General features: G+C 61.0%; 28 protein-coding genes. 12 read left to right on the top strand and 16 right to left on the bottom strand.

Annotation, left to right across the window (positions count from 1 at the left end; all coding sequences use genetic code 11):
- Nucleotides 1-219 precede the first annotated feature (219 nt).
- Nucleotides 220-1,563 (top strand): cyclopropane-fatty-acyl-phospholipid synthase family protein, encoded by a 1,344-nt coding sequence (locus VGY55_21975; protein HEV2972651.1) that lies wholly within the window; start codon nucleotides 220-222, stop codon nucleotides 1,561-1,563.
- Between the two features lie 109 nt (nucleotides 1,564-1,672).
- Here the strand turns inward: VGY55_21975 and VGY55_21970 are convergent, their stop codons facing one another.
- The 3 genes from VGY55_21970 to VGY55_21960 form a co-directional block, all read right to left on the bottom strand.
- Nucleotides 1,673-3,124, bottom strand: a complete 1,452-nt coding sequence (locus tag VGY55_21970; GenBank protein ID HEV2972650.1) for an alkaline phosphatase family protein — start codon at nucleotides 3,122-3,124, stop codon at nucleotides 1,673-1,675.
- 147 nt (nucleotides 3,125-3,271) lie between these two features.
- The gene (locus VGY55_21965) at nucleotides 3,272-3,886 is read right to left on the bottom strand and encodes a superoxide dismutase (protein HEV2972649.1); all 615 of its coding nucleotides are present in this window, start codon (nucleotides 3,884-3,886) and stop codon (nucleotides 3,272-3,274) included.
- Between the two features lie 136 nt (nucleotides 3,887-4,022).
- The gene (locus VGY55_21960) at nucleotides 4,023-6,272 is read right to left on the bottom strand and encodes a diguanylate cyclase (protein ID HEV2972648.1); all 2,250 of its coding nucleotides are present in this window, start codon (nucleotides 6,270-6,272) and stop codon (nucleotides 4,023-4,025) included.
- A gap of 376 nt (nucleotides 6,273-6,648) precedes the next feature.
- Between VGY55_21960 and VGY55_21955 the strand changes: the two genes are divergently transcribed.
- From VGY55_21955 to VGY55_21940, 4 genes are all read left to right on the top strand, one after another.
- Nucleotides 6,649-7,515, top strand: coding sequence for a fumarylacetoacetate hydrolase family protein (locus VGY55_21955; GenBank protein HEV2972647.1), 867 nt, complete (start codon nucleotides 6,649-6,651; stop codon nucleotides 7,513-7,515).
- A gap of 243 nt (nucleotides 7,516-7,758) precedes the next feature.
- A complete protein-coding gene (locus tag VGY55_21950) occupies nucleotides 7,759-8,907 on the top strand; it encodes a hypothetical protein (GenBank protein ID HEV2972646.1) in 1,149 nt (382 codons plus the stop codon).
- A 183-nt stretch (nucleotides 8,908-9,090) separates the two neighbouring features.
- Nucleotides 9,091-10,659, top strand: coding sequence for a glutamate--tRNA ligase (gltX, locus tag VGY55_21945; GenBank protein HEV2972645.1), 1,569 nt, complete (start codon nucleotides 9,091-9,093; stop codon nucleotides 10,657-10,659).
- A gap of 204 nt (nucleotides 10,660-10,863) precedes the next feature.
- Nucleotides 10,864-11,991: a tetratricopeptide repeat protein gene (locus VGY55_21940; protein HEV2972644.1), complete on the top strand. Its 1,128-nt coding sequence runs from the start codon at nucleotides 10,864-10,866 to the stop codon at nucleotides 11,989-11,991.
- A gap of 49 nt (nucleotides 11,992-12,040) precedes the next feature.
- Here the strand turns inward: VGY55_21940 and VGY55_21935 are convergent, their stop codons facing one another.
- The gene (locus VGY55_21935) at nucleotides 12,041-13,036 is read right to left on the bottom strand and encodes a GGDEF domain-containing protein (GenBank protein HEV2972643.1); all 996 of its coding nucleotides are present in this window, start codon (nucleotides 13,034-13,036) and stop codon (nucleotides 12,041-12,043) included.
- Nucleotides 13,037-13,677: 641 nt separating this feature from the next.
- Here VGY55_21935 and VGY55_21930 point away from each other — a divergent pair.
- A complete protein-coding gene (locus VGY55_21930) occupies nucleotides 13,678-14,934 on the top strand; it encodes a hypothetical protein (GenBank protein HEV2972642.1) in 1,257 nt (418 codons plus the stop codon).
- A 13-nt stretch (nucleotides 14,935-14,947) separates the two neighbouring features.
- Nucleotides 14,948-18,625 carry a cytochrome c biogenesis protein CcsA gene (gene ccsA / locus VGY55_21925; GenBank protein ID HEV2972641.1) on the top strand — a complete coding sequence of 1,226 codons (3,678 nt, stop codon included), beginning with the start codon at nucleotides 14,948-14,950 and terminating at the stop codon, nucleotides 18,623-18,625.
- A 42-nt stretch (nucleotides 18,626-18,667) separates the two neighbouring features.
- On the opposite strand, the gene VGY55_21920 is transcribed toward ccsA, so the two are convergent.
- The 6 genes from VGY55_21920 to queA form a co-directional block, all read right to left on the bottom strand.
- Nucleotides 18,668-20,032, bottom strand: a complete 1,365-nt coding sequence (locus VGY55_21920) for a hypothetical protein (GenBank protein HEV2972640.1) — start codon at nucleotides 20,030-20,032, stop codon at nucleotides 18,668-18,670.
- A gap of 139 nt (nucleotides 20,033-20,171) precedes the next feature.
- Nucleotides 20,172-21,311 (bottom strand): chorismate synthase, encoded by a 1,140-nt coding sequence (aroC, locus tag VGY55_21915; protein HEV2972639.1) that lies wholly within the window; start codon nucleotides 21,309-21,311, stop codon nucleotides 20,172-20,174.
- Between the two features lie 264 nt (nucleotides 21,312-21,575).
- Entirely contained in the window at nucleotides 21,576-22,772 is a 1,197-nt protein-coding gene (locus VGY55_21910; GenBank protein HEV2972638.1) for an aminotransferase class V-fold PLP-dependent enzyme, read from the bottom strand.
- 744 nt (nucleotides 22,773-23,516) lie between these two features.
- Complete coding sequence (locus VGY55_21905) at nucleotides 23,517-23,777, bottom strand: hypothetical protein (protein ID HEV2972637.1); 261 nt, start codon at nucleotides 23,775-23,777, stop codon at nucleotides 23,517-23,519.
- A 25-nt stretch (nucleotides 23,778-23,802) separates the two neighbouring features.
- Entirely contained in the window at nucleotides 23,803-24,420 is a 618-nt protein-coding gene (locus VGY55_21900; GenBank protein ID HEV2972636.1) for a phosphoesterase, read from the bottom strand.
- A 160-nt stretch (nucleotides 24,421-24,580) separates the two neighbouring features.
- On the bottom strand, nucleotides 24,581-25,627 hold the full coding sequence (gene queA / locus VGY55_21895; GenBank protein ID HEV2972635.1) for a tRNA preQ1(34) S-adenosylmethionine ribosyltransferase-isomerase QueA: 1,047 nt from the start codon (nucleotides 25,625-25,627) through the stop codon (nucleotides 24,581-24,583).
- Between the two features lie 166 nt (nucleotides 25,628-25,793).
- Here queA and VGY55_21890 point away from each other — a divergent pair, with 166 nt between their 5' ends.
- The 5 genes from VGY55_21890 to VGY55_21870 all read left to right on the top strand — a co-directional run bounded on the left by VGY55_21890 (nucleotide 25,794) and on the right by VGY55_21870 (nucleotide 31,734).
- Entirely contained in the window at nucleotides 25,794-26,906 is a 1,113-nt protein-coding gene (locus VGY55_21890; protein ID HEV2972634.1) for a glycosyltransferase, read from the top strand.
- Nucleotides 26,907-27,045: 139 nt separating this feature from the next.
- On the top strand, nucleotides 27,046-27,513 hold the full coding sequence (locus tag VGY55_21885; protein ID HEV2972633.1) for a division/cell wall cluster transcriptional repressor MraZ: 468 nt from the start codon (nucleotides 27,046-27,048) through the stop codon (nucleotides 27,511-27,513).
- 468 nt (nucleotides 27,514-27,981) lie between these two features.
- Entirely contained in the window at nucleotides 27,982-28,638 is a 657-nt protein-coding gene (locus VGY55_21880; GenBank protein HEV2972632.1) for a hypothetical protein, read from the top strand.
- Nucleotides 28,639-28,703: 65 nt separating this feature from the next.
- Nucleotides 28,704-30,533 carry a chloride channel protein gene (locus tag VGY55_21875; protein ID HEV2972631.1) on the top strand — a complete coding sequence of 610 codons (1,830 nt, stop codon included), beginning with the start codon at nucleotides 28,704-28,706 and terminating at the stop codon, nucleotides 30,531-30,533.
- A gap of 193 nt (nucleotides 30,534-30,726) precedes the next feature.
- Nucleotides 30,727-31,734, top strand: coding sequence for an alpha/beta fold hydrolase (locus VGY55_21870; GenBank protein ID HEV2972630.1), 1,008 nt, complete (start codon nucleotides 30,727-30,729; stop codon nucleotides 31,732-31,734).
- Between the two features lie 21 nt (nucleotides 31,735-31,755).
- Here VGY55_21870 and VGY55_21865 read toward each other — a convergent pair whose 3' ends face one another.
- From VGY55_21865 to VGY55_21840, 6 genes are all read right to left on the bottom strand, one after another.
- Complete coding sequence (locus VGY55_21865) at nucleotides 31,756-32,880, bottom strand: LysM peptidoglycan-binding domain-containing protein (GenBank protein HEV2972629.1); 1,125 nt, start codon at nucleotides 32,878-32,880, stop codon at nucleotides 31,756-31,758.
- A 346-nt stretch (nucleotides 32,881-33,226) separates the two neighbouring features.
- On the bottom strand, nucleotides 33,227-36,886 hold the full coding sequence (gene secD / locus VGY55_21860) for a protein translocase subunit SecD (protein HEV2972628.1): 3,660 nt from the start codon (nucleotides 36,884-36,886) through the stop codon (nucleotides 33,227-33,229).
- Nucleotides 36,887-37,084: 198 nt separating this feature from the next.
- On the bottom strand, nucleotides 37,085-37,495 hold the full coding sequence (yajC, locus tag VGY55_21855) for a preprotein translocase subunit YajC (GenBank protein ID HEV2972627.1): 411 nt from the start codon (nucleotides 37,493-37,495) through the stop codon (nucleotides 37,085-37,087).
- Between the two features lie 228 nt (nucleotides 37,496-37,723).
- Nucleotides 37,724-38,149 (bottom strand): hypothetical protein, encoded by a 426-nt coding sequence (locus VGY55_21850; GenBank protein HEV2972626.1) that lies wholly within the window; start codon nucleotides 38,147-38,149, stop codon nucleotides 37,724-37,726.
- A 237-nt stretch (nucleotides 38,150-38,386) separates the two neighbouring features.
- Nucleotides 38,387-39,427 (bottom strand): DUF1559 domain-containing protein, encoded by a 1,041-nt coding sequence (locus tag VGY55_21845; protein HEV2972625.1) that lies wholly within the window; start codon nucleotides 39,425-39,427, stop codon nucleotides 38,387-38,389.
- Between the two features lie 125 nt (nucleotides 39,428-39,552).
- A complete protein-coding gene (locus VGY55_21840; GenBank protein HEV2972624.1) occupies nucleotides 39,553-45,435 on the bottom strand; it encodes an autotransporter-associated beta strand repeat-containing protein in 5,883 nt (1,960 codons plus the stop codon).
- Nucleotides 45,436-45,469 lie beyond the last annotated feature (34 nt).

Below are 45,469 nucleotides of genomic sequence, written 5' to 3'. Positions count from 1 at the left end.
CAGCCTTAATCCGGTCTTGTAAACGGCATTCCATTGCCTACCTCCCCGTCGATTCCTATGTTTCCATGCACCAACCCCAAAATCCAAACCCGAAGTCATAACCTCAACGTGCCAAACTGCAAAGTGCGGAATGCACCCGTCAATCCGTATCCGCTGCAATTCGCCTTCCCCCATATACCGGCCAGCACTAGAATCTTGCGAATCCCAAGGAGGGGACGCATGTTTCCATTCTTCAATTCTCCGGATCGGCAGTTGGCTGCCGCACGTCGGGTTTGTTCGCACCTGGCGGAAAACTGCGACATCCCGATCGCCGTTCGGCTGTGGGATGGCTCGATCAATCCGCTCAGCGATTCGGATTGCCCGTTGACGATCGCCATTCGCAACCCCGGCGTCATCAGCACGCTGATCCGTTGGCCGACGCTCGACAACTTGCTCAGACAATACGCGACCGGTGGAATCGACTTCGAGGGGGGCGACCTGACCGAGTTCGCGGAGGCGATCAGTGCTCCCGGTCGCAAACCGAAACTGCGCGACCTGAGCAAGAGATTGTTGCTTTCCGCGGCCCTGGCGTTTTTATGCGCACCGGCCGAGAAACAGCAGGTCCAGCACGCCTTTGCTGGTGACTACGACGGCGTCGATCCCAAGCGCCGCGACAACCGCGACTACATCCAGTTTCACTACGATATTGGAAACGATTTCTATCGCCTGTTCCTCGATCCTGAGATGCTGTATTCGTGCGGTTACTTCACCGACCGGAACAACTCGCTCGAACAGGCCCAGCAGGACAAGCTGGAAATGATCTGTCGCAAGCTGCGGCTGCAGCCGGGCGAGCGATTTCTCGATGTTGGCTGCGGCTGGGGTGGTCTGATCTGCTACGCCGCCGAGAATTACGGAGTCGAGGCGCACGGCGTGACACTCGCTCAAACTCAATTCGATTACGTGCGCGAGAAGATCCGACAACGCGGGCTGAATGGCCAAGTGACGGTGGATTTGCGAGACTACCGCGAGGTCGAGGGAACTTTCGACAAGATCGCCAGCGTGGGGATGTTCGAACATGTGGGCATCGCCAACATGGCGGACTATTTCAATAAGATCAACTCACTCTTGCGCGACCGCGGCATCTTTTTGAATCACGGCATCTCGCGACGGGCGAAGGCGGAAGCGAAACGATTTCGCCGGCGCCGGCCCGAGCAGCGATTGATCGCGAAGTACATTTTTCCGGGGGGTGAGCTGGATCACATCGGCCACACGCTGGAATCGCTGGAAGCCAGCCGGTTCGACGTTCACGATGTCGAGGGGTGGCGCGAGCACTACGCTCTCACGACTCGGCACTGGTGCCAGCGACTGTCGGCACGCCGTGACGAGGCGATTCACCTGGTCGGCCCCGAGCGCTATCGGTTGTGGGTGGCCTATCTGGCGTGCGTTTCGGCCGGCTTTCGCGATGGCACGCTCCGGATCTTTCAAGTCGTCGCCAGCAAGCATGCGGCCAGAGGCTTCTCGGAAGTCCCGCTGACGCGAGGCGACCTCTACACGATCGAGCCTCCGCGACGAGTTGCAGCGTAAACTCACCGCTGTTGACCGGTCCGGCGGCTGACGCCAGCCGGCTCGCCGAAGTGCGCGATTTCCTCAATCTGGACGAAAGAGCACGAAAAAGGCAGTTCTCGGGTAGGCTCTACTCGAAATCCAGCGCATTGAGCAAGTCGCCCGCCTTCCGGTCGCGATCGGTGAGGGGAGCGAGATCGAAACGGCGCTCGATCAACTTAAGGATCGAGGTGGTGTCGTATTCGGTGTGATCGACATAACCACGGCGCGCCGATCGCCCGATCACGATCGTCGGGACTCGACTGCCGGGGCCCCAGCGGTCAATTCTCGGCGGCGGCACATGGTCCCAACGGCCGCCGTGCTCGTCGTAGGTGATGACGATCAGCGAATCCTTCCAATACGAGCTGTCGCGGATCGCTTTCACCAAGCGGGCGACGTGCCTCTGTCCGCGAATTAGCTTCGTATAACCGGGATGCTCGTTGTCTTCGCCGAACGGCTTGATGAACGCGACAGCCGGTAACTTGTCGCTCTCGACCAGAGCATCGAAAAAATCGCCCTCATCCTTGAGGTGCAAAGCTTTGGCGGGGGTTCCATCGGCATAGTTCGCGAAGTAAACGAACGGTTGATGGTGGAACTGAAAATACTTGTTGAATTCGGGATCGGTCGCACCCGCCATCGCTCGATCCCACCCGCCCGAATACCAGCTCCACGTGACTCCCTTCGCGTCGAGGCGGTCGCCGATGGTCGGCATCGTAAGACTGGGGAGCAGACGTCGCGGCGTTCTCAGGAACAAGTCATTTCCCTTCGGGTCGCGCTGATGGGGAAGGTTGACGGAGAACACCGTGTTGACCGCATAGCCGTCGGTCGTAACCTGCAACTCGTCGTACTTCTCGCGACGCTCCGGATCGTGGATGATCATGCTTTCGGGAGCGTCCTCAAATCTCGGCGAAGCGGCGGCGACCAGCCAGATGTGGTTTAGGAACGAGCCGCCGAAGGCCGCATGGAAGAAGTTGTCGCACAGGGTATAGCGCTTCGCCAACTTGCCCTCCGGCATATCGCTGGCGTCGTAATAACTCATGACGAGTCCGCTCGCGTCACTCCAGGCGACGAATTTGTCCATCTTCCCGTCGTCGATCTGCAATTGCTCGCGGTAGAATCGGTGCACCAGGTCGCCGGTCTTGTCGTCGGGGCTGACGTACTTTGCCAAGTCGAATGGCGCGACCGGCAGGTCGGCTGGAAATCGTGGATCGGGTTTCGCGGTTTCCGCATTGACTGGCTGGGGTAAGGCTTTGTACGGCTCGCCTTTCAAATTGACCTGCTTGACCGACTCGCCGGCCTGAGCTAGACCGTTTGCGCCGGGGAACTTTCCGTAAAGACCGTCGAAGCTCCAATTCTCCTGATAGATCACGATGATGTGGTTGACGCGGCTGCGAAACGCGGCCAGTTTTTGATCGGCCGATTCGGAGGCGTCCGCAATGGCGCCGCCCGCGAGCGCAACGACCCAGGTCACCAGCGAGATGACCGCGGCAAGCGCCCCGAACATTCGGCAACGGACCGAACGCGGCTGATTCGACGTCGCCATGGCGATGTTCCTCAACAAACGGAGACTTCAGGAGTGGCACGGGAACTCAATCTCCCATCGTAGTTAGCGCGAATCGACAAAAAAAGCCGCGACCATCCCGGTCGCGGCTTGAGTCGATCGCAATCAGCCTAGAATCGGTTCCGCGCGTCACCTCTTGGCAGCGGCAAAACGCTGGCCGACGGCGTCCCAATCGATCACGTTGTAAAACGCGGCGATGTATTCCGGCCGGCGGTTTTGATACTTCAAGTAATAGGCATGCTCCCACACGTCGATTCCCAACAGAGGCGTGTTGCCTTCCATGATCGGGCTGTCTTGGTTGGGGAGGTTACCAACCGCCAGCTTGCCCGTCTTGTGATCGAGATAGAGCCAGGCCCAGCCGCTGCCGAAGCGGGTCGTGGCGGCCTGCGTGAAGGCGTCGGTAAAGCTCTTGAAACCGCCAAGTTCGGCGTTGATCGCGTCGGCGAGCTTACCGCTCGGCTGGCCTCCCTTGCCCTTGCCCATGATGGTCCAAAAGAGCGAATGGTTGGCATGGCCGCCGCCGTTATTCCGCACGGTCATGCGAATCTTCTCGGGCACGGAATCGAGTTTGGCAATCAGCGATTCGACCGGCTGATCGCCCAAATTGGTTCCGTCAAGCGCCTTGTTCAAATTGGTGACGTAAGCCGCATGATGCTTGTCGTGATGGATTTCCATCGTCTTCGCATCGATGTAGGGATCCAATGCGTCGAACGGATAGGGCAGCGGGGGGACAGTGTAGGCCATGGTTCGATTCTCCTATCACCGGGTTCGGGACCAACGCTAAGTCTTCCGCGCAGCATAGCCGATGGGAAGCTGATTGACAATCGTGTGAGAGGAGGGGAAATGACGAATCTCGAACGACGAATGGCGTCGGTCGTGCTTACTCGTCTTTCTTCAGCAGCCAAGGCACGAGCATGTGGGTGGCGCGACGCAAGACGCCTTCATCAGTCTGCGGACAATCGTCGCTCGCCATGAGATACGAGCGAAGGCTCGCCAGCAGTTGACGGGCGCGGCCGATGGCATTCGCGTGGCGGCGGTCCCGATTCCGCTTCGGCCGCATCACGACTTGGATCTTTGTGCGCGTGATCGTTCCGCTTGGCGCATGGGATCCGACGTTGCCACGAACATGCTCCTCGGCGAACGACAATTCGACCACGAGTGGCACCGGCCGATCCGAGCGGCGGCGGAGCGTGAGTGTCCGTTCGCCGTGCACGTGCATCAGAATTCGGCTGTCTTCGATCGATTTTATCTCGGCCGAATGATCGGCGACGAAGCCGCGGAGCTTTTCGATCGCTACCTTGAGCGGCACGGTCGTGATCAGATTCTGTTCGAGGATCGAGCTGGATAGACCCGTCTTCCAGAAACGCCACCAGCGGCGCCTCGATCGCCGCACGTCGCTCGGGCCGGCCCCAAGCTGCACGACCACGTTCCGGCCGGATTGCTTGGCCAATAACAGGGCTCGGTCGGAGCGGCTAAGCATTGTCTCCGCGGTATCTCCGGGCTGCGTTTCGGTGACACCGAAGCTGGCGGTAACCACCTGGCCGCCGAGTGCCGGCTGCGACAGTTCACCGAACGCCCGGCGAACCTTTTCCGCTCGCTCGAACGCCGTGGCTACACCGCAATCGGCGCAGAGCATCACGAATTCCTCGCCGCCATACCGGGCCACCAGATCGCCCGACCGGCAGGAGCCTTTGAGCAACTGGGCGAAGCTCTTGATCACCTCGTCACCGGCGGGATGGCCGTAGTTGTCGTTCACGCTCTTGAAGCGATCGATGTCGCACATGACCAAGCTGCACGGCAACCCGCGCTGCAAGTGCGTCTCGACGAAAATTCCATGCACGCGATCAAACTCGGCCCGATTGGCCACTTGGGTCAGCGGATCGCGAATCGCCTTTTCGTGAAGCCGCTGGCAGCGCTCTTCGAGCGAAGCCTCGGGCGAAACGTCGTGCAACAGCAGCGTCACTCCGTGGATCGTTCCCTCGCTTGGCACGACCGGCATGATATGGACGTCCACGGCCACGTCGCGATCGTTTCGCCCCCGAATCAGAACGCGCCGCATCGATTGGACGCCGCTATGCAAAGCATGGGCGACCGGGCAATCGGCGTCGCTGTAGGCATCTCCCCGTTCATTGCGGAGATGGAACAGGCTGGGGCGGAAAGGCCGCTGGAAGACGGCGGCGCCGTCCAAACCCGTCAGCCGCTCCGCGCCGCGGTTCCAGAGCGTCACCTGCAAGTTATTGTCGAGAAACACGACGGCGTCGTACATGTTGTCGAGCAGCTTTTGTTGGAACAGCGCCTCGGTCACTAGCGGCGTGCGGCCGGCGAAGGAGTTGCTTAGTTGCCAGCAGGACTCGGTCGACGCGGAATCGAGGTCTTGCAACCACTTGGCCGCCATGCGGCGATGGAGCTGCTCCAAGTCGCGTTCGTGCAATTCGCTGAAGCATTGAACCAGCCGCGGATCGAACTGGGTGCCCGCCGACGCGAACAGTTCCTTGACCGAGCGCTCGTGCGAAAAAGCTGGCCGATAAACGTTGCCGGTGGTCATCGCGTCGAAGGCGTCCATGATGGCGATCAGCCGCGACCCGAGCGGAAGGTTTTCGCCGGACAAATTGCCCACCCGCCGGCTGCCGTCATACCAAGCGGCGGCGTTGCCGGCCAAACTTAGCACCAGTGGCGACGCGCAGCAGGCCGTGAGGATTTCGATCGTCATCCGCCGATAGCGATCCATCAACAGCGCTTCCTCGTTCGTGAGCGCGCCGGGCTTCAGGAGCACGCGATCGGGAACGCCGATTTTGCCCACATCGTGCAACAACGCGGCCACCTCGATCGCTTCGCGCTCCTCCTTTGGCAAGTCGAGGGCCGTCGTCCAGGCCGAGCAGCCCAGCGCGACGCGGAGCGAATGACTGGCCGTCGGGGCGTGCTTGCAGCGCAAGGCCATGAACAAGCTGCTCGCCATTCCTAGCCGCACCTGCACCAGGCAGTTTTCAAATGTCTGATCGACGGCCGACAGAGTTGCTTGCTTCCTCGCGCCCACTTGCTGCCAATGTTCCAGCAACGAATTGAGTTCGCTCAGCCGCTCGTCGATCTTGCCGTTGCTGGCGAATCGCTCGTCAGCAGCGGGAGGCGACATGGGTTGCGAATCAATGGCCATCGCACTTTCAGCAGATACGGAGCGAGAGCGGGCACGACGCCGCCGTGGTCCGCTCGACTCGGGGGAAATCGCTAGCGGGAACATGGCAAACGTAGGTTATGGCCCCGGCAAGGGCAAACCGCCCGATTAACCGAGAATTGGCGAATCGATGGCTTGGAGCAGCGGCGCCTGTTACGACGGTCGCGACGCCAAATCCGTTCCGACGCTGCGAGCATCGGCAGGCGATTCCGGCAATGGCCGATTCGTGGGGCCATTTTGGGAAACGCCGTCAATCCGCGGCAACTTGCCGCCAGTTGCGCGGCGCGTTACCGTACAGCACACGTTTGAAATTCGTCCTTCGGCTGGAGGTCGTTGTATGCGATTAGTCAGTTATCAAAGCGCCGCCGGGTCGCGGGTTGCCGTGGCTCGCGACGGGGCGCTCGTCGATCTCAATCGGGCCGATCCGTCGTTGCCCGCCGCGATCGTCGAGTTGCTCGAACTCGGGCCCACGGGAATCGAGCGCGCCGCGGCCGCGGTCGCCGCGGGGAAATCATTTCCGATGGAGAGCGTCAAGCTGCTAGCTCCCGTGCCGCGGCCTGAGAAAGTGATCTGCGTGGGGCTCAACTACGCCGATCATGCCCGCGAGACGGGCAAAGATCCTCCGCCAGAGCCGGTCATCTTTTGCAAGTTTGTGACGTCCGTCGCGGCGCACGGCGATCCGATCGTGCTCCCCAAATCGAGCCGAAAAGTTGACTACGAAGCGGAATTGGTCGTGGTCATCGGGCGAGCAGGCCGGCACATTCCAGTTGAAGAATCGCTCGCGCACGTAGCCGGGTATTGCTGCGGCCACGACGTATCAGCCCGCGACTGGCAGACGGGCAAGCCGGGCGGGCAGTGGCTGCTCGGGAAATCATTCGATGGCTTCGCTCCGTTTGGGCCCGAGTTGGTCACTGCCGATGAACTTGGTGATTCGGGGAATCTACGAGTTCAACTGCGAATTAACGGCCTGACGATGCAGGATTCCTCAACGCGCCAATTCATTTTTTCGGTTGCCGAATTGGTGGCATATATTTCGGGCGTTTGCACACTTCACACAGGCGACGTGATCTTTACCGGCACCCCCCCCGGAGTCGGCTTCGCCCGCAAGCCGCCGGTTTTCTTAAAGCCGGGCGACGTCGTTGAAGTGGAGATCGAGCGAATCGGCGTACTTCGCAATCCGGTCGTTGCGGAACAAGTCGCGTGATTTGCGCGCTCGTCATTATGCAGACGGACAGGTCGAAATGCCGAAGTCGAAGGTAAGGGATAGGCGGACGATAGGTGCTAGCAGTGCGTCCCGGATTGCCGGATTTGCCGCGTCTTGTGCTGGCTTCGCATCTTGAACGCTTCTCCATGCTTTACTCAATCGTCGCGCGCGAGCGCGCGGTTCGATCCAACTTCCGCATGCGCGTTCCCGAGTCCCGAATCACTAGCCCCGAGCCCCTCGAAGATGCAGCTCTTTCAAAGCCATCAACGGGATGAGCGTCGCCGCCGTGTGCTCGCGGAAGACGCCCTCGACGCCGCGGCGATTGCGAAGGTCGCCACGCCGCCGCGCGCCCGAAAGCCGGATGCGTATACGGAGGCGGCACGGATTGCGAACCAACGCCGCATCAGTGATCTTGTCCCCAAAAGCTACTGGACGATTTCGGTGTTGTTCATGGCCGGGCTGACGGCCATCGCGGGGCTGACCGCGGCACACCTTTATTTGCCCGAGTTATCGGCCTGGGGGGCAAAAGACGGAGTCGCGGCGCTCGATTTGGGAGAGCGAGGAAGTTTGGCCTCCTGGCTTTCGTCGTTGTTGCTCGGGCTGGCCGGTTTGGCATCGCTGCTGATCTATTCCGTCCGTCGCCACAAGCTGGACGATTACCGCGGACATTACCGCTGGTGGCTCGTGGCCGCGATGGCGTGGCTCGTGATGAGCGTCGATGCGACCGCGGGCATCCACGATTTGTTCCGTGCCGTGATGACGCGGTTCTCGGGCTACTCGGCGCCGGCCAACGGCCAAATCTGGTGGATCGGCTGTTGGGGGCTGTTGCTGGCCGCGACGGTCGTCCGCTTGCTGCTCGATATGCGGGCCTGCCGGATCGCGCTCTTCATGATCCTGCTTGCGCTGGGCTCATGGAGCACGTCGCTCGCGATCCAATTTGCAGGTGCTCGATTGCCTGGAATTCCGACGGTGCTCGTGGTGGGGACGCTCAAACTATTCGGGCATCTGCTCTTACTCTTGGGCGTGACCCTGTATGCCCGGCATGTGATTTTGCATGCCCAGGGTTTGTTGCCCACGCGCGATCAAAAACCGCGAAAGGAACGAGCTAAGAAGGACGCGAAAACGGCCCCGTCATCCGCGCCGCAAATCGCGAAGATCGACGGTCCCCACAGTTCCGGCCCGTCCGGCGACAAGCGGACCGATCATTCCACCGGTTCCGCGGTGGCCGCGACCCCTCATTCGCATTTAGCCGCCGCCACATTTGTCAACTCCACCAGCGACGACGACGCGTCCGACTTCGAGGAGATGGATTCCGAAGATCGCAATCGCAAGCTGAGTAAAGCCGACCGCAAACGGCTCCGCAAGCAGAAATCGGCAGAACGCGGTTGGTAGCGAGCGGCGGCTTCGTTTGGCGTGGAGCCATCAGAGACGATTCTCTCTTTGCCCGCTGCCGTCGCTGCTGCCTTCGGGTTGAACGAAGAACGTGGCTCAAGGTGTTCCCCTTCCCAATTCGAGTGAAAGCGGGAACAATCCAGCATACTTTGCCCCGATACTTCATCCCGTGGCCGAGCCAAGATGGTCCGCACCCGTTTTGCTCCCAGTCCGACCGGCTATCTGCACATTGGCGGCGTGCGCACGGCCTTGTTCTGCTGGCTCTTCGCTCGACGATATGGCGGACAGTTTCTGCTGCGGATCGACGACACGGATCAGGAGCGGAACGTCGAGGCGGCGCTGGCCCCGATCCTGCACGGCTTTCGTTGGCTGGGGATCGATTGGGACGAGGGACCGGAAGTCGGCGGGCCGCATGCGCCGTACTATCAATCGCAGCGCCTGCCGCTCTATCAAGCGGCAGCCGTAAAGCTGTTGGAGGGCGGTTTCGCTTATCGCGACTACGCGACGACTGACGAGCTACAGGCCGAGCGCGAGCAAGCCCAGAAAGAGAAGCGGCCGTTTCTCTATAGCCGCCGCTGGATGGCCGAGACGGCGGCCGATCGGAAGCGCTTCGAGTCCGAGGGGCGGCAGGGGGTCGTGCGGCTGAAGATGCCGCGTGAGGGGAAGCTCGTGATTCACGACCATATTCGCGGCGACGTCGAGTTCGATTGGGCCCGAGAGCAGGACCACGTCGTCCAGAGGGCGGACGGCACTTGCCTCTATCATCTGGCCAGCGTCGTCGATGATTTCGATTTCGAAATCACGCACGTCATTCGGGCCGAGGAGCATCTCTCGAACACGCCGCGGCAGATTTTCATCGCCCAGGCGCTCGGATATCCGCTTCCCGAATACGCTCACCTGCCGTTTGTCGCGGAGCCGGGGAGCAAGACCAAACTCAGCAAGCGAAAGCTCGACAAGTATCTGAAGAACCGCGATTTTGCCCAACTCATGGAACATGGCCAGCGCATCGCCGCGGCCCTCGGCCTGCAAACGGCCGCGGAATCATTCAACCCCGTGATCGCGGATTTCTACGAGCAAGTCGGTTACTTGCCCGAGGCCATCATCAACTATCTGCTGCTGCTGGGGTGGTCATTCGACGACAAGCGGGAGTTCTTCACGCGCGAGGAGATGGTCGCCAGCTTCTCGCTCGATCGCGTGACGAAGGCCCCGGCCAGCCTCGACGGCAAAAAGCTATGGGCCTTTGAAGATCACTACATGCAGGCACTGCCGCTCAAGCAGAAGGTGGCGATGATGCTGCCCTATCTCCAGCGCGTCGGACTCGTATCGAGCCCGCCTCCCTGCGATGTCGGCCCGAAGCTGACGCGGATCATCGCGGCGGCCGGCGACCGGATCAAAGTGGCCGGCGATATCCTGCTTTACGCCGACTTCTTCTTTGCCGACCATTTCGCTTACGATCCGTCAGCAGTGGAGAAAAACCTCCGCAAGCCGGGGGCGCTCGAGTTGCTGGCGAAGCTCAAGCAGCGGTTGGCGGCGATTGAGCCGTTTGACGTCGAGCCGCTGGAAACGGCGCTGCAACAGTTCATCGCCGACGAGAGGATTAAGATCGGCGACGTGATCCATGCCTTGCGAGTGGCCGTGACCGGCAAAGCGGTCGGGCCGGGGCTCTACGACTGCTTGGCTATCCTTGGCCGGGAAACCAGCCTGGCTCGCATCCAACGGGCACTCGACGAGTTTTCCGGCAGTAGCGGATAGCGATAGTCGCTTGATTCAGACCGTTTGACCTGGAGCCCGAAGGCGACCACGCGGGCGCGTTCCCACGGTCGCCTTCGGCTTCCGGCTAAGCAGCTCGATGGCGGCGAACAAGGATTATCGAGTTGTTTTCCCTCCCGGACTTGGCACGGGCTTAGCCGCTCCTTATGCTTGAATTGGGAAACGAGCCCCAGGACGAATGACCCTATGCCCGCACCGATCCGCCCCGTTGACGAACACGGATTTCCAATCCCTACCAAGTTCGAGGACTGGCCGCGCGGCGGCGAAGACGAACCGCGTCCGCCGCGGCGCTCGATTTCTCAGCGCATGGGGCGGTGGAAGTGGCTGTTCCTGCTATTGGTGCCCGGGCTATTATTCGGCCGGCAGTTGGTCGATTTTGGGCGCGATCTGGTCGCCGGATTTCAAATGCAGCGTGCTTGGCGCGATCTTCAGGTCGGCGAACTGCGAAAGGCCAAGGCCCACATCGATCGGGCGATTGAATGGGAACCCGATGCCGGGGCCCGTGCCGCGGATTTGTCGCTACGGGCCAGGGTCCGTGAGAAGCTCCAAGACCTCGATGGCAGCCTGAGGGATTGCGACCAGGCAATCGCGCTGTGGAATGAAGTCAAGACGCTGCGCAAGGCATCCGACGACTTGCCTGAGACTTATCGGCAGCGCGCCTGGGTGCTGCAACGGCTGGGGCGCCACCGCGAAGCGCTTGCCGACTGCAAGGCGGCCTTGGAATCCTGCCCGCGATGGAGTGTCAATCGGGATCCCACGCTCTACCCGAACTTGCTCAACGAGCGGGCGTACATCTCCGCGCTGTCGGGCCTTGAGGTGGAAGCCGGCTTGCAAGACATCGAACAGGCCATCCGCGAACTCGGCGACGACAAGGCCGAGTTGCTCGACACGCGCGCCTGTCTCCGTTACCGGCTCGGCCAATACGACGCAGCCTTGCGCGACATGCAAGTTGCGATTCGCAGCGTGACAGCGCGTCGAAGTCACTTTCGATTAGGTTGGGACGCGGACCAGGTTCATGCCTTCAGCGACGATCGAGATGATTCACAGATTACCGATCAAGAACTCGCCGTCATGTACCGCCACGAGGGAGAGATCTATCGCAAGCTGAGTGATGATCCAAGAAAGACCGATCGGACGCATCTTAGAAAACTGGCCGACGCCGATCTTGAGAAGGCCGCGTTGCACGGTTTCGATCCAAGCGGCGGCGAATCCCTCGAAGCAAACGAAGCTAAGGGACCAACGGTCGAAGCCGGCAAGCAGTCAGGACAAAGTACGAAAGACGGAACCGAGCCAAAAACGATTGGCGAACTCTGACATCAGAGCGGCGGTCGTTTTCGTGCCGCGACCATCGGTTGTCCGGCTTTCATCGGCTTGCCTGCTCCTGCGGCAGCACCGCTTCGATCTCGGCACGTTCGGTCGCCGCCGGCGATTGCGAATCCGGACTGGTCTCGTTGTCGGAGGCGGAGCGGATTTCCAGGCCGGTGTGGTAGTAGACGCGATTGCGCCCCGCCGCCTTGGCGCTGTAGAGCGCGGCGTCGGCTCGGGCGAGCAAGGTCTGCGGATTGTCGCCATCGACGGCCGCCGAGACTCCGCCACTTACCGTTAGCGGCAGTTTCTGCTCGATACTCTCCCGCAGTCGATCGCTGAAGATGCAAGCTCCCCCCAGCGGCGTCTGTGGCATGACGATCACGAATTCCTCACCGCCGTAGCGCGTTACGACGTCGGTGTCGCGCACGTTGTCGTCCAGCACCTTGGCCACCAATTTGAGGATGCTGTCGCCGTAAAGATGCCCTTGCTCGTCGTTGATCTTCTTGAAGTGGTCGATATCGACGATCACGATCGAAAACGGCAGCTCGTAGCGGTTCATGATTGCGAACATCGAGCCGAGCGTCTCGTCGAGCGCCCGGCGATTGCTCACGCCGGTCAGTGGATCCGTTCGCACTTCGGTGAACGTCATCAGGTGGTTCGACTGCTGGCGGATTTCGTCGTAGGCGTTGGCCAATTGGGCGGCCAATTTGAGAGTCGGCTTGAGCATGCTTTCCGACTCTTGGCAGAGTTCTTGCCAGGCAGATTCGTTCTGGGTGCCTCCGAGCGAGACCATGCGGTTCTTGAACCGCACGACGCTGGCGTGGTGCGTGGCCAAATGCCGCCGCACCAATTCGGCGATCTTTTCCAATTCCTTGGCCACGGCCTGGGCCCGTTTCAATTCGCGGCGCGACTGATTCTCGGTCTCTTCCCGGCCGGATTGCCGGCGCTTGCCGAGGAGGTAACCGATCACCGACACGATCGCCAACGCCAACGGCGTGGGAAGCCCGATTGTCGACAAATCAAACTCGCCAAGCAGCATTTCGAGCGACACGATCGAACCTGTTCTGTTCCGGGAAAAAATCTAAGAGCGCCTAACAGATCCGGCGGGGACTGTTCCCTTCTCCTCGCCGGGTTTGTTAGGCGTTCTAATAATTCGACCTCGATCCGAATCCGCGTAGAAAAAATGCCCCGACCGCCAGCACGCCGCACAGTACGATCAGCCAAGCCTGCCGGTCGAAACGATAAATCCAATTCATAGCCGCCGTCCAGGCCTGCCCGACAAAGTTACTGCCAAAGACTAGATACAACGGCGCGGCCAGCGCGCAACACAGGGTGCCCCTCGGTCGCTGGCTCACGACGTTTGCTTGAGGACGACGAAACTTGCTCAGGAATCGGCGCATAGCTCTACCACTGGGTACACCCGGTTTCCGGGTTCTCCGGTGAAAACCGCTCTTTCAAGTCTAGGTCAAAAAAGCCGGGCAGGCGGCCGGAACATGAGGGGCGGCATCTGGCAAATCTGCAGGCGCTTTTGTGGCTCAGTTCGTAAGCAGCCAACCCCGTTTTCGTCCGCGGGAAATTGGGATTTCCGCGATTTTCGCTACCCTCAACCTTCATGGTCCCCGTTCTTGCCGCCGTTGCTCCGCATCCGGATGCGCCTATACACCCGGACCAACCCGCCCGTATAATCAACCGATGAATCCCGCCCCCGACCCGATCCCGTCGGCCGGCGATCCGCCGGACGTTGCTCTCGGTCGCTGGGTCGTCGCCAAAACCAGACGAAATTCTCCCGTGCCCACCCGTCTCGCGCTGCTTTTCGGTTTCGCCCTATCTGCCGGGGTTTTCGCGGGTTGCGAACGGCCCGAGGAGATAGAGCATTACCGCCAGACGAAGCCGGACATATTGCTGAAGACCTACTTCAACGAGACCGAGCCGCCAGCGGATGAAAGCCCCCCCGAAAAGGATCGGATGTTCGCGGCAATCGTGCCGCACGGGACCCAGTTCTGGTTTTTCAAGCTCGTTGGCCCAGCGGATGCCGTGCGGCGCGAGAGCGACCCGTTCGCGGCGTTGATCGCTTCGGTCCGTTTTGGCGGCGACGACGCGTCGCCCAAATGGACGCTCCCCAAAGATTGGCGCGAGCTGCCGGCTTCCGGCTCCGGCCCGGCCAAACGTTTCGCGACGCTTCAGATCGGCTCGGGCGAAAAGCCTTTAGACGTGACAGTCACGTCGCTTCCGCGTAAGCCAGATGAAGACGACAGTGAAGCGACGCTCAAGAACGTCAACCGCTGGCGTGGCCAAATGAGCTTGCGCCCGATCGAGCAGCTTTCTGGAGCGATCCGTGAGCGTAAGACGGCCGATGGTGGGCCGGCGTATGTTCTGGGGCTGACCGGCAGGCATCAAACTGGCGGCATGAGCCGCCCCGTCGCGGGCGGCGACCAGCCTGAACTTCCCGAGGGTCATCCCGCGATCAGCCAGGGAGCGCGGCCCGCCGAGCCGGCGCCACCACCCGCCGAGACGGAAAACGCGGAATTCAAATACGACATTCCCGCCGGCTGGCAGCATGGCAAACTGAGCGTCATGCGAAAGGCGGCGTTCGTGGTCCAAGAGGGCGACAAGAACGTCGAGATCACGGTGGTCACTTTACCGCCGTCTTCCGCGGACGTCGCGGCGAATGTCAACCGCTGGCGCGGGCTATTAAAGCTCCCGGCGGCCGACGAGAAGGAGATTGCTCAGGCCGTCAAGCCGATCCAAATCGGCGATGCGGCTGGCAGCTACGTAGAAATACTCGGGCCGAAGGATCCGGTTCCGCAAAAAGCGATATTCGGCGCGTTCGCGCCGCGCGGCGATCAAGTCTGGTTCATCACCCTGCGCGGCGACGCTAACCTGGCCGAGCGCGAAAAACCGCGCTTCGAGGCTTTTGTGAAGTCAATCCAATTCGGCTCGCCGAAATGACCTGGAGCGAATGATGGCGACGAACGTATTCCCGGTCGATAAACCGATCAGGCCCGGAGGATTTGTACCGGCGCCCGCGCGCCGGGACACCGCATTGTTCGAGCGGATCTTCCGGCCATTGGCATCGCTAAAGCTGACGGTGGTCCTGTTCGCGATGGCGATCTTCATCATTTGGTCCGGTACGCTGGCACAGAAGGAAAGTGGCATTTGGGTTGCCATCGGACAATACTTTCGCACTTGGTTTGCCTTTGTCGAATTCAAGATATTTTTCTTTTTTCTGGCGCGGCCGCCCAATGGGACGAGCGGCTTCTTCTTTCCGGGCGGGCGATTGATCGGCGTGTTGATGGCGATCAATTTGCTGGCGGCCCATGCGGTGCGTTTCAAGATGCAGGCTCGAGATTGGCGTTTGCCCGCCGGGCTGGCGGTGATCGCGGCGGGGATTGGCTTGCTTGGCCTGGTGGTCGTCGTGGGAAACCACTTGTCGGGGGTGCAAGCCGGGAGTCCAGTTGAATGGTCGACGTTATGGTTCATTTTCAAGCTCGGTCTCGCCGCGGTCGTGGCAGCCGGAATCGCCGGACTATCGCTTCTGAATTGGTCGCGGCGGTTTGAGCGGAACCTGCTGTTGGTGGGAACGTTGATTCTTGCCGCGTCGCTCGCATGGCTTCTCTATCGAAACGACTTCGTGCCAAATCCGTCATCGCTCCGAATCGTTTGGCAATTGATCGAAGGGGAGGCCGTCGGGCTGACCCTCTTGGCAGGCTGCTTGTTGCTATTCAAGAAGCGGGCCGGAATCGTACTGATCCATGCCGGCGTCGGCCTCATGATGTTCAACGAGTTGTTTGTGGACGTCACCGCGAAAGAGCCTCAGCAATTGACGGTGCGCGAAGGCCAGGCTCGGAATTTCGCGGAAGACAGCCGTACCTGCGAATTGGCCGTCGTCGATAAATCCGCTCCTAAGACTGACGATGTGGTCGTGATTCCGCAATCGAGGCTCCGCCCCGGCGACTTGATCCACGACGACAACCTGCCGTTCGACTTAAGAGTGCTCCAATTCATCGAGAATTCCGAGTTGGCCGATCCAGCCCCTGGTGACAAGACGATTGCGACCGCAGGCGCCGGCTTGGACAACATCGCCGTCGCGGTCAGTCCCGGCAAGGGGACCGATACGAGCAGCAAGGTCGACGTTGCCTCGGCGTACGTGGAACTCCTGAAGAAGGGGACTCACGATCCGGTCGAAACGCATCTCGTAAGCGTCAATCTGGAAAAGCCGGACCGGATCGAGTTCGACGGCAAGGAATACGAAATTGCCTTGCGTTTCAAGCGAGTCTACAAGCCGTATGTCGTGCGCTTGGTGAAAACGGAGGAAGTGGATTGGCCGGGCACGACCATGCCGCGCTATTACTCTTCGGATATTCACTTGGTTAGCACGAATTCTCCCGAGGATCGTCACGACCACATTTGGATGAATAATCCGCTGCGCTTTGGCGGCGAAACATTCTATCAGAGCGGCTTCACCCAGATCGGCGACGTGAAGTATTCCACACTGAGCGTAGTCGACAACACGGGTTGGATGATCCCGTACATCGGCTGCATGATCGTCGCCACCGGCCTGTTGGCGCATTTCCTCGGCGTGCTGCTGCGGTTCACGCGGCGATTGTCGCCCGGTCAGCAGAGCGCGTTGCAAGCAAGTGGAGGAATCCCGGCCGACGCGATCTTACTTTCAGAAAAGTCGGACCGCGCCGCGAAGCCTCTCTGGCTGTCCACCGCAGCCGATTTTTTCCCCTGGGTTGTGGTGGCCGTCTTGGCCGGATGGGCCCTCAGCAAAGCGATCGTTCCCGGCGCATCTCCGGACGCCATGCACCTCTTCGAATTCGGCGAGATCCCGGTGATGCACGAGGGGCGAATCAAGCCGATCGACACGCTGGCTCGCACTAGCCTCTGGGCGATCACGGACGCCCAAACGTATGTCGACGATCAGGGGCGCACTCGTCCGGCGATCGAGTGGTTGCTGGACGTGGTTGCCGATCCAGAAAGAGCCAATAAGCAGCAAGTGGTCCACATCGACAATCCCGATGTGCTCAACATGCTCGGCTTGCCGCGTCGGAAGAGTCTTCGCTACTCGATCGACGAATTGAGCGACCACATGCCCGACATGAAGCAGCAGGTGGACAAGGCCGAAGCAACGGACCCCGAGCGACGAAGCGCTTACCAGGAACGGATTCTCGACCTTGCCCGCCGGATCACGGCGTACATCGTGTTGCGCGAAGCATTTGACCCCACGCAGTTCCCGGGGCTGCCCAGCGAGCAAGAAATCAAAGAGAATCCCCGATCGGCATTCGACAGTACCTTGGAAATCAGCCATCAATGGGATAGGCCGGGTAAGAATAGTCAAGAGAAACCGAAGCCGCTGATCGTGCCGATGGACACGCTTGGTGGCGAATGGCACTCGTATGCGTCGGCCGTGGTGCTTGCCTACGTGAATGCGACGGCTCTCCAACAGCCGCCAGACGAAGCCACCCGTTCGCTCGCGTCGATGTTCAAAGCCTATGGAAAGCGCGATGTTGCCGGTTTTAACACCGAATTAGCGAAGTATCGCGCACAACTCGATGCCGCCCCGCCTAAGCCGTTCGAGCCGGCGGCGGTCAATTTCGAGGCGTTCTTCAATCATTTCGCTCCGTTCGAGTGCGCGTTTTGGCTCTATTTGTTCGCGATTGTGTTGGCGTGCCTGGGGCTGTTGGGATGGTTATTGGGGTGGAGCGGCCCGTTTAACAAAGCCGCCTTTGGCGTGATTGTCTTTGCGCTGGCGCTGCACACTTTTGCCGTGATCGCGCGGATTTATATTTCCGGATGGCCGCCGGTCACAACGCTTTACTCTGCTGCCGTGTTCATTGCATGGGCTGCAGTGTTGTTGGGCATCGTGCTGGAACTCGTGTATCGAATTGGCATTGGAAACCTGATTGCCGGAGCGGCAGGCGCCGTGGCCCTCGGCACTGCCCAATTGATCTTCGAGGTTTTGGATACCGGCAAGGATACAATCGTTGTGCCTGAGGCGGTGCTTGCCACGCAGTTTTGGTTGGGTACGCACGTCGTTTGCGTCTCGCTCGGCTACGCCACGACGTTCGTCGCCGCGCTGATCGGGTTTTCATATATCATGTTTGGTCTGTTTACGCCTCTCCTTGGATACCGTTTGGATCTTCGGACCATGAGCGTGGAACCCAGCTTAACGAACGCAAACCTTGGCCGCGGCGCGTCAGTCGGCACCACCACCATTGGCAAAGTGTTTGCCAATATGATTTACGGTTCCGTATGTTGCGCGATCTTTTTCAGCTTCGTCGGCACGGTGCTCGGCGGATTGTGGGCCGATGATTCTTGGGGCCGGTTTTGGGGTTGGGACCCCAAGGAAAACGGCGCCCTGATCATCGTGCTATGGAATGCACTTGTCTTGCACGCTCTCTGGGATGGGATCGTGAAGGATCGTGGCTTGGCCGTCTTAGCGCTTGGCGGAAACATCGCCATGATTTGGTCGTACTTCGGCGTGAATTTCTTGGGGGTCGGCTTGCATTCATACGGCTTCACCGACGCCGGGGTTTGGGTGGTGCCCGGCATCATCGTTGCATGCCATTTGGCGCTGATGGCGCTCGGCTCGATCCCAAGGCGGTTTTGGTGGAGCAATCGCGCGGCGGCCGCATGACCGGCGTGTTTGCGAGCGACGGACCGCACGCGAAAACGTGCCCTACTCTTGTCCCTCGCTTCTTGTCCCTCGCCCCTCGTCCCTCGGTCCCAGCCGCACTCGGCCTTGCGGGGGCTGTGTGGCCGGCGGCATCACCTGCGGCACTGGCAGGCGGCGCATCAGCCAGTCGGTCTCGCGCGTGGCGGGCACTTGCACTTCGCTCTGCGGAACGAGCGTTCGCAGCAGCGCGACGACCGGCCCAGACGATCCGACTGATGACGACAACAGCGCCGTCGCTCCGCCGCGAACGATCACTCCCGGCGAGCCTTCGCATTGGCCGCGGAGCGTCAGCCCGGCGGAATCGATCTCGAACGAGAAAGCGATTTGATCGTAGGGAATTATCGAGGCGCCGGAATCCGTCGCGGCGGCGCCATTCAGATGCAGGTGTTCCGCGGCCGACGTCAACAGCGACTGGCTCACCATGCCGGGCCCAGCCGCTATCGTGCCGTTGGCTTCTACCAAACGGCCGCGACGGAAGCGGGCCTTTTGGATTGTGATTTCGGCTGTTCCCACGAGGTGGTGCGGGAATTGCTCCGTGATGGCCGTCTGAAAATCGACTTCCGTGAACTGTCCGGTCAACTCTCCTTCCCAGCCATCGGCCGTTTCAATCGCCCAAACCGACCCGCGGAACCGGGCTCGCTCGCCAAGTCGATTGGCGATCCCCAGCGGAACCATCAGCAGCGAACAGGGGGCCGCCGTCCCGCCCGTATTCAGTTCGACGTGGCTCACTGCGGGCAGTTCGAGGTGGTTCACCGCCGAGCGTTCGACGTTGCTCGTCGTCCGCGAATCGACGAGCTTCCGCGAGTAGCGCAGCCGGATCGGCTCGGCCGAATCGATGCCAGCCAGGCGGAACTTAAGCGACGCGACGCGCTCCCCGTCACCGCCAGACTTGGCATCCAACTGTCCCAACACTTCGGTGAGCGTTTGCGAGCCACCCGGCCAATGCAACGTCGCTGCGCCGGCGGTCAGGCTAGTCGCGGGCTGGGGATCTGTCGTGCTGCGAATTCGCTGTTCCACGGTTTCCCAAAGCTTCGCCAGTTTTAGAGCGTCCAATTCCGGCTGCGATGCGAACAGAGCCGTCAGATCATTTCCGTGGTCCGTTTCGAGCGACCGCGTCTGGACAAGCGGTGCGCCCGTCTCCGGGTCGGCAACTTCGACACCTTCATAACGCGTGGCTCCTGGTCGCGGATACGATACTCCGGCCAGCGACACGCGCAAACCTAGCTCGTGCGACAATGCCGCAGCGCAGGCCGTGCTGTGTGCCGTGCTAGTGCGCGAGCTAGACCACGCGAAGACTGCCGCCGTCGGCAGCACGCAGAGGGCCAAGAATCCGGCCCGGCAAAGCACCCGTCGCGTTCGATCGTGCATGCGAACCTCCGTGTTCGGAATGACGAATGTCCGAATGCCGAACGACTCGATTTCCGCCTGCGATTCGTCATTCGTGGTTCGTTCATTCGTGCTTCGTCATTCTTTAGACATTCGTCATTTGGCATTCGTCATATCAGCATCATCTCTCTCTCGCCATCTTAAGGAACATGTCATACCGCGCCTGCATTTCCCCGAGGCTGTCGCCGCCGAACTTATCGATAAGCGCCCCGGCAACCTCGAAGGCCACGACGTTTTCAACGATCACACTGGCCGCGGAAACGGCGCACACGTCGCTCCGCTCGTAGGAGGCGGCCTCAGGCTGCTTTGTCTCAAGGTTGATCGATTCGAGCGGTTTGCGGAGCGTGCTGATCGGCTTCTTTGCCGCCCGGACCACGAGGGGCTGGCCGTTGGTCATTCCGGCCTCGAGACCGCCGGCATTGTTCGTCGGGCGGACGAAGCCGAGATTGGGTGAATTCTTTTGGCTCTCGTCGTAATGAATCGGATCGTGCACATGCGAGCCACGCCGCCGGGCGGCCTCGAACCCCAGACCGATCTCGACTCCCTTGATCGCCTGCACCGACATCACGGCCTGGGCCAACCGCCCATCAAGCTTGCGGTCCCATTGGGCATGCGAGCCAAGTCCAAACGGTAGCCCCTCAACGCGCGTTTCCACCACTCCGCCCAGCGTATCTCCTTCCTTGCCGCACTCGTCGATCAGCGCCTTGAGCTGGCCGTCTTGCTCGGGGTTAAGCGAATAGACCTCGCTCGCGTCGCGCAATGCCCGCTGCTCGTCGAGCGTGCCGGGCTTGGGGGGAATCGCCACGCCACCGATCTCGACGACATAGCCAAACGCGCGGATTCCGAACGCTTCCAGCAATTGCTTGGCGAGCGCCCCTGCGGCCACGCGAACCGTTGTTTCGCGGGCGCTGGCTCGTTCCAGCGTCGCGCGGATCGAGCCGAGAAACTTGATCGCCCCAGTGAGGTCGCCGTGGCCGGGGCGCGGCCGGGCCAGATCGCCGAGTCGTTCGAGCTTGGAGTCCTTGTTGACCACTTCGAGCACGATTGGGCTGCCGAGCGTCACGTCGTGCCAAATGCCGCTCTTGATCTCGACCTTATCCGTTTCGATTCGCTGCCGGCCGCCGCGGCCGTAGCCCCCTTGGCGGCGGTGCAGCTCGACATCGATCGGCTGCGTGTCGATTTTCACGCCGGCTGGGAAGCCGTCCACCAGCGCCACAAGCGCCTTGCCGTGCGATTCACCGGCGGTTAAGTAACGCAACATGGGGAGCGATTGAGGTTTGCGGCAACGAAATGAACTGCTAGCAAAGCGGGGCCAATCGCTCAATTTTACTTGGACTGGCCTGATGCCGATAGATCGAGTCCGCGCGGCCCGGTGGAGCAGTGGAGCTTCAAAGTGTTTTGATAGGGTGGGTGCCATGCTCACGACTTTGCGTGGGCATGGGACCGCGCTGTCGCGTGGCCACTCAGGGCAGTGGCCATGGCACCCGGCAAAAAATTTGCGGCTCCGCCAGTTTTTTTGCGCTTGTTAGGCGAGGCTGCTCAATTGCCGCAGACGGCTGACCGTTTCAACCACCTTGAGAATCGCGAAATCGACCTCTTCCTCGGTGTTGAACCGCCCCAAGCCAAATCGCAAGCTGGCGCGGACCAGGTCTTCGTCGATTCCCAATGCCCGCAGCACGTGACTTGGCTCTGGGTTCGCGGAAGTGCAAGCGCTTCCGGAACTGACCGCCAGGTCGCGCATGTTAAGCAGTAATGCCTCGCCATCGACGTAGGCAAACGAGAGGTTGAGATTGCCCGGAAGTCGCGGCCCGGGGATTTCCAGGACCGGCCCGTTGAGCGAAACGCCACTCAATCGTTCTTGCAACCCCGCGTACAGCCGCGACCGCAGCGCCGCCAGCCGATTCATTTCGGCGGGCAACTCGGCCGCGGCAATTTCGAGCGCTTTGCCGAACCCCACGATGCCCGGCACATCGAGCGTTCCGCTGCGCAGCCCGTGTTCTTGCCCGCCGCCGTCGATTTGCGGCTCCAGCTTAACGGCCGGTCGCTGTCGGCGAACAAACAGCGCGCCGACGCCTTTTGGCCCGTAAACTTTGTGGGCCGAAAAACTCATCAAGTCGATCCCGAGCTGCACGACGTCGACCTGTATCTTGCCGACCGCTTGCGTGGCGTCGCAGTGCAGCGGCACGCCGCGCTCGCGGCAGACGGCGGCAATCTCGGCGATCGGCTGGATCGCGCCGATCTCGTTGTTCGCCAACATGACCGAGACGAGCGCCGTCTTGTCGCTGATCGCGTCCGCCACTTGCTCTGGCGAGATGAGGCCGGCCCGCGGGCCGCCGGCCTGCTCGACCGAAAGCAGCGTGATTTCAAAGTCGCGTCGGCCCAGATGCATGAGCGGATCGAGCACGGCCTTGTGCTCCGTCGCGACGCTAACGATTTGATTGCCGCGTGCGCCGACCGACTCCGTCACTCCGCGGATCGCCAGATTGTTGCTCTCAGTCGCTCCGCTCGTGAACACGATCTCGCGCGGCTGCGCGCCGACCGTCGCGGCGATGGTCTCGCGGGCGCGATCGACGGACTCCTTGGCCTCCCAGCCAAATGGATGATTCGTGCTCCCCGCATTGCCATATTTCTCGTCGAAATACGGCAACATCGCCTCCAACACCCGCGGATCAACGCGAGTCGTCGAGTGGTTGTCCATGTAGATCGGCAATTGCAACGGCATATCAGGATTTCGCGTCTATCGACTATTTCGTTTGCGCAAGCATCCGGGTAAAGTCGAATCTGTGCGGCAACCTTCTTTACAACGGTAGGTGACGATGTCTGACCCGAATCCATACACATCGCCAAAGTTGCCGACGACTACCGTCGAAGAAAAGCGGCAATTGGCGGTTCGCCAACGTGCTCGAATAGCCTCATCAATACTCGGAGCCGGAATTGGGCTGTCGGTCGCCGTCATTTGGTCAGTGTCTCTTCGGAATGCCGGGCTTCCCCTTACTATTCAACTCTGGTTTTTCATTAACATGACCGGGTTAACTCTCGCGGGAGCCACGGTCGGAGCAATGCGATCGTCGCCGCGACTGGTTGGGATGGTTGCTGGGCTCGTGTTCTTCGCGCTAATAACCGCAATTGTGGGGCCGAAGGATAGCCGGATCATTCTATGGCTCGTCGTCTTCTCGGTTTCCGGTGGCGGATTGGGGTTTTTGGTCGGATACCTCTTCACGGTGATCCATTTGGTAAAATGGTGGTTAGGATGACGACAAGGTGTCGCCGCGATGCGACTTCGGCTCTGTCGGCAACTTGCGCTCACTCGCTCTTAGGCGGTTTGCCCCGGTTCGCCTCGGCGGCCAATTGGTCGAGCAAAGCTGTCACATCCAATTCTACCGCCCATTTGCGCAAATAGTCCCAATCGAGACGGCCGAATTGCACCAGGGCGACGCCAAGAGCATCTTGAACAGCTCTTCGACCGTCACGGTTTGATCTCGACACCCGGATAGACCTTGCGGAACAGCTTTTCGCCCAATCGAAGGCGGATCACCGCCAGGCGAACCTGATCATCGGTGTAGTCAGGATGACGGAACCGCACGCCGTCAGTCAGCACCTGGCGAAGGTTTTTGCAGAGTTCAAAGGTCAGCTTGGCCCGCCCCTCCACGCCGAGCCGACGCATCACGTCGATCTGCACCCTGAAGGCTTCAAGCGTCGTGTCGCGGGGAATAGCGGTGTATTCCATAGAATTAATTGCTCGGCGACGAACTTCACCCATACAGCGCTCGCAGGCAAATCTGCGACCACGTTTCGAACCGGCTCAGGTCGGCCAAGAGTTGCTCGACCCGGCGGAAGCCGGCTTCGATGATTTCGCTTTCGCGCGGCTGAACGTCCGGCCGCTCGACATCGACCAGGTGGACGACGCCGAGATGGACCTGGCCGACCGGCGTCTCGTCGTCGTTGATCAGGCCGACGCAGCGTTCGACGACCGGGCTATCGATGATCACTTCTTCCTCAAGCTCCCGCCGCATCCCTTCGGCATACGGCACGGCGGCTTCGGAGACTCGGTCATCGATGGAAATATGCCCGCCAACGCCGATGCTTTGCTTGCTGTGCAGCCGGGCCTCGCCCATTCCCTTGCCTCGGGTGTATTGAAAGATGGTCGTTACCCCCGCCGGCTCGCGATGGCGGAAGATCACGTAGGGGATCAACTGCTTGAACGACGGGTCTTGCTCCACTTCGCCGCGCGGCCGATAGCTCGTGTTCCGCGGGCTGAGCAACTCGCCTAGATAGCGGTTCACGTCGGCCGAAAAGCCCTGGAAGTGCCCGAGCCGGTGAAACAATTCCGTCGGCACGACCAGCACAAGTTCCGTTTGCACTTCCAGCATATCTGTGGCACCTCGTACAGCAGCAGTTCAATCCATTGTCGTTGCTCAGTATAGAGGGGCCGGAGGCCAGGGGCCAGAGGCCGGTGGACGCGCAAGCGGAGTCATACGATCGCCCAACGGGCGGTTTCTTCCCTGGCCCCCGGCCTCTGGTCTCTGGCCCCTACTGAATCAGCATCGCATCGCCGTAACTGTAAAACCGATACTCCTGCCGGATTGCTTCTTCGTAGGCGCGGTGGACCAAGTCGTCGCCGCCGAATGTGCGAACGAGCACGAGCAGCGTGGTCCGCGGGAGATGGAAGTTGGTCAACACGGCGTCCACCGCGCGAAACGCGTACGGCGGTCGGATGAATAGATTCGTCCAGCCGCTCCACGGTTTCAACGGACCATCCGCCGCTGCGGATTCCAGCACTCGGACCGAAGTTGTGCCGACGGCCACGATTCGGCCCCCGTGGCCGCGGCACGCGGCGATTCGCTCGACCGCCGCCGCGTCGATCTGGCCCCACTCCCTGTGCATCTTGTGATCGGCGAGCCGGTCAACCGTGACCGGGCGAAACGTGTCGAGGCCCACGTGCAGTGTCACGTAGCAGATTTCGATCCCAGCTTCTTGCAGCCGCCGCAAAAGTTCCGGCGTGAAGTGCAAGCCGGCCGTCGGCGCGGCGACGGCGCCGGGTTGGCGGGCAAAAACGGTTTGATAACGCTCTCGGTCAGCCGGCATCATCTCGCCGTGACGAATATAGGGGGGCAACGGAACTCGCCCGAGCCGATCCAAAATCGCCAGCGCCGGCTCGCCGCTTTCGGCGTTCATGACCCAGATGCCGCCCTCCAGCCGCTCGACGAGTCGCAGCCGAATGTCATCCTTCCATACCGGATCGACCAGCGTGATCGTCTCGCCGCAGGGCATTTTGCCGCGCGATCGGGCCAGCAGCCGCCACAGCCCCTGTTCGTCGACTTGCAGGAAGAGCCCCTCCCAATGCCCGCCCGTCGCCGTGCGTCGGCCGATCAAGCGGGCCGGCACGACACGCGTATCGTTGAGCACCAAGAGATCGCCCGGCCTGAGAATCTGCGGCAAATCGCGGACGTGGCTATGCGCAAGCGTGCTGCCGCTCCGATCGACGACCAACAGCCGCGCATCCGCCCGATTGGCAAGCGGCTCCTGCGCGATCAAATTCCGCGGCAAGTCATAATCGTAGGCGTCGAGATCAGACACGGCAAAACAAGTATGAAGTACGAGGACGAAGTACGAAAGACGAAGCAACAGGAAGAAGAACCAAGAGCGACAAGTATAATCGAGTTGAGCTTGAACCTGTGGACCGCCCGCGCCGCGATTCCATCTTATCTCGTTCTTCGTACTTCGCACTTCGTCCTTCATCGTTATGCCGCTGCGAATCGCCTTCTGCATTACCGAGTTGAACGTCGGCGGCGCCGAGCGATGTCTCGTCGAGCTGGCGATCGGTTTGAAGCAATTGGGCCACGAAACGAGCGTCTGCTGTCTTGGCCCTCGACCCGTGGATGGCGCCGCGCGGTTGCTGTGGAGGCTTGGCGACGCGCAGGTTCCGGTTTCCTTTTTGGGGGCCCGCGGTCCGCTCAGCGCGCCGCGCGTGCTGCAGCAATTGCGGCGGCAGTTTCGCGCCGAGCGGCCTGACATCGTGCAAACGTTTCTCTGGCATGCCAATGTGCTGGGGCCGCTGGCGGCATGGTCGGCGGGAATCGGGAGAATCGTGACGGGATTGCGAGTCGCCGAACCGCGGCGTCGGTCGCGATGGCCGTTGGAGCGATTCGCCGGTCGATTGGCCGATCGACACGTCGCCGTCAGCGAAGGAGTCGCCGCCTTCGCCCGCGATCGAATCGGATTGCCAGCGGAAAAGATCGTCGTGATTCCAAATGGCGTGTCGCTCGACAAGGAACCCATTGCCGCGATCGACCTGTCGCGGTTTGGCATATCAGCGGGGCGGAGGGCAATCGCTTTCGTCGGCCGATTGGACGAGCAAAAGGGGATCGAATGGCTAGTGGAGCGATCGCCCGATTTGTTCGCTCGGCTTCCGCATCACGACTTGCTCATCGTCGGCAAAGGTCCATTAGAAGCGGCGATTGCTCGGCGGGTTGAGCGATTACGACTCGCCGGACGTGTTCATCTTGTCGGCTGGCGCGAGGATGTGTCGGAGATTCTCGCGGCCGCCGACTTGATTGTCGCTCCCTCGCAATGGGAAGGAATGTCGAATGTGGTGCTCGAAGCAATGGCAGTCGCTCGACCGGTTGTCGCATTCGATGTGGAGGGAGTTCGAGATGCTCTTGGAGCCAACACTGTTGCGCAGATCGTTGATCGCGAAGATCGCAGTGCCTTTGTCGAGAGCCTTGTGCGGGTCGCGGCAAACGAATCGCTTCAGCAGGAATTGGGAGCGACGAATCGCAAATGGGTTGAAGCGCACTTTCGCCTCGATCGAATGATCGCGGCCTACGAGCGGCTCTATCTCGAACTCTGCGAATGATCTAACCTCAACCGTCACAAGGCATTCGGAACCGCGGTTCCAATTCGCCATTTACTGTACAACCAAACATCCTTGACGCCGACGGAGTAATCAGTATCTTTGGGCATCTGTGGGAAGAATTGGGGATAAGTGGTGAAACATGCTGCTGACCGGCACTTTTGTCCGGGCAATCGATGAAAAGCTGCGATTGGCTATCCCCAAGAGACTTCGCGACCTGCTCGGCGCCAGACCGGATCGATTGCTCTTCGTGACGCCCGGAACGGATCGATCGTTGGCCATTTACACGGAGGAAACGCTCGGCCAGTTGGCCCTTCGCCTCGCGGCTGCTTCGCCGGCGGGACCGGATGTGCGGGCCTTCAATCGCTTGTTTTACGCCCAGGCTCAGCCGGCCGAACTGGACAGCCAGGGCCGAATTCGCATTCCGCCCGAATTGGCGAAACTGGCTGGTTTGGGTCGCGAGGCCGTGTTGTTGGGAGTGCAGGATCATTTGGAACTTTGGGACCGTAACCGCTGGGAAGAATACCTAGCCGGCCGACAAGCCCGCTACGACCAGATCGCCGAAGCGGCGTTTTCAGCCGGCGGCGAGAAACAAGCAAAACCTGAGTGAGAACGGTTCGAGACTGCGTGGTATCAGTTCGTCGTGTCGTCCTTCGGAGTGTTCGCCTTGGCGTGAAATCGCACGACCGTCAGCCTACGGCCACCGGTTGACCCAGGCAGTTTCACGGATCGCGAGTCAAGACGATTCCTGATTGCGAACCAACGGCGCCGGCATCCCGTATGCCGAGCACCGCGAGCGCCCGGCCTGGCGTGGGCCCACGGATGAGGCCCCAGGCCGGCCGCTTTTTGATTGCGCAGACTGCGCCGCCGACCTGTAGGGTACGCCCTCTGCTGCGTTCCGTGAATCAGTGCCAAGCCCGAACGGCAGAGACCGCATTCGGAACGGCACGGAAACCACTGCCTGGGTCGTTACGGCCGTTACAGCGGGGGCCAAACTGCTCTTGTCGGTTGTTTCGGATGCGGCTATTCTCCCGCTCCTTTCTTGCCCCATGTCTGGCATCAACTCTGAGGGATCGCAATGGATGCTCTTCCACTGTGCCGCTGTGCGCGGGGATGGATCGCCGTGTTCGGACTGCTGTCGCTAGTGGCGATTGGCGGTTGCAACATGTTGGCCGCGTTGGGGTATGTCGCTCACGAAGACGCCGACGAGGCCGAGTTCTCGCAGTTGAGCGGAAAGCGGATCGCCGTCGTTTGTCGGCCGGTCGAGCAATTGCAGTACGCCGACTCGAGCGCCGCTCCCGATCTGTCGAACGCGGTGGGATCGCTCTTGAAGGAGAAAGTCAAGAAATGCCAGGTAATCAGTCCGACCGAGGTGGCGGAATGGTCCGACGAGCATAACTGGAACGATTACGGCGAGATCGGCAAGGCGCTCAAAGCCGACATGGTCGTCGGCATCGACCTCGAACAGTTTAGCCTCAATGAGGGGCAGACCCTGTATAAGGGTCGCGGGGTTGTGCACATCTGGGTTTGCGACGTCAAGAACGGCGGCAAGAAAGTTTGGGAAAAGAAGCTGCCGCAGGTTATCTACCCGCCGAATTCGGCCGTGGCCGCCTCAGAGCGTTCTGAAGCGGAGTTTCGCTCCCAATACATCGCCGTCTTGGCGGAGCACATCGCTCGGAATTTCTACGCTCACGACCCCCGAGCCGATTTTGCGAGCGATACGAACGCGCTGTAAAAACGGGCGGCAGTCCCACCGACGGGTGTTGGCAGCAACCAGCTCGCGCGATACTCTCAGTTGTGATGGACGGCAAAGGAGATTTCACCGCCGACAACCGGCTGCTCTGGCTGGCGGGCCTCGCAATCCCGATCGGTTTGGTGTGCGCGGTCGTGGCGATGGCGCTGCAGCGGCTCATCGGGCTGTTCACCAATCTCTTTTATTTCCAGCATTTCTCGATTCCCGATCACCTCGTCGCTCCCGGGGAGCACACGCTCGGCTGGGTGGCCATCTTCGTGCCGGTGGTCGGCGGCCTGATCGTCGGCCTGATGGCCCGCTACGGTTCCGAACGGATTCGCGGGCACGGCATCCCTGAGGCGATCGAAGCGATCTTGATCGGCTCCAGCCGAATGCAGCCGCGGGTGGCCGTGCTCAAGCCCCTTTCCTCGGCCGTCTCGATCGGCTCCGGCGGGCCGTTCGGGGCCGAAGGGCCGATCATCATGACCGGCGGCGCGTTGGGCTCGATCGTCGCGCAGGTTTTTCACATGACGCCGGCCGAGCGCAAGACGCTCCTCGTCGCCGGTGCGGCCGGCGGAATGGCGGCGACGTTTGGCACGCCGGTGGCCGCCGTCTTGTTGGCGGTCGAGTTGCTCCTATTCGAATGGAAGCCGCGGAGCCTGATCCCGGTGGCGCTAGCGAGCGCGACGGCGACGCTGATGCGCCCTTACCTGGGTCTGGGCGCGATGCCCATGATCCCTGTGCCAGCGCATCTCGATTCCCCGACGTTGACCACGCTGCTCTCGGCGCTGCTGGTCGGCTTGAGCGGCGGAATCTTGTCGCTTGCGCTCACTTCCGCCGTTTACGCTTCGGAAAATGCCTTTCATCGGCTGCCGATCCACTGGATGTGGTGGCCGGCGCTGGGAGGATTGGTTGTCGGAATCGGCGGCTTTTTCGAGCCGCGGGCGCTGGGGGTCGGCTATCAAGTGATTGAAGGCATATTGCAGGGCAAATACGTCGCTCAAACGCTAATCGGCCTGATGGTCGTCAAGGGGTTGATCTGGTCGATCGCGCTGGGGTCTGGAACTTCCGGGGGAGTGCTGGCGCCACTGTTGATGATGGGAAGCATGCTGGGAGTCGTCGAAGCAACGCTGCTACCCGGCCACGATGCGCGGCTCTGGGCGCTGGTCTGCATGGCCGCCGTGATGGGTGGCACGATGCGAGCGCCGCTTACGGGAGTGATCTTCGGTCTCGAGACGACTTACGACGTCCGCGCGCTTTTGCCGCTGTTGATCGGCTCGATCGTCGCGCATGGCTTCACGGTGCTCGTCATGAAGCGCTCGATTCTGACGGAAAAGGTGGCTCGCCGCGGCTACCATGTGAGCCAGGAATACTCGGTCGATCCGCTGGAACGCCTGTTGGTGAGCCAGGTGATGTCGGCCGACATCGTCTCCGTGCCCGCCGCGCTGCCGATCAAGGAGTTGGTGCTGCAATACTTTTCGGGGCACGGACCGAAAAAGCATCAGGGGTATCCCGTCGTAGATGAATCCGATCGCTTGCTGGGCGTCGTGACCAAGACCGACCTGCTCGATGAATGGACGTCGAATATGATGGCCGGCGGCGATGGCAGCGACGGCCATTTGAGCCACATCATCGCCTTCGATCTCGTGAATCGTTCGCCCATTACCATTTCGCCCGAGGAGACGTGCCGAACGGCGGCGGAGCGGATGGCGCAGGCGGGCGTCGGGCGACTGCTGGTTGTGCGGCCGCAGCAGCCGAGCCGAGTGATCGGCGTCGTCACGCGGAGTGATCTCTTGAAATCTCGGGCCCGGCACACCGAGGAGGAATTCGTGCGCGAGCGGTTCCTGGGGGCACGGCTGCCGGCGGCCGCCAAGGGCGAACTGCCGAAGTCCGCTTGATCGGCCCCGATTTTGCGGAATCCATCGAATCTGCATCGTTCGGGCCAACATTGACTGGCCCACGACCCATATTTAGGATGAAGGTTTGGTGCGGCCTACTCCACGGACTATGGCTAGTTGACCGTCGCCTCGCGGACCGAATCGCACCGCTCCTGTCGTCGCTCTTTTCACCATCGCCAACGAGGCTCTTGCAATGAGTCGCAACGCCGCCATTTGTTCACGATCCTCGATCGATTGTCGTCTAGGGTTGCTGCTCTGCTGCGCGGTGGCGATCGTCTGCTTGGCGCCGCGCAACTCTCGTGCGGACGATCCCACCGGAGCCGCGGGAAAGGCGGAGGGCCCGCCAAAGCCGAAGACAATTCAACTCGAGACGAACGACGGCCTGCAAATGGAGGCGACGTACTACCCGTCGCCCAGCGAGAATCCAAAAGACGCCGTGCCGATCCTCATGCTCCACGGTTGGAAGGGAAGCGGCGCGGATTACGAAAAATTGGCTTTCGACATGCAGAAGCAGGGCCATGCCGTGGTCGTTCCCGATCTCCGCGGGCACGGCAAGAGCACGCAAATCAGGGCCGGAACCGAGCTGCGCACGATCGATCAGGCCTTGATGGGCAAGGCCGGCTTCGAGGCCATGGTCACTCAGGACGTCGAGGCCGTGAAGAAATTCCTGCTGGAAAGAAACAACGCCGGAGAGCTGAATATCGAAAAGCTGTGCGTGATCGGCGCCGACATGGGGGCCGTCGTGGCGATGAACTGGGCCGTTCACGATTGGGCCGCGCCCAAGCTGCTCACCGGCAAGCAAGGGCAAGACGTCAAGGCCCTGGTGCTGATCTCGCCGCCGTTGAACTTTCACGGCATCAGCGTCGTGAATGCCCTGTCCAGCCCGACGCTCCAAACCGAGCTTTCGGTGTTGATCGTGGTGGGCGGAGACAAGGGGAACAAAGGAGCGCTCGACGATGCCCAGCGCGTCTACAAGCGGTTCGGAGCGCTCCGTCCCAAGCCGCCGACCGATCCCGACGAGGCGCGCAAGCGGCAGGACCTGTTCCTCGACATCCTCAAGACCAGCCTGCAAGGGGCCAAGATTCTGGACGACCGAAAGCTCGAGACCCAAGTTAGCGCCGACATCGGGCAATTCATCGCGTGGCGCCTTGTAGATCAACGATTCCCCTGGTCGATGCGCAAATCGGCGCTGGGGGATTAATCGGTCCGCGCTCGTCCTAATCTAATGCCGCTCGCCGAGTGGCACGACGAGCACCGTGCCGGGCTGAAGCGGTTGACCGCTTTGCAGCAGATTGCGGTTGGCCTCGCGCAGCAGGTCTTCGTGGCGGCCATCGCCGTAGAGCTTTTCGGCGATCGAATTGAGCGTGTCACCCGATTGCACGACGTAGGTCCGCGGCGCGACACGGAGCGCTCGAGCGACAGGGCCAACAACCGGCGGCAGCCTTTGCAGTCTGGCCGATGGTGGGTCGGTCGGCGCCGGGGCGGCATTGCCCGCCGGGGGAACGCTCGTCACGGGAGCGAGGCTTGCTTCAGATTGGCGGCCTTCCTGAAAACCGTCCGCGGGGAGGGGGACAGTCCCCTTTTGTTCCGAAGACTCCACAAAAGGGGACAGTCCCCGACGGTTTTCCGGCGCGTTGATCGGCTGGCTCACGTTGCGCGCGAGCGGTTGCTGCGTCGCGGCTGGCGGCACTTCTTGCGCGACGGGGAAAGGGGCGGTCGGAATGCGCAGCTCCGCGCCGATCGGCAGCAGCTCGGGATCGGCAAGCACATCGCGATTGAATTCGTACAGCTCGCGCCAGCGGTCGGCGCTACCCAGGTAGTGCTGGGCCAACTGGGTTAGCGTATCGCCGTCGGCCACTTTGTGCGATGGGCCCAAACCGGAGTCGATCGAGCTTTCCAGCCGCGGGCTGCTGTCGATCGATGGGCCGTCGCCGCCGATCGGACTGGGGCCTTTTGCATCGCGCCCGCCAGTGAACGCGGTCGAAAGCTCTGGCACGCCGCCGTCGTCCGCGACCCCTTGCTTCGGCCGAACTGCCGAATTCTCGATAGACGCCGCGGACGTCTGGGCGGGCGGTTGCCAGTTCGCGGCGGCTGACGATGGCGAAGCGGGCGCCGCGCTCGTCGGGCGAGTGACAAACGGCGCGGACGATTCCGCTTGTCCGGCGGGCGCGGGCGACGCTGCCGAATTGACGGACAAATCCGCCGGCGCGAGCCGGCTGGGTGCGGCAAACGGCGTAGTTCGCTCCGTGTCAACCAGCGACGGGCCGCGTTTGCGGAACTGCCACGCCAGGCCGAAGCCAACGACGATTACGATCGCCACCAGGATGAACTTCGTGCGCCGACTCACCGCTGTCCCCTAGAAGAGTAGACAGTAGACTGCATGCCGGCACCGGACGAGCAGACGGATTCACCGTCGAGTGCATGCTATCTACTGTCTCCTATTATCGGGTGGAGGCGGCGGCACGCTGCCCGAAAATGGCGGGCACGGCAAGCGGGCGCGAGATTGCCGCCCGTAAATCCGCCAAGCGCGGCAGCCTTTGCCAGGCAGTTTCTTGGACAGAAGTTGGATCGAGTTAGAAAGTCGCGATCCAGTCGAGGACCGCGCGGCAGTTGTGATGCCTACCGCCGACTATTTGAACTCCGGGGGCTGACGCCGCCCGGCTCGTTGCGGTCGGCCGACTCCTGCCCACTCCCTACTTGCCCTGTCCGCCCGGCAGCTTGAGCCACAGCAGGCAGGGGGCTGCGATATAGACCGAGCTATAGGTGCCCGAAATCAGGCCGATCAACATCGTGAAGGCGAAGGCGTGGATCGCCTGGCCCCCGGCGATGTAGAGGATAATCGTCACCAACAGCACGGTGAACACGGTCAGCACCGTCCGGCTCAAAGTCTGGTTGACGCTCTTGTTGATCATCTCTTCGTTCAGGTCGGGGCTTTTGCCGCGGACCTCGCGGATTCGATCGAAAATGACGATCGTATCGCTGATCGAATAACCCACGATCGTGAGCAAAGCGGCGACCACATTCAGACTGATCTTGAATGGATCGACGAGCAGGAAGCCGAGGAAACCCGCGACGTAGTAACTAAGCGCGACCCCGGCCACCGTCACTAGCACGTCGTGCACCAGCGCCACCACGGCCCCGATCCCGTAGATCACGTTCTGGAACCGAATCCAGATATAGACCACGATCATGGCGATGCTGGCGATCAGGGCGACGATGGCGGTTCGCTCGGTGTCGGCGGCGACGCGGCTGCCGATCGTCGAATCGCCGAGGAACACCGGCGTGCTCTCCAGCTTGGCGGCGAAGTTACTAAGAATGACTGAAGCTTGCTCGGGCGGCACGGAAAGCCGCAGCGTCCAGGTGTTGAAAGCGTGCTCTTTGCTCCCGGCCGCATACTCGGGATTCGAAAGATCATACTGGACCTCCTTGGGATCGATCGTTTGATCGAGCAATTCCTTGAGGCTGTCGAACTTGATCGGATCGTCGAATTGGAGCGTGACCTCCGTGCCCCCTACGAACGAATCGCGGCCGGGCGCGGCCGAGACTCGAGCGGCAAATCGCGACTTCTCAGTGGAAGGCGCTTCGGGCACCGAGGGCTTGGCATCGGCCGATTTGGATCCGGCCGTTTCGTCAACCTTCTTCGTATCCGCTGGCGATGAGCCTATTGGTTTGGCGTCCGCGGCGGTGTTGGTCGAGTTCGACTGTGTATCGGGAGCGGTCTTCGCATTTGCGGCAGCCGATTTCGGCGCGGGATTGCTCTGGGCGTCGGCCGCTGGCTTCGCCCCGTTGTCATCCGCCAGCAGCGCATCTGGCGCTGCGAACGCGAGCAGCACCCGATCCAACCGCGGCAGATGCGATCCCTTGTTCGGCTCCGGCGCCGGCGCGGTTTTCGCGCCGGCTCTGCTGTTATCGCTCTCGCTTTTTCCTGACTTGCTATTGTCGCCTGCGTCAGTCTTGTTTGCGTCGGTCTTGCCGGTGTCGGGTTTCGGCGTTTCCGCGGTCGGCGGGACGGCTGGCGGCGGCGCGCCGCTCGGAGTCTGCGTTCCGGTCGTCGCACGGGAGGACGATTTCGGTTGCCCAGCTTCGGGCGCGCTGGGGGCTGGCGTCTTCGCTTCGATCCGGTGCTGATTCGTAAACTTGGCGGCCTTGTAATGCCGCAGCCGGTCGCCGAAGACCTTCGACAATTCATCCTCGACTTCCTTAATCTTGTCATTCGAGGTGCGGATGACGAACTGCGTGTTCTCCTGCCCCTTCGCCGACGTGACCGCGCTCACCGTGGCATCGGGAAGGATCTTTGCCACGTCCGGCTGATCGAGCGCCTTGCGAACCTGCGAAACGTCCTCCGCCTTGTCGGGATTGAACGCGATTTGAACTTCGCATCCCCCCGTAAAATCGACGTCCAAAATGGTCGATCCGCGTAGGCATACCGCCACGATGCCGGCCGCGCTGATCAGGATCGAGATGGCGATCGCCGGCTTCATGATCGAGACGAAATCGATCTTCGTCTCGCCGAACAGCTTGAGCATCTTCAGCTCGGTGAGCCAACGCTGCCGTTCGGCAATATCGAACACCACTCGGGCACAGAACACGGCCGTGAATAAGTTGACGGCCAGACCCATCACGAGCGTGACGGCGAATCCGCGCAATTGCTCCGTGCCGATGACATACAGGATCACTCCGGTGATGATCGTGGTCGAGTGCGTGTCGATGATCGTCGCCATGGCGCGGCCGAAACCGTTGCGGATCACCATCCGCAACGCGGCGCCGCGCTCCTTTTCCTCGCGCATCCGCTCGTAGATGAGCACGTTCGAATCGACCGCCATTCCGACGCTCAGCACCAGGCCGGCCAGGCCGGCGAGCGTGAACGCGGCCTTGAACACGATCATCAGCGCCAGCACCAGCACCAGGTTGAAGATCACCGCCGCGTTCGCCACGATCCCCGCGAAGCGATAGTAGAACAACATGAACAGCAGCACCGCGGCGGTCGAGGCGATCATCGAGATGAAGCTGTTTTGGATCGTGTCCTGGCCCAATTCGGCGCTGATCCGCTCTTCGCTCACCGGCTCCTTTTGCAGCGCGGCGGGTAAGGCGCCGGCGTTGAGCACGTCGACGATGATGTTGACGTCCTGGTCGCTGAAGCTGCCGGTGATCCGGCCGCTATCGGAGATTCGGCTGCGGATCGTGGCGGCCGACGTGAGCGTGCCATCGAGCACGATCGCCAAATCGCGCCCCACGCCGCTGACCGGATCGGGAAGGTTTTGGCCCGTCAACTCTCCGAAACGCGAGGCGCCTTCGCTATTGAAGCTGAAGTTCACCTGGTTTCCCTCCTCGCCGACGCTCGAGGAGGCGTTGGAAAGGTAACCGCCGGTGACGTCGTACGGGTCGCGCATCACCAGGACCTGTTTTTGTCCATTGATGGTGCGTATCAACCAGGTCGACTTTCCTCCCCTATCTTCGACCTTCTTCGGCAAATCGACCCATTGAGCGACGATCTGCTCGCCATTGCTGACCTCGTTGGAGCGGCTCTGGAGGTCTGCCTTGGCCGCGTCGATCGCTTCGGCATGATCGGGAAAGCGGCTATCGGCGACGATCCGGAATTCGAGCGCCCCGGCGCTCGAAATCTTCGTCTTGATCAAATCGATCTCGGCCTTATCGACGTCGGGGATGGCGACTTCGATCTGGTCGTTTCCAATTTTTCTGATTGCCACTTCGCGCTGCCCGCCCGGATTCACACGCTTGACGATCGCGGTGACCAGCTTTTCCATGTCGACCGCGCCGGCGTCGTGCTCGGCTTGGTAGGTGAGCGAAATGCCGCCATCGGTCGAGCGGCGCTCAGCAGACGACAACGTGACGCCCAGTTTGCTCTTCAAATCCAGCTTGGCCAGGGCCGCTTCGACCTTGTCGGCCTTCTCGGCATCGGCGGTCGGCAGCTTGATTTCCAGCCGACCCTCGCCGAGCGGGATCACCTCGGCCTTTTTCTTGCCATAGGCGCCCGCCTTGTTGGCCTCGTCGGCCAGGAGCTTGAGCAACTGATCGACGTTGACCGAGCGCAGCTTGCTCTGGTCCAGCTCGTAGATCAGCTTGACGCCCCCTTTCAGGTCGATTCCCAGCCGCGGCGGCCAACGCGTGACGTCGATCGCGATCCCGGCGACAATGGCGACAAAGATCAACCCGATCTTCCAGCCGTAATCCGGCATCCGCAGCTTGCGCGAGATCATTTCCCCCAGCATGTAGGGGACGATCAAGATCAGCAGGACGGAAACGACCAGGAACCAAGGCTCTTCATACCAAGCGCCGGGAGCCGCCTGGTCGGCTTGGGCAAACAATGGGCTCAATAACGAATGCCAGAGCATGAGATTTTGAATTTTGAGGTTGGGATTTTGTAGCAGTTAAGCGGTTTGAAGGAGAGAACCACGGATTACACGGATTTCACGGATAAGATCGGGCAAGAAATGGATTTGGCCCTGTTCAAAATATCCGTGTCATCCGTGCAATCCGTGGTCTGCTGCATTCGGCTTTAATGGAACGGATTTGGGGTTTTGGATTCGCCGCTAGTTCTTGGCGGGTTCTTTGTCTTTGTCTTTGTCGCCGGCGGTTTCGGCCGAGATGATTCGGGAGATCGCCCCGAGCGTGAAATCGATCTTGGTGTTGTCATCTACTTTGAGCGTGACCTTGTCCGCCTCGCGGTTGACGTTGGCCACGACTCCGTAGATGCCGCCGATCGTGACCACGCGATCATTTTTCTTGATGGAAGCCAACTGGTCTTTGTATTCCCGCTGCTTCTTCTTCTCCGGCCGCCACACGATGAAGTAGCCGAGGAACAGGATCAGGATCAAGGTGTACGGCAGAATTGATGGCCCGCCGTCGCCCGCGCCCGCCGCCCCGCCAGCATTACCTGCTCCGCCGGCGGCATCCGCGCCCGCGGCAAAGAGCGGGATGACAATCGAATAGAGAAGATTCACAATGTCGCCCCGAAAATGAAAAGCGGCCGGTGCTGCCGACCGCCCGCAATGACAAGGTTAAAGCGTGGTATCATAAGCCCTTGCGGCAAAACGAGCAAGAGCTTCGACTTTTTGGGCTATCGCTTTCACACTCGCTGCGCCGATCCGCCAAAAAACGTGACGCCGGGCGATATCGCCATCGCCCGGCGTCATTCAATTTCGTACTTCGTACTTTGTAATTCGTATTTGTTACGTCCCAGCCGGGAGCTTGCCCGCCTTGATCAGGTCGCCATAGGTATCGCCGGAAGGTGATTTTTGCCCTTCGACCTTGGCGAAGGCATCATCCAGCTTCTTGAGGATTTCGGCCATTTTGGCTTTTTGTGCGTCGTCGCCGCCGCTAGCTTTGGCGTCATCGAGGTCCTTCTTGGCATGGCCGCCGGTGATCTTAGCCAGCGCCGCGCCGTAGGCGTTGCGGCTCTTCTTATCCTTGCCCTTCACGTGGCAGGTGTTGCAACTGGCCGCCTTGAACGCATCCTTGAATCCCTCGCTGCTGCTATTGGTGACATACTTATCTTCAAACGCCTTCTTGAACGGGGGCAAGGCGCTGGCTGGAGAAACGAACAGGCTCGCCCCCAGGAAAACGCCGACAAGCGACAATGCCACAGCTTTCTTCATGATGAATCTCCTCAAAGCGGTATCGAGAAATCAGAATCGTTGCAATCACGGAAGGGGATGCCGGCGGCCCCAATGCGGGCAATCCTTTCCTCTCCGCGCATGGAATCGGCCTATTTTGCGCCATCGGCCGTTCGAAATCAACTCTACCGCGCGGATTTGCAGGGCCAAAGGGGATTCCCGCATCGAAGTTGCCGGTTGGGCCACAGCGCGGTCCCAAGCCCGAACTCGCAAACGCCCTCACTTGACGACATTCGAGGGGATGGTCTCGCGGCCATCGCGGCTGGCGAGGGCGGCCACGACCTGCATGTCGGTTTCCTCGTCGAGAAAGTGAACCGAGTTGTCGCACATCACCACCTGCGCGCCGCCGGGGTGATCGGAGAAGATCTCCCGGCCATCCGTCAATCCCGTTCCGTCGTCATTCCCCGGCAGATAATTGACAGGGTGGGCGATCGTGAAAATGTTCGCCCCTTCCGCCCACGCGCCGCGGTCGTGCCATTTGCCCGAGTTGGAAGCATCAGGAGTGGCGCCTCGTCCGGTCGATTCAGCCACCAGAATCGTCTTGGAAGTTCCGTCGGTAATCTCTCGAATCGGAACGCGGTGCGACTCAATATTCACAGCGTCGTTGTCGTCGATGATTAGCAGGATACCTCGGTGCGACGGGTAATAAAGTTGGTTGGCCAAGCTCTTGATTCCGGTGTTTGGGCCGTCGATGCCACCGTAATCCGTGCATCCCATTCCGCCGCCATTATCGATTGTCATTCCCTCTGGGTCTGGAAACATCCTAATGCGGTTGTCGGGGCCCCGCGTCTTCTGGATCCGAGCTGCACTCGGGCAAAGGTAAACCGCGATCACCTGATTCACGGCCGACGCGTTGTTGGGCGAATGCACGTTGTCTGCGTAGTTGATCTGCCGCGAAGTCGTCTTCTGCTCCATGAAATCGAGGAAGTACGCGCACCAGGAGAACTTCTGACAACTCGGGCAAGCCCGCTTTTGCCCCGGCGGAAACGCTCGGAACGAGGAGACGTGGTTTTGCATCCCCAAGCCGATCTGCCGCAGATTGTTGGCGCATTGCGTGCGCCGCGCAGCCTCGCGGGCGGCCTGGATCGCCGGCAATAAGAGGGCGATCAAAATCCCAATGATCGCAATGACGACTAGCAATTCAACCAACGTGAACGCGCGAAACCGCGCCAGGCGCCGCGGGCTTTCGCGCCGCGGCGGCGCTTTGCAAATTCCCAGACCGGCCTGCACTCGAAACTCGTCGGCTCGCATTACTTCCATGAGAATGTTTCCCTACTTGCGTACTTAAGAGCCTATCCGAAAACGGCCGCGGAGATGGGGACAGTCCCCTTTTGCTCCGAAGACTCTGCAAAAGGGGACAGTCCCCGGCCGTTTTCGGACAGGCTCTAAATGACCTGCCTAGACCGGCGATTCCGACGCCAGCCGACACCAGCAAAACTGAACGCCGCCAACGCTGCCAACAGGATCGAGGATGGTTCCGGAACCGCAGTCAGTTCGCCGCCAAAATTGACTCCGCCGCCCGGCAGCAACGCGGACGCGCTGGCCGAAGTCGCGGTTGCGCCACGGATGATCAACTTTGAACCGCCATCGATCCCCGCGGCAAATGGCTCGCTCGTCGCGATCGACCCGGCCAGCGCTAGACCGCTTCCGCCGGAAGCCGTATCGGCGAGAGGATTGCCGTTGTTGTCGCTCGCGCGAATCGTCACGAGGGCCGGGCTGCCCGCGGTGCCGCCGATCACAAGCGAAGTTTGTTGCACGCTGTTGGCGGTAAGATCGCTCCCCGCGTCGATCACCGTGTTTCCGCTGCCGGAAATCGCGCCGACTTTCTGATGTGTGCCGGAGACCCGCAAACCACCGCCGGCCGCCGCGCTGTTGTTGACGACGTTCACGTTGTGTTGCGTGCTGCCATCGCTTAGGGCCGAGGCGCTGCCGGCCAACTCCAGTGTGGCGCCGGAGGCTACCGTGATGCTCGAGCCGGGGGTGACCGAGGCCGCATTGGTCGAGGCATTCAGTTTCACATAACTGCCGGCCGCGATATTGAGCGTCGCAGCGGCGTTGGAAAACGTCGTGATCCCCTGAATGGTCAGCGGTGTTCCGGCATCGGTGAGAAGCGTTCCGCCGTCGGGACCCGCGGTGAATCCGCGCGTCGGAGCGAGCACCAGCGGCCCTCCGCCGGTCGCGTGGAACTGGCCGCCATTGACGGTCAACTGACCTGGCGTGGAGGACGTGGGGGCCATGCCCAAGTTGCTATCGGTCGAGATGGCTAACGAGCCGGCGTTGATCGTCGTCGAACCGGTGTAGCTGTTGTTCGGCGAGCTGAGCGAGAGTTCCGCCGTGCTGCCGACTGCCAAAACGATGCTCCCGGAACCGGTGATGATCGAATCGCTTCCCATTGCCGTCGCGCCGTCGGCCAGATTGTCGCCATAATCGGCGGCCAACGTTTGGTGAATCGACAGCACCGTGCCGTTCAGAGTGATCGTTTGGAATACCGGCGTATTCGATCCATCGTAGATACTCGACAAATTGCCGATCGACTGGGCGGCATTGCTGAGGGCCACCGCCGTGTTGCGCCCCTTGTGCTGATTCATCGTCAAATCGCCGGTCCCCATGGACGAGCCGGCATTCACATCCAACTCGCCCCCCGTCATGATCGTCGAACCGGTTAGATTATTCACCCCGTTGAAAACGACGCTGGCAAAATCGTCGGCGTGAATTGTCAATGGGAAGGAACCGCTGACGGGACCATTAAAGGTCAGCTTGGTGAGCTGAACCGCGGACCCCGACTGCAATTGCAGTAGTACCGGGCTGGCGAACGTCGTGTGGATGTTGGCGGTCAAATTGACCTTCGCGTCTCCCAGCAACTTGATCGACCCGTCAAATACATCGTTGCCGACGGCGTTGGGGATGAACGGACCTTGGCCGGAGACCGTGAGGTTCTGTACGCCGCTGGTCGCCCCGTAAGTTGCCAAACGAGGCTCGAAAAACAATTGGCTGCCCGTATTCACAGTGACGTTGCCGGTGGTAAAGCTGTTGCTCGGGTTGAGGGCCCCCTGGGCATTGACCGCCACGATCTGGGCGTTGGTTCCTGCCGCATCGCCGATAATCCAATTGCCGGTGATGGTCGGCGCGCCGTTTGAGGCGCCGCCAATCGACACGCCGGCGCCCGGCGTCTGCTGAATGGAGGAGTTGCCTTGACCAAGGAACGTCATCGTATGCCCGTTGTCCGTTAGAATGCCGGTGAAGCTCACACCGGTCTGGTCAGTCGAGTTGGAATCCGTTTGGATCGTCGTATCGCCGTTGAGCGTGACGGCCCCGAAGGAAAACAACGATGACTGAGCAAGGCTGCTTGAGATAACTCCACCCACATGAATCGTGCCACCGCTGATCACCGTGGGGGCTACCACGCTCGCATTCAAGGGACCGAGGCCACTATTGCCGCCGGTCTTGTAAAGCGAGAACGTAACGTTTCCGTTCAAGGTGAGCCCCGGAATGGCCAGCGATCCGCCCGCGTCGGTCCCGGCCGCAATCTCCATCGTCGTTCCCGTATTAAGGGTTAGCGAGTTGTTGCCCAGAAAGCTGCTGGGATTGGAATTGAGATCGGTTTCATTCCCGACGACCAATGAACCTTGGTTGATGACGATCGTGCCCGAGCCGCTCCAGCCGGCGCTGAGGATCTGGAGGGTGCCTGGCCCGTTTTTCGTGAACGTGGCGCCACCGGCAATCGTCGCGCCACCGCTGAACAAGTTGACGGCTTGAGCAACGTCGGTGAGCGTGCCGCCATTGGCCGTCACCGTTATGGGCCGCGTAATCGAGAGCGAAGAAGCAAGCGTGGTGCGCAGTGTTCCGCCGTCGAAGGTCACACCTCCAGAGGAACTCCCCAGATTGCTGTTGTCGGAAATGCTGAGAGCGCCCGCCTTGATCGTCGTTCCACCGCCGTAGGAATTCGTGCCGGATAAAGTTAGCGTCCCCGCATTCTGCTTGACGAAGACGCCGCTGCCGGACATCGTGCCGGCATAAGTCGCATCGGTCGCCTGATCGAAAACGACCGTCGTGTTGTTGGTGATGCTCGTATTGCTCGTCGTCCCGCCGTTGCCGCCGAGGCTGGAAATGTTGCCTTGTAGCGTTCCGCCGCTCACGGTGACGTCGCCGCCACCGAAGGAATTGTTGCCGGTCAATACCAGGGTCCCATTGCCGATCACCTGCAGCGGCGACGTGATCGACCCGCCGATCGTCCCGGTGGTGCCGGCATTCGTCACCTGCACCGTGAGCGAACTGAAGCCGCTGGTGGCGCTCAGCGCATTGCCGCCGCCGGCGATCGTGTAGCCGTCCACATCGAAAGTGATGAGCGGGGCCGAAATCGCACCGCTCAAGGTAACGGTCCCCGAGCCGATATTGAAATCAGCGCCGGCCGCCGAACTCCAAGGCCCGTTCGACGAGCCGTTATTCCAGGCCATGCCGCCGCTCGGGGCCCAGGCGCCGAATCCCCCCGCGCCGCCGTTCGACCAAAAAAGGGTCGGCGGCGGAGTGCCGGGAGTGTAGACCAGATCCAGAACTCCTGGGCCGGGATTCGTGACATTGAATGTCGAGAACAGATTCCCCCCCTTGAACCCTGTCGCGTCGACATTGAACAAGTTGGAGGCGAACGGAGTCCCCGCCAATGAACTGAATGTTCCCAGTGCCCAGGTAAAGGGCGATGTGTTAACAAAGTGCGCCGGCGTCCCGGGCACGGCGCCGGCGAGCGACGTTAATTTGATATTGACCGTGCTGCTGGCGCTCACTGTGCCGTCCAGCGTGAGCGACCCGGCGGAGTTGATCGTGTCGTAGCCGGTCCCCGAGGCGGCGGTTGCATCGTTGATTTTCCAACCGTAGACGCCGCCGCCCGTGAAGGTCAAGCTGCCGACCGTCAGCGCCCCCGGCGTCGTCGCGGCACCAGGAGCAATTCTTCCCGACGGGTTGACAGTCACTGGGCCATTGGCCGTGCCGGAGCCGGCCAACGTGCCGCCACCGTTGATCGTCACCGCGCTCCCAGCGGCAAGTGAGCCGGTGGAGGCAAGCGAGAGGGTGCCGGCATTGATGGTCGTCGGTCCGGTGTAGGTGTTGGTCCCGGCTAGGATCTGGGTCCCATTGCCACCCATGATGATGCCGAGCGTGCCAGCCGACCCGAGGCCGCCGCCGCCGTCCGAGATGACTCCGGAAAACGTCGTTGTCGGCGACGGATTGGCATTAACGCTGCCGGTGCTGCCGATCGTTAAAACAGCACTGTGCCCGGCAGCGCCGCCGTTCGTCGTATATTGCAAACCTGAGCCGTTGTAGTTGACCTGGTTCAGATTGTTTCTAACCGTGCCCGTTCCAGCCAGCGAATTGATCGTGTCGCTATATCCGTTCAGGTCGAGCGCGGCGTTGCCGCCATCGTCGTTCACGATGAAGTTCGAATTGGGGCTAAACGCGGTCACGGAGCCGGCGATCAGCGAAGCGGCTTGCTCGACTTTTGTGTCGCCGACGTAGTCCGATGAATTCCCATTGTTCGTTCCGTTCGGCGATGCCCCGAGCGTCGTGCCGCCGGTGCCAGTCCGCGTCAGGGCGACCTTGTTGTAGGCAACAGGCAAGTTAGGATACAGCGGACCGAAGTTCTGTGCCGTGCCGAGCCCCCCGGTGTACCAATCGTTGCTACTGCCGTTGATGGTCAACGTCGGAATTGCATCCTGGGTGGCCGTGGTCGGACCGTTATAGCTGGTCGTGATTCCATTGATTTTCGAGTTCAGCGTGACGCTAGATGTCAACGAGGCGATCGTCTGGCTGTAGCCGTTGAGATCCACCGAGCCAAGGTTGTTGTTCTGCTCCGAGCCGGCCGCTTCGCCGTCGGAAAAACCAAACTGCAACGCGAAGGTCGAGTCGGTCGGGAGCACATTCTTGGCCCCCATCAGCAAGACGGCGATCGCGTGGGTGCTCGTGTTGTAAGTCCCGTTGTAGACGACTTTCCCCGTGAAGGTCTTGGGAGTGCCGCTAAAGATCGTCATTCCGGCGCCGCCGGACCCACGGACGAGGTCGTTGCCGATCAAGACGCTGCCGTCGCCATACATTCTCCCGGAGTAATTGATATGAGTCGCTCCGGTGGAGGCCTTCGTCGCGCCGATAGCCGTGATAAAGAATCCGCTATCGGGGACAACGCCGTTCGAATTGAGATGGATGTCGTTGGCTAGATTGAGCGTGAAGCCCGGGGCACCGCCCGTATCCGTGATGATCAGACCGTTAGCCGCCACGTCGATTTCACTCGCGGCCCCTGAGCCGCCGCCTGCGTTCGGCGTATTGAAGTTGAACCGCGCGACGGCGTGTTGTCCTGAAGCCACTCCTCCCGTGGTCGTTGTCCAAGAGCCGGCTCCATTCTGGGGCAGGTTGTCGGTCAGCAGGAGTCCTCCGCCGAATGAGTTCGAAGTGCCAGCGAAGTTGAGCACCGGCGTCTGTCCCAGGGCGGTATTCGCGATGAGCTGAACTTGATTCGTCGCGGAAATGTTGTCGTAAATGAACGCTCCGCCGGATTTCGGGCCGCTGGGTGCGCCGAAGGTGATCGTCGGTGTCGTTCCCGTTAGATTGAGCGTGCCGAGGGTACCGGTGGGCAGAGCGCCCGCTAGGGTGACGGTACCGATCAAATACGTGTTGTTGGCAGCCGGCGTGGAGAAGTTCAGCGTCGAGAGAGTCAAAGGCTGCGGAATAGCGACGTTGAAAAGCTCCGAGGCGACGCTGCTCGAAGTGATGGTCAGCGTGCCGGAGGCAAAGCTGGTCGTGCCAGTCAGGTTGAGGATGTTGTTGGGGGTGTTGCCGGTTCCCGTAAAAGTATCCACGATGTTTACCGGATTCGCCGCCGAGATATTGGCGCTGATTGTCGAAAGAAACGTGTTGGCGGTTCCCGATCCGGCGTCGATCGTCGGCGTTGCGCCGCCGAGAGTCAGAGTGTTGCCGCCAGAGGCCGCAATCGTGTAGCCGGTCGTATTGAAATTGATTTGATCGGCTGTGATCGGAGCGCCGACGGTAACCGTGCCGGCGGTGCCCGAGAAATTCGCGATATTGCCGTTAACCCAAGGCACCGCAGGCAGCGGCGAGTTAATCGCCGGAGTAAGCCAGTCGGGAGACAACGCGTCCCACACGCCCGATCCGCCGGTTGCCGGCGATACACCGGCGGGATCCCACCAAAAGTTAAGCTGGCCAAATGCAGAACTGCCGCTTCCAAACGCGGCAACGCCAACGAATGCGGCGAGGAGCGTCGTGCGCAACAGGGCGCGCGATGGAAATCTCGTCATGAAAGCA

The sequence above is a fragment of the Pirellulales bacterium genome (assembly GCA_035939775.1).
GTDB lineage: Bacteria > Planctomycetota > Planctomycetia > Pirellulales > DATAWG01 > DASZFO01.
The sequence above is the reverse complement of the archived record's forward strand: the minus strand, read 5'-3'. Positions and strand labels throughout refer to the sequence as shown.

Coding starts and splice junctions, on each gene's coding strand:
- VGY55_21975 (HEV2972651.1), top strand. CDS start 220: ATGTTTCCATTCTTCAATTCTCCGGATCGGCAGTTGGCTGCCGCACGT.
- VGY55_21970 (HEV2972650.1), bottom strand. CDS start 3,124: ATGGCGACGTCGAATCAGCCGCGTTCGGTCCGTTGCCGAATGTTCGGG.
- VGY55_21965 (HEV2972649.1), bottom strand. CDS start 3,886: ATGGCCTACACTGTCCCCCCGCTGCCCTATCCGTTCGACGCATTGGAT.
- VGY55_21960 (HEV2972648.1), bottom strand. CDS start 6,272: ATGTCGCCTCCCGCTGCTGACGAGCGATTCGCCAGCAACGGCAAGATC.
- VGY55_21955 (HEV2972647.1), top strand. CDS start 6,649: ATGCGATTAGTCAGTTATCAAAGCGCCGCCGGGTCGCGGGTTGCCGTG.
- VGY55_21950 (HEV2972646.1), top strand. CDS start 7,759: ATGCAGCTCTTTCAAAGCCATCAACGGGATGAGCGTCGCCGCCGTGTG.
- gltX (HEV2972645.1), top strand. CDS start 9,091: ATGGTCCGCACCCGTTTTGCTCCCAGTCCGACCGGCTATCTGCACATT.
- VGY55_21940 (HEV2972644.1), top strand. CDS start 10,864: ATGCCCGCACCGATCCGCCCCGTTGACGAACACGGATTTCCAATCCCT.
- VGY55_21930 (HEV2972642.1), top strand. CDS start 13,678: ATGAATCCCGCCCCCGACCCGATCCCGTCGGCCGGCGATCCGCCGGAC.
- ccsA (HEV2972641.1), top strand. CDS start 14,948: ATGGCGACGAACGTATTCCCGGTCGATAAACCGATCAGGCCCGGAGGA.
- VGY55_21920 (HEV2972640.1), bottom strand. CDS start 20,032: ATGCACGATCGAACGCGACGGGTGCTTTGCCGGGCCGGATTCTTGGCC.
- aroC (HEV2972639.1), bottom strand. CDS start 21,311: ATGTTGCGTTACTTAACCGCCGGTGAATCGCACGGCAAGGCGCTTGTG.
- VGY55_21910 (HEV2972638.1), bottom strand. CDS start 22,772: ATGCCGTTGCAATTGCCGATCTACATGGACAACCACTCGACGACTCGC.
- VGY55_21905 (HEV2972637.1), bottom strand. CDS start 23,777: ATGGAATACACCGCTATTCCCCGCGACACGACGCTTGAAGCCTTCAGG.
- VGY55_21900 (HEV2972636.1), bottom strand. CDS start 24,420: ATGCTGGAAGTGCAAACGGAACTTGTGCTGGTCGTGCCGACGGAATTG.
- VGY55_21890 (HEV2972634.1), top strand. CDS start 25,794: ATGCCGCTGCGAATCGCCTTCTGCATTACCGAGTTGAACGTCGGCGGC.
- VGY55_21885 (HEV2972633.1), top strand. CDS start 27,046: ATGCTGCTGACCGGCACTTTTGTCCGGGCAATCGATGAAAAGCTGCGA.
- VGY55_21880 (HEV2972632.1), top strand. CDS start 27,982: ATGGATGCTCTTCCACTGTGCCGCTGTGCGCGGGGATGGATCGCCGTG.
- VGY55_21875 (HEV2972631.1), top strand. CDS start 28,704: ATGGACGGCAAAGGAGATTTCACCGCCGACAACCGGCTGCTCTGGCTG.
- VGY55_21870 (HEV2972630.1), top strand. CDS start 30,727: ATGAGTCGCAACGCCGCCATTTGTTCACGATCCTCGATCGATTGTCGT.
- secD (HEV2972628.1), bottom strand. CDS start 36,886: ATGCTCTGGCATTCGTTATTGAGCCCATTGTTTGCCCAAGCCGACCAG.
- VGY55_21850 (HEV2972626.1), bottom strand. CDS start 38,149: ATGAAGAAAGCTGTGGCATTGTCGCTTGTCGGCGTTTTCCTGGGGGCG.
- VGY55_21845 (HEV2972625.1), bottom strand. CDS start 39,427: ATGGAAGTAATGCGAGCCGACGAGTTTCGAGTGCAGGCCGGTCTGGGA.